The following is a 56,645-nucleotide window of genomic DNA, read 5'->3' on the forward strand; positions in this document are numbered from 1 at the left end:
CCGCGGGTCCGGCTCGCTCGGCTCCTAGACGACATCCCGGACAAGAAGCAGATCTTCACTTACCCGGCGGTCCGGCTCGACACCGCGGCGCACGGCCCGCTGGAGGCGGGGCCGTACTACACGAACGACAATGACCTCGCGATCCGCGTTCGCGAGGCGAACACGGTCGAGGGCTGATCCAGTCGAGGGCTGGTCCAGGGGGCACGGGCACAATCGGCCCCATGTTGGAGACCTCCGCACGACTGCTCCGCCTGCTCTCGCTGCTGCAGGCCCACCGCGACTGGTCGGGCGCGGACCTGGCCGACCGGCTCGGCGTCACCCCGCGCACCGTACGGCGTGACGTGGACCGGCTCCGCGAGCTCGGCTACCCCGTCAACGCGAGCCCCGGCACGGGCGGCGGCTACCAGCTCGGCGCGGGCGCGGAGCTGCCCCCGCTGCTCCTGGACGACGACGAGGCGGTTGCGGTGGCCGTCGGCCTGCGCACCGCCGCGGGCCAGGGCATCGAGGGCATCGGCGAGACCTCCGTACGCGCCCTGACCAAGCTGGAGCAGGTCCTGCCGAGCAGGCTGCGGCGCCGGGTGGGGGCGCTGACGGCGTTCACCGTGCCCATGCTGCGGACCCCGCGGCAGCAGACCGTCGACCCCTCCGTCCTGACCGAACTCGCCCACGCCTGCCGGGACGCGGAGCGTCTGCGCTTCGACTACCTCGACCACGGCGGCAGTTCGACCCGCCGCACCGTCGAACCGCACCGCATCGTCTGCACCGAGCACCGCTGGTACCTGGTCGCCTGGGACGTCGACCGCGACGACTGGCGCACGTTCCGCGCGGACCGCATCACGCCCAGGCCGCCGCACGGACCGCGCTTCGTGCCACGCACCCCGCCCGCAGAGGACCTCGCCGCCTACGTCTCCAAGGGCGTCTCCACGCGCGGATACGCGGCCCAGGCGGTGTTCCGGCTCCTGGTGCCCCTGGAGGAGGCGGCCCAGCGGGTCACCCCGTCGGACGGCACCCTGGAGGCCGAGACCGAGCACAGCTGTCTGCTGCGCACGGGCGCCATGAGCCTGGACGTCATGGTCATCCACGTGCTCCTGATGGGCTTCGAGTTCGAGGTCGTCGAGCCGGCGGACTTCACCGAGCGGATCAGCTCGGCGAGGGACCTCCTGAGCCGGGCCCTGGACCGGGGTGTTCGGTCTGCGGGTCCGGATACTGCGATTGGGGCGGATGGAACGCCGCGTACTCCGGATGGTGCAGGTCGAACGCCGGGGACTCGGAGCGGATCCGGGGCAGCGTGACGAAGTTGTGGCGCGGCGCCGGGCAGGCGGTGGCCCACTCCAGGGAGCGGCCGAAGCCCCAGGGGTCGTCGGCGTCGACCTTCTTGCCGTACTTGGTGGTCTTCCAGACGTTGTAAAGGAACGGCAGCGTGGACATGCCGAGCAGGAACGCCCCGATGGACGAGACGGTGTTGAGCGCCGTGAAGCCGTCCGCCGCGAGGTAGTCCGCGTAACGCCGTGGCATGCCCTCGGCGCCCAGCCAGTGCTGGACGAGGAACGTGATGTGGAAGCCCACGAAGAGCGTCCAGAAGTGGATCTTTCCCAGCTTCTCGTCGAGCATCTTCCCGGTGAGCTTCGGCCACCAGAAGTAGAAGCCGCCGAAGGTCGCGAAGACGACGGTGCCGAACACGACGTAGTGGAAGTGCGCCACCACGAAGTACGAGTCGGTGACGTGGAAGTCCAGGGGCGGCGAGGCCAGGATGACGCCGGTGAGACCGCCGAAGAGGAAGCTCACCAGGAAGCCGACCGACCACAGCATCGGTGTCTCGAACGACAGCGACCCCTTGAGCATCGTCCCCGTCCAGTTGAAGAACTTCACGCCCGTGGGGACCGCGATGAGGAAGGACATGAAGGAGAAGAAGGGCAGGAGCACCGCGCCCGTCGCGAACATGTGGTGCGCCCACACGACGACGGAGAGCCCGGTGATGGCCATCGTCGCGCCGATCAGGGGCAGATAGCCGAAGATCGGCTTCCTGCTGAACACCGGGATGATCTCGGAGATGATCCCGAAGAACGGCAGCGCGATGATGTAGACCTCGGGATGCCCGAAGAACCAGAACAGGTGCTGCCACAGCAGCGCACCGCCGTTCTCCGGGGCGAAGACCATGGAGCCGAAGCGCCGGTCCGCCTCCAGGACGAGCAGCGCGGCGGCGAGCACGGGGAACGCGAGCAGCACCAGGATCGAGGTGAACAGCACGTTCCAGGTGAAGACGGGCATCCGGAACATGGTCATCCCCGGCGCGCGCATCCCGATGATGGTCGTCAGGAAGTTCACCGAGCCGAGGATCGTGCCGAACCCGGAGAGCGCGAGCCCCATGATCCACAGGTCGGCGCCCACCCCGGGTGACCGCTCCATGCTGTTGAGCGGCGCGTAGGCGAACCAGCCGAACGAGGCGGGGCCGCTGGGCACCAGGAGCGAGCCGAGCACCATCAGGCCGCCGAAGAGGAACAGCCAGTACGACAGCATGTTGAGCCGTGGGAAGGCAACGTCCGGGGCGCCGATCTGCAGCGGCATGATCTCGTTGGCGAAGCCCGCGAACGTCGGCGTCGCGAACAGCAGCAGCATGATCGTGCCGTGCATGGTGAACGCCTGGTTGAACTCCTCGTTGGTCATCAGCTGCAGCCCGGGACGGGCCAGCTCGGCCCGCATCATCAGGGCGAGCAGACCAGCGATCAGGAAGAACACGAACGACGTGATCAGGTACAGGTGCCCGATCTTCTTGTGGTCGGTGGTGGTCAGCCAGTCCACGAGAACCCGGCCCGGGGTCCTCTGCCGGACCGGCGGTGCCGCCGCGCTTGCGGTCTCAGTCCCCATCGCTCGCCCCTTCGCCGTCACGCCGCCGGTCCTGTTCGAAGCACCCGCCATGATGCTCGCGTCACACCCGGCTCCGACAGGGGGCGTACGGGACCGCTGTGCTGGAATCTTGAATTCCCTATGCCTCGTCACATCTCGCCGGGCGCCCTGGATCAGGAAATGAGAGGGCCGTGAAAAAGGCGAGTCGGTGACCTGTCCGCCTCGCTATCGAGGTGGTATCGGGGACCTCCCGAAGGGCCTGCGATAAATCCGCTAATGGCAGGGCGACAACTCCGGAACCGCCCGTACGTGTGACGGAGTTAAGGGGAAACGGGCGTCGTGATCCTGTGACAGAAGCGTGACCGGAGAGGTACCGGTGACGCATGGTGTCCGGCTACGGCCTTCCGTGGCCGCGCCCGGCCGCCTAACGTGGCGGCCATGGCACCTATACCGACCCCTCCCGCTGAACCCCAGGACAACCTGGACGCCTACGTCGGTCTCGCGGCCGGCGGCGCCGAGCGGCAGGCCCGCGAGCGTGGCTGGTCCACCGTCAGGTCGTTGCCGCCGGGCGCGATCATCACCATGGAGTACCTCGCGGGGCGGCTCAACTTCGAGGTCAAGGAAGACGTCGTGGTCCGCTGCTGGAAGGGCTGACAGGCCTGGAAGGGCGGCACACGGCACGGCGAAAGGCCCCGGTTCCTGGACGGAACCGGGGCCTTCGCGATGCGGGGGATGGGTTGTGCGTACCGGCCCCCGCGGTCCTGGGGCTAGCCGCCCGCGACGGGGCGGGGCGACGTGGCGGTGCGTGTGCCGCGCTCGGAGTGCGGCGGGCGGCGGCTGCCCGCCGGGGTGACCGGGCTGCGCTCGGAGCGCGGTGTGTGCGGGCCCGGGGCGAGGTAGGCCGGGGCGCGGGCGGGCCGCGCGGCGCCGACCGGCTCACGGAGCGGGGGCTCGTCGGCCGGGGCGGGCGTGGGCTGCGGAACCCTGGCCGGGGCGGGGGCCGCCGGTCCCGCGAGGCCGGCGCGACGGGAGCGCCACAGGTCCCGCAGGCTGAAGATCCAGCCCTCGACCTGCGTGAGCAGCGGCTCCACCCACGGCAGCGCGAGCAGGACGAGCAGGCCCGCGGCCCAGCCGAGGAAGACGTCGCTCAGCCAGTGCGTGCCGAGGTACACGGTGGTCAGGCCGACGCTGAGGGAGACCACGGCGGAGAGCGCCGACAGGTAGCGGCGGGTGCGCGGGGTGGAGGCCATGTAGGCCAGGATTCCCCAGGTCACGACGGCGTTGGCGGTGTGGCCGGAGGGGAATATATCGCCGCCGAGCCACATCTCGTTGGCGCCGATCGTGGTGGCGTAGTGCGGGCCGAGGCGGCCCATGCCGATCTTGGCGGCGCCGACCGTGACGTTCAGGAGCAGCAGGGCGGCGCCGAACGTCAGGAGCGGGCGGATGGTGTGCTGACGCCAGGAGCGCCAGCCCAGCCAGGCCGCGACCATCACGGCGGTCGGGCCGCGCTGGCCGAGGACCACCCAGTAGTCGAGGAAGGCGTGGATCTCGGGCCACTGCTGGTAGGGCCGGAAGAACATGACCTGCCAGTCGAACCGCACCAGCCATGACGTGGTCAGCACGGCGACCACGATGGCGAGGTAGAAGGCCAGGGTCGCGCTGAAGAGCACGATCCTGTGCCTGCTCATCCTCGGCAGGTCGAGGCCGGCCGGTCGTTCCGGCTCCCGGTCGAGACGGGCGAAGACCCGGTCCAGACGGGTGAGGTTTCGTTCGGTACGCACCCAATCGACGTTACAGCGAGTGAGTGCGGGACTAGGCCGAATCAGTGGCTTTGTGATGACGATGTGATGTGGCATTGATCTCAGACGGGGGTTTATTCCGGTGCTTTCCCTATTCCGAGATCGGGCCTATACCGAATTCGTTGATCATTGGCGCGGCCGTTTTATGGCCCTTATTAATTCGTTCACCGGGGGCTGGTGCGGAATTTCCCGGCCGCTCACCGGGACCCCCGGAAACGATCATGGCGGACCCGAGCCGTTCAGCCAGAACGCCCCGTAGACCGCGCTCGCCGCCGCCACGGCCCCGAGAACCGCCGCCGACCTGGACGTACGCAGTCGGGCGAGTGCCACAGCGAGGGGCAGCAGCAGGGGGAAGGCGGGCAGCAGGAGGCGCGGCTTCGAGCCGAAATAGCCCGCGGCGCACAGCGCGAGCGCCACGACGATCCCGCAGTACACGAGGAGCGGCAGCGGCTGCTTCTGCCGTACGCCGATGACGTACAGCCAGACCACCAGGGCGACCCCGACGATCAGGCCGACCCCCGCGAGGGCCGCGGGGAAGGCGGTGAACTTGTCGCCGACGAAGCGGGCGAAGGCGTAGCCGAAGTCGAAGCCGTTGCCCCAGCCGGCCTGGACGTCGAGATAGCCGAGGATGCCGTCGCCGGTGCGGTGGCCGACCCACAGGACATAGCCCGCGGCGCCGAGCGGGGCGAGGACCACCCCGAGGATCATGCGCGGGTCCGGCCTGCGCTCCCGGTACAGCCTGCGCTCCCGGTACAGACGGACGGCGGCCGTCACCCAGATCGCGGCGACCACCGCGGCGCCGACCGGCCGGGTCAGGCCCGCGAAGGAGGCAAGGACGCCCGCCCACACCCAGCGGCCGGTGAGCACCGCGTACAGCGACCAGGCCGCGAGCGCCGTGAACAGTGACTCGCTGTACGCCATCGACTGCACGACGCCGACCGGGAGCACCGCCCACAGCGCGACCGCGCAGACACCGGCCCGGCGCCCGTACAGATGGTCGGCGATCGCGAAGATCCCCCCGGCGGCGCAGAGCGAGGCGAGCCAGCTCACCACAAGGCCGGCATCGGCGTACGACAAGGGGCTGACCGCCGAGACGAGCCGCTCCAGCCAGGGAAGCAGCGGGAAGAACGCGAGGTTCGAGTGCACGCTGCCGTCCGGGAGCGTCACCTCCCAGCCGTAGCCGTGCTCGGCGACGCGGGTGTACCAGAGCGAGTCCCAGCGCGCGGTGAGCAGCGTGTGGGCGCTCTTCCCCGCGGCCGCGCTCCACACGGCGAGCACCGCGAGCCCCAGGGCACGCACCCCGGCATAGACGAGCAGCGCGGGCGCCGCACGGCGCAGCACGGCGCTCGCACGGGCGCCGGGGGACGGCGGGGGCGGGCGTTGGTCCAGGTCGGTCACGGGCTCGATTATCGGCGCAGGCGGGAACCGGTCGCACTCGTGGGGGCGTGGTCCAGGCGTGGGCAGCGTGGCGTATGCCACACCGTCTCCGCTCAACCGTGAGAGGTCCGCCACGCGCCACAGCCGTGAACTCGCGTACTCTGACGGCTCACTCGCCTTTTCGTTGCCGCCAGCCGGGAGATCACGTCCCGCGGGGCCGCCGATGCGAGGGATCACTGGGAGGTATCGCACATGTCGGGTTCAACCACGGCCACCGCTCCTTCCGGCCGTCGGGTACCCGGGTCGCAGGGCGGCGCCAACCGCTGGCTGGTGCTCGTCGTCCTCTGCACAAGCCTGTTGCTCGTCGCCGTCGACGCCACCGTCCTGCACGTGGCGGTGCCCGCCGTCACCGAGGACCTGAAGCCCGGTGGCATCGAGCTGCTGTGGATCGTGGACGTCTATCCGCTGGTCTGCGCCTCGCTGCTCATCCTCTTCGGCACGCTCGGTGACCGGGTGGGCCGCAGACGGGTCCTGCTCCTCGGGTACGCCCTCTTCGGCGTGGCCTCGGCCGTGGCGGCCATGGCGGACAACGCCCAGGTACTGATCGCGGCCCGCGCCCTGCTCGGCGTCGGCGGCGCGATGATCATGCCCGCGACGCTCTCGATCCTCCGCCAGGTCTTCCCCGACCGGCGTGAGCGCGCCGTCGCCATCGGTGTCTGGAGCGCCGTGGCCGGCATCGGCGCGGCGGGCGGCCCGCTGCTCGGCGGATTCCTCCTCGAGCACTTCTGGTGGGGCTCGGTCTTCCTCATAAACATCCCGCTGATGCTGGTCAGCCTGCCCATCGGGCGCCTGCTGCTCCCCGAGTCCACGGGGGACCGCGACGGGCCGTGGGACGTCGTCGGCGCGCTGATGGCCGCGGGCGGCCTCTTCGGCATCGTGTTCGCGGTGAAGCGGGCGGGCGGCGGTGAGTCGCCGTTCGGCATGACCACCCTTCTCTCGTTCTTCCTGGGCGCGGCCCTCCTGGTCGGCTTCGTCCGCAGGCAGCGGCGGCGCAAGCACCCGCTCATAGACCTGTCGATGTTCGCGCGGCCCGCGTTCAGCACCTCGCTTGGCTGCATCGTGCTCGCGATGCTCGCCCTGGTGGGCCTCGAACTGGTCGCGGCGCAGTATCTGCAGCTGGTGCTCGGCCTCTCCCCGCTGGAGACCGGCATGCGGCTCGTGCCGCTCACCGTCGCCGCGATGGCCGCGGGCCTCGCCGGATCGAAGCTCCTGCACCGCTTCGGCCCGCGCACGATGGTCGCCTCCGGCTTCACCCTGACCGCGGTGGCCGTCCTTGTGCTCACCGGCCTGGGCGACGAGGTCAACGATCCGCTGCTGCTGCTCAGCTTCGTGCTGCTCGGCCTCGGTCTGCAGACCACGCTCTTCGGCTCGTACGAGTCGATGCTCAGCGAGGCGCCCCAGGCGCAGGCGGGCGGCGCCGCCGCCATCGGCGAGACCTCCTACCAGCTGGGCGCCGGCATCGGCATCGCGCTGCTCGGCAGCGTCATGAACGCCGCGTACGCGCCGGGCCTCTCGTCCGTCCGGGGCGTGCCCGCCAAGGAGAGCGCCGCCGCCAGTCACTCGCTCGGCGAGGCGTACCAGGTCGCTTCGGGCCTCGGCGGCCGGGCGGGCGCGGCACTGCGTGACGCGGCGCGCGAGTCCTTCGTGCACGGGCTGCACGTGACGCTCCTGGTCAGCGCCGGGCTGCTGCTGCTCGGCGCGCTGATGGCGCTGAAGCTGCCGCGGACCATGGAGTGCGGGACGCCTGCGGCGCGGCCTGAGCAGGGGGTTCCGGCGCCCCGGAGCGAGGCGGAGGTCCCGGCGGAATCCCTCCGCTGACGGGCTTTACCGGCCTGCGGCCGGGGAATTCCCCCACCCGCCCGCCCTTGTTCCTGCGTGACCCCGCGTCGTAACGTCAACGCGAGCCGTAAGTAACTACCACTGCTAGTTTTTGCGCCGCCGGAGGCCCGAGATGTCCGCACGCAGCCGTACGCCCCTGCCGCCCTTCGACCCCACCGACCCCCTCGGCATCGACGATCTCCTGGAGCCGGAGGACCTCGCGATCCGGGAGACCGTCCGCACCTGGGCGGCCGACCGCGTCCTGCCGCACATCGCCGACTGGTACGAGAAGGGCGAGCTGCCCGGCATCCGCGAGCTCGCCCGGGAGCTCGGCTCGATCGGCGCGCTCGGCATGTCCCTGGAGGGCTACGGCTGCGCGGGGGCGAGCTCCGTCCAGTACGGGCTCGCCTGCCTGGAGCTGGAGGCCGCCGACTCCGGCATCCGCTCGCTTGTCTCCGTGCAGGGCTCCCTCGCCATGTACGCCATCCACCGCTTCGGCTCCGAGGAGCAGAAGCAGCGCTGGCTGCCGGGCATGGCCGCGGGCGAGATCATCGGCTGCTTCGGCCTGACCGAGCCCGACCACGGCTCCGACCCGGCCTCCATGCGCACCTTCGCCAAGAAGGACGGCACCGACTGGGTGCTCACCGGACGCAAGATGTGGATCACCAACGGTTCGGTCGCCGGGGTCGCCGTGGTCTGGGCGCACACCGACGACGGGATCAGGGGCTTCGTCGTCCCCACCGAGACCCCCGGCTTCTCGGCGCCCGAGATCAAGCACAAGTGGTCGCTGCGGGCGAGCGTCACCAGTGAGCTGGTGATGGACGAGGTACGGCTGCCCGAGGACGCGGTGCTTCCCGAGGTCACCGGGCTCAAGGGCCCGCTGAGCTGTCTCTCCCACGCGCGCTACGGCATCGTCTGGGGAGCCATGGGCGCCGCCCGCTCCTCCTTCGAGGCGGCCGTCGAGTACTCCAAGACCCGCGAGCAGTTCGGCAGGCCCATCGGCGGCTTCCAGCTCACCCAGGCCAAGCTCGCCGACATGGCGGTCGAGCTGCACAAGGGCATCCTGCTCGCGCATCACCTCGGCCGGCGCCTGGACGCGGGCAGGCTCCGTCCCGAACAGGTCAGCTTCGGCAAGCTCAACAACGTGCGAGAGGCGATCGAGATCTGCCGCACGTCCCGGACCATCCTGGGCGCCAACGGGATCTCGCTCGAATACCCCGTGATGCGGCATGCGACGAATCTCGAGTCGGTGCTCACCTATGAGGGCACCGTCGAGATGCATCAACTCGTGTTGGGCAAGGCGCTCACCGGCCTTGACGCCTTCCGGTGAGCGGCCTCGCCCGCTAGCTCTGGTTGAAGAAACCGTCCGTCGGACGGCTCGTGGCCTCCCCGTTGACGATGTGCGTGTCGGCGGGGGTGAGCAGGAAGACCCGCGTCGCCACGCGCTCGATGGAGCCGCGAAGACCGAAGGTCAGGCCCGCCGCGAAGTCCACGACGCGCTTGGCGTCGCCGGGCTCCATCGACGTGAGGTTGATGATGACCGGGACACCGTCCCGGAAGAGCTCGCCGATGCCGCGCGCGTCCCGGAAGCTGTCCGGGGTCACGGTCCCGATCCGGCGCCCTTCCTCTTCGGCGGCCTCCGCGACCACCCGCACCCGCGGGTCGGTCACCCAGGCTTCGCCGGGCCCCTCGGCCCCGTCGTCGTCGTAGCCGTCGTAGTAACGCTCGTCATTGTTGTTGTCGTCGACGAGGCCAAGCCAGGCACTCGCCTTGCGCACCGATCCCATGGACGCCTCCTCTCACAGCGGGCTTTCTGCGTTCCCTGTCCCCATGTTCGTCCATGATGCGGATAGTGCGCCAAGTGGATAGTCGCCGCGCGGGGTTTTCGTGACGGTACTGGTGCAGAGTCAACACGCCGTGACGCGTTGTTCCCCAAGGGTCCAGCTGTGTACGGCTGCTGACAGTGAGTGAAATATGATTCTTCACGGCGTATGGGTGACGACCGGTGCGTACGGGTGAACGGACCCCTCGATACGATGCCCGAGTTGATCGAAGACGGGCTCACGGGGGAGTCGCATGTTCGGAATCGTCAGGCCCTGCAGCCATCGTCTGGGCGAAGGGCTCAAAACGCAATGGATGGCGCACCTCTGCGGCCTCTGCCTAGCGCTGCGCGGTGATCACGGGCAGTTCGCCCGCGTCGTGACGAACTACGACGGCCTGATCATCTCGGTTCTGACGGAGGCTCAGGCGCAGGAGTCGACCGGCCGGCGCCGCACCGCGGGCCCCTGTCCGCTGCGCGGCATGCGCACCGCGTCCGTCGCGCAGGGCGAGGGCGCGCGGCTCGCCGCCGCGGTCTCGCTGGTGCTCGCGTCGGCGAAGGTGCGCGACCACGTCGTGGACGGGGACGGCCTCTTGGCGCGCAGGCCGGTGGCCGCCGCCGCCCGCAAGGTCGCCCGCAGCTGGGACCGGGCCGGCGCCCGCACCGGCGCCGACGTGGGATTCGACACAGCGGTCCTGCTCGACGCCGTCGAACGGCAGGTCGGCATCGAGGGCTTGGCGGGCCCCGGCACCTCCCTGCTCACGGTCACCGAGCCGACCGAGACCGCGACCGCCGCGGCCTTCGCGCACACCGCCGTCATCGCGGGCAGGCCGGGCAACGCCGAGCCGCTGGCGGAGGCCGGGCGGCTCTTCGGCAGGCTCGCGCATCTCCTGGATGCCGTGGAGGACAAGGAAGCTGACGCCGCGTCGGGTGCCTGGAACCCCCTGACGGCCACGGGCACCGGCCTCGCCGAGGCCCGTCGCCTCGCCGACGACGCCCTGCACGGCATACGGCTCGCGCTGCGCGACGCCGAATTCACCGACGGCAAGCTCGCCCACATGCTGCTCGCGCACGAGCTGGGGCGTTCGGTGGACCGCGCCTTCGGGGCCGACGCGTGCGGACACACCCATGAGGTGACGGCCCATCAGGGCGGCTCCTTCGGACCGCCGCCGGGCGGACCCTACGACCAGCAGGGCGGGGCGTACGGCAGCGGCAATCCGTACGGGGGCGGCAATCCGTACGGAGGTGGGGCGCCCGGTGGGCCTGTCGGTCCCGGCGGCCCTGTCGGTCCCGGCGGTCCAGGTGGGCCCGGTGGGTTCGGGGGCGGGCCCGGGTTCGAGCCGCAGCCGCCGAAGCCGGGCAAACGGGGCTTCTGGGCGGGATGCGCGGTCGCCATCGGGCTCTGCTGCACCTGCAAGCTGTGCTGCGCCGATTCGTACGAGGGCCCCTGGTCCCGCAAGAAGCGGGAGGGCTGCTGCAACAACTGCGGCGACAGCGGCTGCTGCTCCTGTTGCGAGTGCTGCTCCTGCTGCGACTGCGGTCTGTAGACGCGACCGACGCGACCGCACGGGTTCTCGCGAACCCTGTGTGGAAGGGTTGATCACATGACCACGGACGCATCGACGGACGCAGCAGGCGACTGGAAGCACTGGCACGAACAGCGGACCCGGACGGTGTCCGCGCCCTACGGCCCGCTCTCCCTCACCGGCACCCACTGGCTCGCGGATTACCCGGATGGATCGCTTCCGGACATCCCCGGGCACTGGACCGAGGCGGGCGACGAGATCGTCCTGACCGCCGACGCCGGTGACGGGCTCACCCTGGACGGGCAGCCGTTCGGCGGCGAGGCCCGCCTCACCGCCGACCCCGGCCCGGTCGCCGAGGCCCGCGTCGGGCACGGCGACCGCCGCCTGGTCGTGCTGCGCCGCGAAGGTCTCTGGGCGGTACGCGACTTCGACCCGGGGGCCGCCACGCGCCGTGCCTTCCGGGGCGTCGAGGCCACGGAGTACGACGACCGCTGGGCCGTGCCGGGGCGTTTCACGCCGTACGCCGCCGAGAGCACCACCGACGGGGTGCGCACCGTCCGGGTCGGCAACGCGGACGGGGTGGAGCGGGGGCTCGGTCTCGGGGGTGAGCTGGCCTTCGACCTGGCCGGAAAGAACCACACGCTCCAGGTCTCGGTGGAGGGCGACGGCTCACTGTGGGCGGTCTTCGCCGACGCGAGCAGCGGGGTCTCCAGCTACCGGTTCCGGTTCCTGCGGCCCGCCGCTCCGGACGCCGAAGGACGCACCACGGTGGACTTCAACCGCGCGCTTCTTCCCCCGTGCGCCTTCGCCGACCACTTCATCTGCCCCTTCCCGCCCCCGGGGAACACCCTCGGCGCCGACATCGCCGCGGGGGAGCGGAACCTGCTCGGCCGCTGACCGCCGTGCACCCCGCCGACGGCCGAAAGGCGCCCTTGTGCGCGGTGTCCGTGGCCCGAATACTCCCGAGCAGCGCTTGTCAGGGGCACGGCGTAACCGGAATCCGGCTTGCCTTTTGTCCATTGGCTGCGCCTCACGGGCCCCAACCCACCGGGCCCACTGACTTCCCCTCGGGAGGAACAACAAGTGAGGAACAAGCGCACCACCCCCCGCAGCGGCATAGCGAGACGTACTCGTCTGCTCGCCGTGGCCACCGGACTCGTGGCCGCCGGCGCGCTCGCCGTCCCCGCTGCGAACGCCAATGACGTCACCACCTTCAGCTCGGCGCAGCTCACCAAGGCGAGCGACGCGGTCCTCGACGCGGATGTCGCAGGCACCGCATGGAGCGTCGACAAGGCGACGAACCGTCTGGTCGTCACCGCCGACAGCACCGTCTCCAAGGCCGAGATCGCCAAGATCAAGGAGGCGGCGGGCGGCAACGCCGGCGCCCTCAAGGTCGAACGCACTCCCGGCAAGTTCAGCAAGCTGATCTCCGGCGGCGACGCGATCTACGCGTCGAGCTGGCGCTGCTCGCTCGGCTTCAACGTCCGCAGCGGCAGCACCTACTACTTCCTCACCGCCGGTCACTGCACCGACGGCGCGGGCACCTGGTGGTCCAACTCCGCGAAGACCACGGTGCTCGGGACCACGCACGGCTCCAGCTTCCCGACCAACGACTACGGCATCGTCAGGTACACCAACACCGGTGTCACCAAGTCGGGCACGGTCGGCAGCCAGGACATCACCAGCGCGGGCAACGCCACCGTGGGCCAGAACGTCACCCGGCGCGGCTCCACCACCGGCACCCACAGCGGCAGGGTCACCGGCCTGAACGCGACCGTCAACTACGGCGGCGGCGACGTCGTCTACGGCATGATCAAGACCACGGTCTGCGCCGAACCCGGCGACAGCGGCGGTCCGCTCTACGCGGGGACCAAGGCCCTCGGCCTCACCTCGGGCGGCAGCGGCAACTGCTCCTCGGGCGGCACGACCTTCTTCCAGCCGGTCACCGAGGCACTGAGCCGGTACGGCGTGAGCGTCTACTGATTCACGCAGGTCACTGATCCACGTACGGCCAGTTCGCAGCCAGCAGCTGAGGAGAGCCCCCGTCCGGCAGTCCGGGCGGGGGCTCTCTCCTGTCTCCCGTCTCCCTTTGTGCGCCCTGCGGCGTTACCTTCGAAGTGCACGCCCAACACGCCCAATTCGGACCCTGGGGGCCGGCATGGTCGAGGAGCTGGTGGCGGCGGGAGTGGCCGTCGGATGTGCCGGAGCGGTCTATGTGATGGCCGCGGCGCGTGTGGTCAAACAGTACGAACGGGGCGTGGTGCTCCGGCTCGGGAAGCTGCAGCGTTCGGTGCGCAGCCCCGGGTTCACGATGATCGTGCCGTTCGTGGACCGGCTCCGCAAAGTGAACATGCAGATCGTCACGATGCCGGTCCCGGCGCAGGACGGCATCACCCGGGACAACGTCACGGTGCGCGTGGACGCGGTCATCTACTTCAAGGTGATCGACGCGACCGAGGCCGTCATCCAGGTGGAGGACTACCGCTTCGCGGTCTCGCAGATGGCGCAGACGTCGCTGCGTTCGATCATCGGCAAGAGCGATCTGGACGATCTGCTCTCCAACAGGGAGAAACTGAACCAGGGCCTGGAGCTGATGATCGACTCTCCCGCGGTCGGGTGGGGCGTGCAGATCGACCGGGTCGAGATCAAGGACGTGTCGCTGCCGGAGACGATGAAGCGCTCCATGGCCCGGCAGGCCGAGGCCGACCGCGAGCGGCGGGCCCGCGTGATCAACGCGGACGCCGAGCTGCAGGCCTCCAAGAAGCTGGCCGAGGCCGCGCACCAGATGTCGGAGGAGCCGGCCGCGCTGCAACTGCGGCTGCTGCAGACCGTGGTGGCTGTCGCCGCCGAGAAGAACTCGACCCTCGTGCTGCCTTTCCCCGTGGAACTCCTGCGTTTCCTGGAGCGGGCCCAGCAGGCGCAGCAGCCGGCCGCCGCGACCGGGGGCGAGCCTCCCGCGGCGGTGACCGAATCTCCCGCCGTGGTCACCGAATCTCCCGTCGTCGCGCTGCCGGATTTCGGTGCTCCGGATCCAGAAGCCGGTGAACGGGACACGCCAGGAGCGTCGAAAACCGGACAGGACTAGTCCTTACCCGCTGCCGATCACTCGCTCGCAGGGGGTGTTTGCAGCGGGAACCGACGTGGTGAGACCGGCGCCGGTGAAGACCCGGGGGGCGCACGGTGTTTGTCGCGTGCGCGTCCTGAAGTAGACCTTGTGTGCTACCTGGCGGTATCGGGATAGTGGGCCGCACCCTTTGGCATGGACGCGGCTTTCGCAGCGTGTGCGACTCCGTGCCGGTACGCCTTCCGGCCCTCAGGTCCCCACACCGAACGGGCCGACCCCCCACAGGAGGACGTGAGTTGAAGCACCGACGCATATCCAAGCGACGTGCCGCCGTGGCAGGTGCGGGCATCACCGCACTGATCGCCGCCGGAATCACCTTCCAGACTGCGAACGCCAGTGAGAGTGCCCCGACCCCCACGCCGGACACCCTCTCGGTCGCGAAGGCCGGAAAGCTCGCCTCGACCCTCGGCAAGGACCTCGGTCTGGACGCGGCAGGCTCCTACTACGACGCCAAGGCCAAGAACCTCGTCGTGAACGTCCTCGACAAGAGCGCGGCCGACGCCGTCGAGTCGGCGGGAGCCAAGGCGAGAGTCGTCGAGAACTCGCTGGCCGAGCTGAAGAGCGCCCGGACGACGCTGAGCGACAAGGCGTCCATCCCCGGCACCTCGTGGGCGGTCGACCCGGCCACCAACAAGGTCGTCGTCACGGCGGACCGCACGGTCAAGGGCGCCGACCTCGACAAGCTCGGCGCGGTCGTGAAGGGGCTCGGCGCCAAGGCCGAACTCCAGCGCAGCAAGGGGGAGTACAAGCCCTTCATCGCAGGTGGCGACGCCATCTGGGGTGGCGGGAGCCGGTGCTCGCTCGGCTTCAACGTGGTCAAGGACGGTGCCCCGCACTTCCTGACCGCCGGCCACTGCACCGAGGCCGTGACCAGCTGGTCGCAGGAGCAGGGCGGCCCGGCCATCGGTGAGAACGTGGGCTCCAGCTTCCCCGAGAACGACTACGGCATCGTCAAGTACAGCGGCGACACCGCGCACCCGAGCGAGGTGAACCTCTACAACGGCTCGACGCAGGCCATCACCAAGGCGGGCGACGCGACCGTCGGCCAGAAGGTGCAGCGCAGCGGCTCGACCACGCAGCTGCACGACGGCACGGTCACCGGCCTCGACGCCACCGTGAACTACGGCAACGGCGACATCGTCAACGGACTCATCCAGACCGATGTCTGCGCCGAGCCCGGTGACAGCGGCGGCGCCCTCTTCGCGGGGGACACCGCGCTGGGTCTCACCTCCGGCGGCAGCGGTGACTGCAGCGCCGGCGGGGAGACGTTCTTCCAGCCGGTGCCGGAAGCGCTTTCTGCCTTCGGCGCGGAGATCGGCTGACCCTGCGGGTAGCTCGACGGGAAGTTCCGGTCCCACCCCTGCGAGAGCAGGGGTGGGGCTTTCTCGTGCGCACTCAGCGCTTCGGCCAGTACCAGAGGGGCTCGTCCAGGAGGCTCTCGCGGCCCGCCACCTCCGTCCGCCCCGACTCCTTGAAAAGTTCTATGGAGTTCACGTCGATCCGGTGGCGCACCGCGCCCTTGGCGACCGCGTCCGCGAGAGGCTGGGCGTGGGTCACCAGGACGATCTGCGTGTCCGTCGTCGCGGTGAGGATCAGGTCCGCGAGGGGGCGCAGGAGGTCGGGGTGCAGGCTCGTCTCCGGCTCGTTCAGGACGAGGAGCGAGGGCGGCCGGGGCGTGAGAAGAGCGGCGGCCCACAGCAGATAGCGCAGCGTGCCGTCGGACAGCTCGGCCGCTCCCAGGGGGCGGTTCAGTCCGCGCTGGTGCAGCTGGAGCTCGAAGCGTCCCCCGCTGTCGACGATCCGCACCCGGCTGCCCGGGAAGGCGTCGTCCACCGCGGCGTCGAGCGCCGCCGGGTCGCCGATCTCGCGGATGGTCTGGAGCGCGGCGGCCAGGTCGGCGCCGTCATGGCCGAGGACCGGTGTACGGGTGCCGATGCGGGCGGCGCGGGCGGGCGCATCGGCGTCGGTGCGCACGTGGTCGTAGAACCGCCAGGAGCGGATCAGTTCGCGCAGCCTGAGCAGGTCGGGGGCGAGCTGCGGGTCGGCCAGCTCGCCGAGCATGCTGTCGTACGGCCTGATGCCCTGGGAGCGGTGCCAGCCGCCGTCGGCGGTGCGGGTGCGCACGGCGGGGCCCGCGCGGTCGCAGAGCAGCGCGGCGGGGCGCAGCACGGGTCCGGCCCAGGTGCACTCGCGTTTGATCTCCGGGTCCAGGTTGAAGAGGGAGGGCTCGGCGCCGGCGCCCGAGGCGGGGATCGGATGGCCGAAGTCCACCGCATACCCGAACTCGTCGCCGGCGAAGCCGAGGCGGAGGCTGGTGGCCTCCGCCTTCGACGGGCCCGCCCACAGGGCTGAGGGGAGTCCGCCCTCGCGGGCCAGGGCGGAGACCGCGCCGCCCCGCGCGGAGTCGGCGAGCAGTCGCAGCGCGCGGTACAGGCTCGACTTGCCGGTGCCGTTCGCGCCCGTCACGACGTTCAGCCGGTCCAGCGGGACGATCAGTTTGCGCAGGGAGCGGTAGTTCTCCACGGCCAGAGTGGTGATCATCGCTCAAGCCTCGCACCCGGGTCTGACAACGCCCGGGGGAAGCGGGACTTCACCGGCGGTGGGCGCCGGTGTCCGGGTCCGTCCCGGGTTCCTCCGTCGCCGGCCGCTGACCCGGCTGGCGGTCCCCGCGCAGCGCGGACATGACCAGGGTGACGACGGTGCCGAGGACCGCCCAGGCGGCGAGCACCAGCATCGGTCCGGTGATCGCGTTGCCCTTGAAGTACGCGATGGAGCGGGCCACCCAGGTACCGGCGCCCGGCGGCAGCCAGGGGCCGATCTCCTTCCAGAACGGCGGCAGCATCGGCAGCGGGAAGGCGCCGCCCGCGCTCGGGTTGCCCGCGATCACCACGAGCAGGACGGCGAGGCCGATGCCCACGATGCCGGTCAGTGACTGCAGGGCGAGCGTGATCATGCCGACCGAGAAGACGACGAGGGAGCCGAGGCCCCACAGGCCCATGATGCTGCCGGGCAGGGCGCCGAGGATCGGCCCGATGATGAGCGCGCCGCCCAGACCGCCCGCGATCGAGTAGAGCGCCATGACGCCGGTCCTGATCAGGGCGCGCTGGCGGTTGGTGGCCCGGGCGCCCGCGCTGATCGCCAGGATCGACGCGCACAGGTAGCCGCCGACGCACCAGCCGACGACCAGGTAGAAGGACGAGAGCCCGTCGAAGTCCTTGCTGGACGCAGGGGCCACGTCCACGGCCTTGACCGTCCGCTTCTCCGCGCGGTCGACCTCGGTGACGATCTTCTCCAGGGCGGTGGCGAGGACGGTGCCGCCGCCCGAGGCGACCAGGAGGGTGTCGTCGGTGCCCTTGGGGTCGACGAGCAGGGCGCCGTCGATGTCGCGGTTCATGATCTGGTGCCGGGCGGCGGCCTCGTCCTTGACCACGCGCGGGTCGAGCGGGTCGCCGGGGAGTTTCCCGAGCTTGTCCGAGGTCTCCTGGGCCGCGGGTCCCGGAGCGACCACTCCGAAGGGCACGTCCTTCGGCTTCGGGTCGTGCAGGGCCCCCACGTAGGAGGCGATGAACAGCAGCTGCAGGGCCAGTACACCGATGACCAGCAGGGCTGCTCGCGGGGTGACGGCGCTCTTCAACTCATCGGTGAAACTCATGCCCCCACGCTCCGTGCCCCTTGTCGTTCCCGCAGGTGGGCGGGGCCGAATGGGCGAAGAGGGGTGCGGTTCGACTCGGCTGTCGTACACGCGTTCGAAACTTGGTCTATGGTGGAGGCGGGGGATGTGAGGTCGGATCGGTTCAGGGTTTCAGGAGGTGCGTGTGCCCGGGTTCACGCATCTGCACACCGTCTCCGGGTTCTCCCCGCGGTACGGGGCCTCGCACCCGGAGCGGCTCGCCGAGCGCGCCGCCGAGCGGGGCATGGACGCCCTCGCGCTCACCGACCGGGACACCCTCGCGGGGGCCGTCCGGTTCGCCAAGGCCTGCGCGAAGGCGGGGGTGCGGCCGCTGTTCGGGGCCGAGCTCGCGGTGGGGGAGCCGGCATCGCCACGCGATGCGCGGCGGCGGACCCCGGTGCGCGGAGGTGCCTTCATCGACGAGTCGACCCCGCGCGTGACCTTCCTCGCCCGTGACGGCGCCACGGGCTGGGCCGCGCTGTGCCGCCTGATCACCGCCGCGCACCGGAGCGGCGAGGGGCAGCCCGTGCTTCCGTGGGAGGAGAACCACGGCGACGGCATGACCGTGCTGCTCGGCCCCACCTCCGACGTGGGGCGCGCGCTCGCCGCCGGGCGCCCCGACCTGGCCGCCCGCCTCATCGCACCCTGGCGCGAGCGCTACGGGGACGCACTGCGCCTGGAGTCCGTCTGGCACGGCCGCGAGGGCACCGGACCCGGTTCGCTCCGGCTCGCGGCCCGCACCGTCGGCTTCGCCGCCGAGCAGGGGGTGCGCCCCGTCCTGAGCAACGCCGTCCGCTACGCCGATCCGGGCATGGGCCCGGTCGCCGACGTGCTCGACGCCGCGCGCCGCCTGGTCCCCGTCGACCCGACCAAGGAACTCGACGGCGGGGAGCGGTGGTTGAAGGGCGCCGACGCCATGCTGGGCAACGCCGAGCGGATCGTGGAGGCGGCCGGTTTCCGCCGTGACACCGCCCGCCGCCTCGTCGAGCAGACCCGCGCGGTCGCCGCCGAGTGTCTCGTCGACCCCCAGGAGGACATCGGCATCGGCTCCGTCCGCTTCCCCGAGCCGCACCTGGTGGGCGCGGGCCGCCGCAGCGCGCAGCGCGTGCTCGCCTCGCGGGCGGCGGCGGGCATGGTGCTGCGGGGCTACGACAGGCGCCGTGCGTACTGGGAGCGGATGCACCACGAGCTGGACATCATCGCCCACCACGGCTTCGCCTCCTACTTCCTCACCGTGGCCCAAGTGGTCGACGACGTACGCGACCTGGGCATCCGGGTGGCGGCACGTGGCTCCGGCGCCGGGTCCCTGGTCAACCACCTCATCGGCATCGCGCACGCCGACCCCGTCGAGCACGGTCTGCTCATGGAGCGGTTCCTCTCCACGCGGCGGGCCGTCCTGCCGGACATCGACATCGACGTGGAGTCGGCCCGCCGCATCGAGGTCTACCGCGCGATCATCGACCGCTTCGGCGCCGAACGGGTCGCGACCGTCGCCATGCCCGAGACCTACCGGGTCCGCCACGCCATCCGCGACGTGGGCGCCGCCCTCTCCATGGACCCGGCCGAGATCGACAAGATCGCCAAGTCCTTCCCGCACATCCGCGCGCGCGACGCCCGCTCGGCGATGGAGGAGCTGCCCGAACTGCGGGCGGTGGCGGGGGAGAAGCAGAAACACGGCCGTCTGTGGGATCTTGTCGAGGCCCTGGACGCGCTGCCGCGCGGGGTCGCCATGCACCCGTGCGGGGTGCTGCTCTCCGACGCCTCGCTGCTCGCGCGTACGCCCGTCATGCCCACCAGCGGCGAGGGCCTGCCCATGTCCCAGTTCGACAAGGACGACGTGGAGGACCTCGGGCTGCTCAAGCTCGATGTGCTCGGCGTGCGGATGCAGTCGGCGATCGCGCACGCGGTGGGGGAGGTCGAGCGGGCCACGGGTGAGCGGGTGGACGTGGACGCGGCGCCGCCGGACGACCCGGCGACGTATCAGCTCATCAAGTCCACCGAGACGCTCGGCTGCTTCCAGATCGAGTCGCCGGGCCAGCGGGACCTGGTCGGGCGGCTGCAGCCCGCGACCTTCCACGACCTGGTCGTCGACATCTCGCTCTTCCGGCCCGGACCGGTCGCCGCCGACATGGTGCGCCCTTTCATCGAGGCCCGGCACGGCCGCGCACCCGTCCGCTACCCGCACCCGGATCTGGCGGGGCCGCTCAAGGAGACGTACGGCGTCGTCGTCTTCCACGAGCAGATCATCCAGATCGTGGACATCATGACCGGCTGCGGACGCGACGAGGCGGACCGGGTGCGGCGCGGGCTCTCCGATCCCGGGTCGCAGGGAAGGATCAGGTTCTGGTTTGCGCAGCAGACGGCGGCAAGGGGCTACGACGCCGAGACGATCGCCCGCACGTGGGAGATCATCGAGGCCTTCGGCTCGTACGGCTTCTGCAAGGCGCACGCGGTGGCCTTCGCCGTGCCGACGTACCAGTCGGCGTGGCTGAAGGCCCATCACCCGGCCGCCTTCTACGCCGGGTTGCTCACGCACGACCCCGGGATGTACCCCAAGCGGCTGCTGCTCGCGGACGCGCGGCGGCGAGGGGTGCCGGTCCTTCCGCTGGACGTGAACCGGTCGGCGGTCGCTCACCGTATCGAACTGGTGTCTGGTTCTGGCTCCGGTTCCGGCTCTGCTCCGGACCGCTGGGGCCTGCGTCTCGCGCTCTGTGACGTCCACGGCATCAGCGAGGCCGAGGCCGAGCGGATCGAGGCCGGGCAGCCCTACGCCTCGCTCCTGGACTTCTGGGAGCGGGCCAGGCCCGGCAAACCGCTCGCGCAGCGCCTCGCACAGGTCGGCGCGCTCGACGCGTTCGGCGCCAACCGCCGCGACCTGCAACTGCACCTGACGGAACTCCGGCGGGGCTCGCGGGGCTCGGCCGGGGCCCAACTCCCCCTGTCCGGCGGCCGGAAGACGGCCCCCGCCGGTCTTCCCGACCTGGACGACACGGAACGGCTCAGCGCCGAGCTCGGCGTCCTCGGCATGGACTCCTCACGCCATCTCATGGGCGACCACGCCGAGTTCCTCCGGGAGCTCGGCGTGCAGAGCGCCCGCCGCCTGCGGGAGGCCGAACACGGGGCGACCGTGCTGGTCGCCGGCGCCAAGGCGGCCACCCAGACCCCGCCGATCCGCTCCGGGAAAAGGGTCATCTTCACCACCCTGGACGACGGCACGGGCCTGGTCGACCTGGCCTTCTTCGACGACGCCCACGAACGCTGCGCGCACACCGTCTTCCACTCCTGGCTGCTCCTGGTCCGCGGAGTGGTGCAGCGGCGCGGGCCGCGCAGCCTCAGCGTGGTCGGCGCCGCCGCGTGGAACCTGGCGGAACTGGTCGAGCTGCGCCAGGAGGGCGGGCTCGAAGCGGTGGGCGCGCGCCTCGCCGAGCCCGGACCCGAGGGGGAGCCCGCCGGGACCCCGGCGGACGACGGCCGCCGCATCCGGATGTCCACGGGGTACGAGATGCACCCCTGGGCCGACCTCCGGCCGCCCGGCGAACGGGCGGCCACCGGACGGAAGTTGTGGCACCAGAGCTCGGGGAGCGCGGGATGAGCACTCTTTGCGTACGTTTTCTGCTGACGCCCATGTACGAGGCCACCGTGCCCCGACTGCTTGCGCTGCTCGGCGAGTTCAGCCCGGTCGTCGAGGCCCTGCCGCCCGACGCCGCGCTCGTCGACGTACGCGGAGCGATGCGCTACTTCGGGCGGGACGCCGTCGAACTCGCCTCGGTGATCCGGGTGCGGGCGCTCGCCCTGTACGGGGTGGACTGCGTGATCGGCGCGGGGCCGGGTCCGATGCTGGCACGGATGGCCGCACGGGAGGCAGCGCCCGGCGTGACCCGGTTCGTGGGCCCGGGCCCTGACGCCGTCACGGAGTTCCTCGGCCCGAAGCCGGTCGCCGAACTGCCCGGGGTCGGCCGCGCCACCGCCCGCACCCTCTGCTCGTACGGCCTCGACTCCATCGGCAAGGTGGCCGCCGCGCCCCTGTCCACGCTGCAGCGCCTTCTCGGCGCCCGAGCGGGCCGCGAGCTGCGCGAGAAGGCCAACGGCATCGACCGCGCCCACGTCGTGCCGAACGCCGCCGCCCGCTCCCTCGCCGCCGAACACGCCTTCCCCCGTGACGAGTTGGACCCCACGCGCCATCGCAGGGCGCTGCTCTCGCTCACCGACGAACTCGGCGCGCGGATGCGCGACGAGGACCAGGTCTGCCGCTCCCTGACCCTCACCGTGCGCTATGCGGACCGCTCCACCACGAGCCGCACACGTGCGCTGCCCGAACCGACCGCGCACTCCTGCGCCCTGACCGGCTCCGCGTACCGCATGTACGAGGCGCTCGGCCTCCAGCGGGCCCGGGTGCGCGGCATCTCGCTGCGCGCCGAGGGGCTCGCCCCCGCCGAACACGCCGCCCACCAGCTGATGTTCGACCCGGTGGACGACAGGGCCCGCAAGCTTGAGGCGGTGGCCGATCGCGCCCGGGCGAAGTTCGGCCCGGGCGCGATCGTGCCGGGAACGCTGGCGGCGTAACACCGGGCCCCCTCACAGATCCCTGCGTCGCACGGCGAGCACCATGACGATCACCGCGGCCACCGGCCACGCCGCGAACACGATCCACGCCTCCGTGATCGTCTCCGGGTACTTGACCGGCGGGTGGTCCATCGCGGGGTTCTCGATGAGGGCGTTCCACGCCGTGACCGGCATCGTGTTGCCGAGCTCCTTCACCCACCGGTACGTCTCGCCCTGGAGGAAGGCGGGCACCAGGATCAGCGTCACGAGGGTCGTGACGATGCTGCCCGTGGCGTGCCGGACGAGCGCCCCGACGGCCATCCCCACCAGTGCGCTCAGCGGTATGAGCAGCGCGGACGCCACGACGGCGCGCAGCGCGCCCGGGTCGCCGATCGACACACCCCCGTGCTCCCGCAGGATCGCCTGCGTCACGCCGAACGAGGTCACCGAGACGAACACGCCGAGCGCGGCCGTCACCGCCGTCATGACGAGCGCCTTGGCCAGCATCACCGCACGCCGGTCGGGGACGGCCGTGAACGTCGTACGGATCAGACCGGTGGTGTACTCGCCGAAGACCGCGAGAGCGCCCACGCTGCCCGCGACGACCATGAGGATCTGCCAGGCGGGGTCGACGAACGCGCTGGATAGCGTGTCGAACCGCATCCGCGGGTCCATCGGCGCGGGTGCGTCCCGCTGCGAGAGCCAGTCGAGGTTCGTCACCGCGGAGTTCACGTTGATCCCGGTGACCGCCAGCGCGCCGACCGCGAGGACCCAGTAGGTGGACCGCAGCGACCACAGCTTGATCCACTCGGCGGCGACGAGGTCGCGGAAGCGGGCGCGCGGTTCGGTGACCGTGAGGGTGGCGAGGGCCGTCATCGCGTCTCTCCCGCCAGGTATTCGACGCTGTCGGCGGTGAGCTCCATGAACGCCTCCTCCAGGGAAGCGGCACGGGTCGTCAGCTCGTGCAGCAACAGCCGTTCATTAAGCGCGAGTTCACCGATGCGGGCCGCGGGAAGCCCGGTGACGGTGAGCGCTTCGCCGTCCGCCTCCACCGCAGCACCCTCGGCGATCAGTACGTCCGTCAGCCTCAGGGCGTCCGGCGTGCGCACCGTCACGCTCAGCCGCGTGCCCCGCGCCGCGAAATCGGTCAGGCTCTCCGCCGCGATCAGCTCGCCCCGGCCGATCACGACGAGCTGGTCGGCGGTGTTCTCCATCTCGGACATGAGGTGGCTGGACACGAAGACCGTGCGGCCCTCGGCGGCAAGGCGCCGGAAGAGCCCGCGCACCCACAACACCCCCTCCGGATCAAGGCCGTTGAGAGGCTCGTCGAAGAGCAGCACCGGTGGATCGCCCAGCAGCGCGGTGGCGATGCCGAGCCGCTGCCGCATGCCCAGCGAGAAGCCCCCGGTGCGTTGCCGGGTCACCTCGGCGAGGCCGACCTCGCGCAGCACCTCGTCGACCCGGGCGCGCGGGATGCGGTTGCCGCGTGCCAGGGCGGCCAGGTGCGCCACCGTCGTGCGGCCGCCGTGCACGTCGCCCGCGTCGAGCAGCGCGCCGACATGGCGCAGGCCGCGCGGCCGGGACGCGAAGGCGCGGCCGTCGATGGTGGCGGAGCCGCCGCTGGGGGACACCAGGCCGAGAAGCATCCGCAGGGTGGTCGTCTTGCCCGCGCCGTTGGGGCCCAGGAACCCCGTGACGTGTCCGGGGCGTACGGTGAAACTCAGGTCCTTGACGGCGCTCTTGTCGCCGTACCGCTTCGTCAGTTCGTTGACTTCGATCACCCGGACCACGGTGCCGTCCGCCGGGCCGCGCGGCATCGGGCCGAGGGCCACACCCGTCGCGGGCTCCGGTAGCCCACGGGCGTAGGACCGTGGGCCAATACCCCTGCGCGCACCGGGCACATACGATCGGCGCATGGACATCGACCCAGGTCAGCCCGTGGCCGAGGAGGGGCGCGACCGACGCCCGCACCGGCGCCTGTGGCCTATGTTGCGCACGGGCCTGGCCTGGAGCGGAGCCGTCGTCTACCCGGCCGTCACGTACGTGACCTTCGACCACGGACAGCAGGGCTTCGACGCCCTGATGGTCCTCGCGTCGATCGCGCTGACGGCCGTGGTCGCCTCGCTCCTCAGGCGCAGACCCCTGCCCGCGCTGGCCTTCCTGCTCCTGGGCGCGGTCGCGGCCGGCATGGAGATGCGCAAGACCGAGGTCAGCTACCTCCAGACGCTGGCCGGAGTCTGCGCAGTCGGCTATCTCGCCGCCACCCGCTCACGCCGCGTCTCCGTCCCCGCGGCGCTCATGGCCTTCACGGCCCAGGCCCTCACCCTCTTCGCCTTCCCGCCCGACGGCGGCTGTCGGCCCCCCGCCCCCTACCGGGCGGACGGCTGCCGCCCCTCGGGCTGGGCGACCAACAACGGCGAGACCGTGGCGTTCGTCGCCGTCGCCCTCATCGCCGCCTGGATGGCGGGCAGTTCGGTCCGCGAACGCCGTACGCACGCCGACGCGCTGCGCGCCCAGGCCACCGCCCGTGCCGTCACCGCCGAACGTTTGCGCATCGCACGGGAGTTGCACGACATGATCGCGCACAGCATCGGGGTCATCGCCATCCAGGCGGGCGTGGGCAGCCGGGTCATCGACACCCAGCCCGCGGAGGCCCGCAACGCGCTCAGAACCATCGAGGCCACCAGCAGGGAGACCCTCGCGGGGCTGCGCAGGACACTCGTCGCGTTGCGCAGGCCGGAGGCGGAGGCGGAGGCGGCGGGCGAGGGGCATGGAAACGCCCCCGCCACGTCCGCGCCGCCCCGCGAACCGGCTCCGGGGCTCGCGGACGTCGACCGCCTCGCCACGGCGGCGCGGGACGCCGGAGTCCGCGCGGAGATCCGGTGGCGCGGGGAGCGCGCGCCGCTGCCCGCCGACATCGACCTGGCCGCGTTCCGCATCCTGCAGGAGGCCCTCACCAATGTCGTACGGCACGCGGGAACGGACGCCTGCCGGGTGACTGTCGACCGGCGGGCGGCCGAACTCGCCCTGGAGGTGGAGGACGACGGCCGCGGTGGCCTGCCCGCCGGCACCGGGTTCGGCCTCGTCGGCATGCGGGAGCGTGTGGCCCTGCTGCACGGCCGGTTCACCGCGGGGCCGCGTCCCGAGGGCGGCTTCCGGGTGACGGCGTTGCTGCCGCTGCCACCGCTGGAGGCCCGGTCGTCGGTGGAGGCCCGATGACCGCCCCCGCCGTCAGGGTCGTCCTCGCCGACGACCAGCCCCTCGTCCGCGCGGGCCTGCGCGTCCTGATGGCGGACGACCCCGGCATCGAGGTCGTGGGGGAAGCGGGAACGGGCGCCGAAGCGGTTCAACTCGCGCACGAACTGCGCCCCGATGTGGTCGTGATGGACATCCGTATGCCCGGCATGGACGGCATCGAGGCGACGCGCCGGGTCACGGCGGAGGCGGAGCCGACGCGCGTCCTCGTCCTCACCACCTTCGATGACGACGACTACGTGTACGGGGCGCTGCGCGCGGGCGCGAGCGGGTTCCTCGTCAAGGACATGGCGCTCGAGGACATCCTCGCGGCGATCCAGGTGGTGGCCGCGGGGGACGGCCTGATCGCGCCGAGCGTCACCCGGCGCCTGATCGCGGAGTTCGCCGCGCGGCCAGTTCCGGAGCGGCGGGCGCGGCGGACGGTCGACGGCATCACCGACCGGGAGTGCGAGGTGCTGACGCTGGTCGGCCGGGGTCTGTCGAACGCGGAGATCGCGGCCGAACTCTTCATCACCGTGGCCACGGTGAAGGCGCATGTGGCGCGGCTGTTCGCCAAGCTGGACTCCCGCGACCGGGTCCAGCTGGTCATCATCGCGTACGAGGTGGGGCTGGTCGCACCGCCGCGGCAGCGGTGAGCGGGCGGCCGTGCCCGTGCCTGTGCCTGTGCCTGGTGGAAGTCGTGCAGTGCCTGGTGCAAGTTTTGCCGACGCGCAACTTCACACTTTTACTACTCGCCCGTAATTTGTCGTGTGCACGGCATCCTCGTGATCCGGATCACAGGGCTCACTCATCGCAACTCCCTTGAGCCGCAAGGAGATCCCACGATGCTGCCCTGGAGACGAGCGCTCAGAGCGTTCACCGCCGCCCTCCTCATGACGCTTCTCGTGACGGGCCTGCTCACCCTCACCCCCGCCGCCACCACGGCGTCCGCCGCGCCTGCCGCCGCTGCCTCCTCGTCGAGCGGCTGGAACGACTACGGCTGCAAGCCGTCCGCCGCCCACCCCCGCCCCGTGGTCCTCGTCCACGGAACCTTCGGGAACTCCGTCGACAACTGGCTCGTCCTCGCGCCCTACTTGGTGCGGCGCGGCTACTGCGTCTACTCCCTCGACTACGGCCAACTGCCCGGCGTCCCCTTCTTCAACGGGCTCGGACCGATCGACAAGTCCGCCGAGCAGCTCGACGGCTTCGTCGACAAGGTGCTCGCCTCCACGGGCGCCGCCGAGGCGGACCTCGTCGGCCACTCGCAGGGCGGCATGATGCCCCGCCACTACCTGAAGTTCCTCGGTGGCGCGGAGAAGGTGAACGCCCTGATCGGCCTCGCGCCCGACAACCACGGCACCACCCTGCTCGGCCTGACCAGGCTGCTGCCCTACTTCCCCGGCATCGAGGACCTGCTCACCACCAAGACCCCGGCCCTGGCCGACCAGGTGGCCGGATCGCCGTTCCTGACCAAGCTCAACGAAGGCGGCGACACCGTGCCCGGCGTGCGCTACACCGTCATCGCCACCAAGTACGACGAGGTCGTCACCCCGTACCGCACGCAGTTCCTGAACGGCCCCGGCGTACGCAACGTCACCGTTCAGGACCTGTGCCCCGTCGACCTGTCCGAACACGTGGCCATCGGAATCCTCGACCGCGTGGCGCACCACGAGGTCGCCAACGCGCTCGACCCGGCGCACGCGACGCCGAGCACCTGCCTCTCCTGAACAGGCGAAAGCCGCCGCTGACGGGGTCAGCGGCGGCTTTCTGCGTCATGTCCTGCCGGCTCAGCGGCCGTGGCGCGCCGTGCGACGGCGGGCCGTGCCGAACATGGCCGCGGCACCGACGGCGAGGGCGGCGGCGCCGCCGATCGCGATGTACGGGGTGGTGCTGTCGCCGCCGGTCTCGGCGAGGTTCTCGTCCGCGGCGACGGGCTTCGCGTCGCCACCGTTCACCTCAGGCTGGTTGGCGGCGGCGTCGTCACCCGCGCCGGTGTCGCCACCCGCGGCCGGGGCCGCCTCCGTGGCCTCGGCGCCCGTCTCGTGGTCGCTGTCACCGTGGCCGTTGTGCTCGACGGTGGACTTCTCGGCGCCCGCGGCGATGTCCTTCTCGGAGGGCGCGGAGGCGGTCGGGGCCGGAGCTGCGGCCTCGCTGCCGCCGCTGTCCTTGCCGAAGACGACGTCGGAGCAGGTGTAGAAGGCCTCGGGGGAGTCCGAGCGCTGCCAGACCGAGTAGATCAGGTGGCGGCCCGACTTGGCCGGGACCTTGCCGTCGAAGACGTAGTCGCCGTTCTCCATCTTCGGGTCGGCGACGTCGACGAACGGCTTCTCCTCCAGGTCCGACCACTTCAGGGGCTTGGCCGGGTCGTACGAGTCCTTCGTGATGTACAGCTCGAAGGAACCCTTGTGCGGGGCAGTGCCCTTGTAGCGGAAGGTGTGGTTGCCGCCGGACATCTTGCTGGACGGCCAGTCGGCGCGCGGCAGGTCGAGGCCCTTGTACTTGTCGTTGCCCGCGCTGCACAGCTTGCCGTCGGGGATGATCTCCTTCGACTTGCCGGCGGCATTGGCGATGTTCACGCCGTTCCAGTCGTAGAAGGCCTGCGTGCCGCTCGCGGCGACAGCGGCCTTGCAGGCGGCCGACTTCGGAGCCTCGGGGCCCTCCTGGAAGCACGCGGAGACACGGCTCACCGGGTCCGTCATCGAACCGTGCGCGGCGGCCGGGGCGGCCGACAGGGCGGTCAGGGCGAGCGGGGCGATGCCGGCGGCGGCGATCGCGGCGACCTTGCGACGTGCGGTCATGAGTGGTTCTCCTCAGCGGCTCTTCTGGGGGGTGGGGGACACGAGACGGTTGCGAACGGCCGGTGCCGCCCCCCGATCACGTGCGGCGCCGACGGTTCGTAACCGGCCCGGCGCCGAGAAAACTAGCCGCTGAAAACCCCGGATTCGCCTGCTGGGAGGGGGTGATGGCGATCTTTATGGTCGACTTAAGGGACCCCTCAGGCTCCGCTCAGGTCGTGCCCGATTTGGGCGCCCTGCGGAGGCGCGGAGCGCTACCGCACCCACCGATACCGCCGCTCCGGCCGCCCCGTCCCCCCGTACCGCAGCGTCACCTCCGCGCGGCCCGTGTCCGCGAAGAATTCCAGGTAGCGGCGGGCGCTGACGCGGGAGAGTGTGCCCTCCTGGGCGCACTCCGTGGCGGACAGGCCCCCGGGGTGGGCCCGCAGCGTCTGCTCGACCAGGTCCGCCGTGTGGGCCGCGAGGCCCTTGGGGAGCTCGCGGGAGCCGGGCGGGCGGGTGCCGAAGATCTGGTCGACGTCCTCCTGGCGCGCCTCGTCCAGGCCGTCGAGACGCGCCCGCACCGCCGCCACGTGCAGCAACTGCTCCCGTAGCGCCGCCTGGTTGAACGGCTTGATCAGATAGTGCAGCGCCCCGGCCCGCAACGCCGCCCGCACGATCTCCGCGTCCCGCGCGGCCGTGATGAACAGCGCGTCCAGCGGCTGCCGGTCCCGGTCGCGTTCCTCGACGGCCCGCAACTCCCGCAGCACCGCGATGCCGTCCATGTCGGGCAGATAGACGTCGAGCAGCACCAGATCGGGGCGCAGCCGCTCCACCGCCGCCAGCGCCTCCGCGCCGCTGTGCGCCACTCCCACCACCGAGAATCCGTCCACCGCGGACACATAACGGCTGTGCAGTTTGGCGACCATGAAGTCGTCGTCCACGACCAGCACCCTTGTCATCGCCGCAGGCTATGGGCGCGACCACAACGACCACAACGTCCGTTGATTCCGGAAGAGAGACAGCTTCTTAACGCACAGGCAACATGTGGGCCACCTCACACGCTTATCGCGCTCTTATCCACATCAACGTACCGACAGGTGGTGGCACACGTGCGTCTGCGCACACCCCTTGCCCTGCTCGGGGCCGCGCTGCTCGTGCTCGCAGGGCCGCCGCTGCTCTCCACGGGCAGCGACGCCGATACCGGCACACAGATCCCCGGCCTGCGCTTCATGGTCCCCAACACGCCGGGCGGCGGCTACGACATCACCGCCCGCACCGCGGCGAAGAACGCCGAGGACGCCGGACTCACCCACAACATCGAGGTCTTCAACCTGCCCGGCGCCGGCGGCACCGTCGGCCTCAGCCGCCTCGTCGGCGAACACGGCAACGGCAAGCTCGCGATGTCCATGGGCCTCGGAGTCGTCGGCGCGGCCCGCTCCAACGACTCGCCCAAGACCCTCGCCGACACCACCCCGATCGCCCGCCTCACCGAAGAGCCGGACGTCGTCGTCGTCGCCAAGGACTCCCCGTACAAGGACATCAAGCAGCTCGTCGCGGCCTGGAAGAAGAACCCGGGCAAGCTCCCCGTCGGCGGCGGCTCGTCCCCCGGCGGCCCCGACCACCTCGCCCCCATGCTCATGGCGCGCGCCGCCGGGATCGACCCCAAGAAGGTCAACTACGTCCCCTTCGACGGCGGCGGCGAACTCCTCGCCTCGATCCTCGGCAAGAAGGTCGCCTTCGGCGTCTCCGGCGTCGGCGAATACCTGGACCAGATCAAGTCGGGCGAACTGCGCCTCCTCGCCACCACCGGACCCAAGCGGGCCAAGGGCCTGGACGGGCCCACCCTCAAAGAGTCCGGCTACGACGTGAACTTCACCAACTGGCGCGGCATCGTCGCCCCGCCCGGCCTTTCCGACGCCGAACGCAAGAAGCTCACCGGCCTGGTCAGGAAGCTGCACGACTCCCCGGAGTGGCGCAAGTCCCTCAAGACCAACGGCTGGGACGACGCCTTCCTCACCGGCGACAAGTTCGGCGACTTCCTGGCCGCCCAGGACAAGAGCGTGGTGTCCGTGCTGAAGGAGCTGGGACTGTGACGACGACCGAAACCCCCTCGACCCCGCCCGGGGAGAGCGGGAGCGACCGCCGCTCCTGGCTGCGCGAGCACTCCGAACTCGGCGTCTGCGTCATGCTGCTCGCCCTCGGCGCCCTCGTCCTCACCGACGCCCTCACCATGGACGTCGAGATCGCCCAACGCGGCCCGATCGGCCCCAAGACCGTCCCGGTCGCCGTCGGCATCGGCCTCCTCGTCGTCGCCGTCATCCTCGCGATCGACGTCCTGCGCGGGGGCCGCGGCGAAGCCGAGGGCGGGGAGGACATCGACCTGTCCGAACCCGCCGACTGGCGCACCGTCCTGCTCCTCGCCGGCGTCTTCCTCGGCGCCGCCGTCCTCATCGAACCGCTCGGCTTCCCCGTCGCGGGCGCCCTGCTCTTCTGGGGCGCGGCGTACGCGCTGGGCAGCCGCCACCTGGACCGCGACCCACTCATCGCAGCAGGGCTCTCCCTCCTCACGTACGTCGTCTTCAACAACCTGCTCGGGGTGCCGCTGCCCGGCGGCCCCCTGATGGGAGTGCTGTGACATGAACGCCTTCAACTCCCTGATGGACGGCTTCGGCACGGCCCTCACCCCCATGAACCTGCTCTGGGCGGCCATCGGCGTGCTCCTGGGCACCGCGATCGGCGTCCTGCCCGGCATCGGCCCCGCCATGGCGGTGGCACTCCTGCTCCCCGTGACGTACGGCCTTGAGCCCACCGGCGCGTTCATCATGTTCGCCGGCATCTACTACGGAGCGATGTTCGGCGGCTCCACGACCTCCATCCTCCTCAACACCCCGGGTGAGAGCGCGGCGGTGGTCGCCGCCATGGAAGGCAACCCGATGGCCAAGTCCGGCCGGGGCGCACAAGCGCTCGCGGCCGCCGCCATCGGACACTTCGCGGGCGGCATCATCGGCACGATCCTCCTGGTGGCCCTCGCACCGAAGGTCGCGGAGCTCGCGGTCGACATCGGGGCGCCCGACTACTTCGCCATCATGGTCCTCGCGTTCATCGCCGTGACGTCCGTCCTCGGTTCATCGCGCGTACGCGGACTCGCCTCCCTCCTCATCGGCCTCACCCTCGGCCTGGTCGGCCTCGACCAGATGACCGGACAGCAGCGTCTGACCTTCGGCTCGCTCCAACTCGCCGACGGCATCGACGTGGTGATCGTCGCGGTCGGCCTCTTCGCGATCGGCGAGGCACTGTGGGTCGCGGCCCATCTGCGGCGCACCAGCGGCGAGGCGATCCCGGTCGGCCGCCCCTGGCTCGGCAAGTCCGACGTGAAGCGCACCTGGAAGTCCTGGCTGCGCGGCCCGCTCATCGGCTTCCCGTTCGGCGCGATCCCCGCGGGCGGCGCGGAGATCCCCACCTTCCTGTCGTACGTCACCGAGAAGCGCCTGTCCAAGCACAAGGACGAGTGGGGCAAGGGCGCGATCGAGGGCGTCGCGGGCCCCGAGTCCGCGTCATCCGCATCGGCCGCGGGCACCCTGGTCTCCATGCTGACGCTCGGCCTGCCCACGACGGCGGTGGCCGCGGTGATGCTCGCCGCCTTCCAGCAGTACGGCATCCAGCCGGGCCCGCTCCTCTTCGAACGAGAGCCGGACCTGGTCTGGGGCCTGATCGCGTCGCTGTTCGTGGGCATGGTCCTGCTCCTGGCCCTGAACCTCCCCCTGGCCCCGGTCTGGGCGAAGCTGCTCCGCATCCCGAGGCCCTACCTCTACGCGGGCATCCTCTTCTTCGCCGCGGTCGGCGCGTACGCGGTCGGCGGCGAGGCCCTCGACCTGGTGATCCTGCTGATCATCGGCCTGATCGGCTTCGGCATGCGGCGCTACGGACTGCCGGTCCTGCCCGCGGTCATCGGCGTCATCCTCGGCCCGAACGCCGAGCAGCAACTGCGCCGCGCCCTGCAGATCAGCGACGGCAGCGTGAGCGGCCTGGTCGACACGCCCTTCTCGATCACGGTCTACGCGATCATCGCCCTGATCATCCTCTGGCCCCTCCTGAAGAAACTGCTGGTGCGGGGCAGGAGCACTGACGTAGACGTAAAGGCATGACCCAGAAGACCCCGCAAAACCCGGAGAACCCGCTGATCCCGGAGAACCTCACCACCGTCCGCCTCGCCGCCGCTGCCGATGTTCCCGCCGTGTGGGCGGTGACGGACGCGGCGTACCACCCGTACATCGAGCGCATCGGTGTCGTGCCCGTCCCCATGGAGGCGGATCATGCGGCGGAGGTGGCGGCGGGGCGGGTCTTCGTCACCGGTGATCCGGTGGTGGGTGTCCTGGTCCTCGTCCCGCATGAGGACCACCTGTTCCTGGACAGCATCGCGGTCCACCCCGAGGCGGCAGGCCAAGGGGTGGGCCGCCGTCTGCTCGCCTTCGTCGACGAGCGGGCGCGGTCGCTGGGGCTGGCGGAGGTCCGGCTCTACACAAACGCGATGATGTGGGAGAACCAAAGGATCTACCCTCGGTACGGCTACGAGATGGTGGAGCGCAGGGTGGACGGGCCGTACGACCGCTACCACTACCGGAAGAGGCTCTAGCTCGCTTCCCGCCCCGGGATCTCACCCGTCCGGCCACCAGGTCCGCTGGATGTCCTTGCGGACCTCGGTGCGCTCGCGAGGGCTTTCCCGCTCCTCGGACTTCTCCCGGATCTGCCGATTGGTGGGCTTCCCGACGGTCTTGTGCACGGTCACACGGCGCATGGCTGCCTCCCTGTACTACCGATGTCCAAGGTGGGACGTCTGTAGACCTCTGCCGGGAGGGTTTCTCATCGAAACCGGATTGTCAGTGGTGAGTGTCACCATCGCCGGATGACGATCGACCGGGACGAGGTCCCGCCCGTAGCCCGCCGCCACAAGGAGGTGGTGGACGTCCACCTGATCCTCCGCCGCGGCGACGAGGTGCTCCTCGCCCGCCGCGCGAACACCGGCTACGGGGACGGTTTGCTCAACCTCCCGTCCGGCCACGTCGAGCCCGGCGAGGACGTCCGCACGGCGGTCATCCGCGAGGCCCGGGAGGAGATCGGCCTGGCCCTCGCCCCCGACGAGGTCAGCGCCGAACTGGTTCTGCAGCACCGGGGCCCGGGCGAGGAGGCCCGCATCGGCTGGTTCTTCGAGGCGCCCTACGGCGCGGGCGGCGAGCCCTTCAACGCGGAGCCCGACAAGTGCGCCGAACTGACCTGGCACGCCATCACCACGCTGCCGGACGACATGGTGGCGTACTGCAGGGCGGCACTGAAGGCGTGGCACACGGGGGAGCGCTTCGCCCTGCACTGGCAGGAGGAGGGGGACACGGTGCGGTTCGAGAGGGGCGGGGGTGAGCGGTTGGTGGCTCTTGCCCCGCCGTCCCGGGGTTGAGGTCAGTTCGGGGCAGCCCCGGGGAGGGGTGGGGAGAGCGGGGCTCCGGTGCGGGCCAGGTGTTCCAGTTCGTCCAGGGCGGACATAGCCGCTGAGGCTGCTTTGGGGTCGGTTGTGGTGAGGTTGCTTTCGGTGAACTCGTCCTCGTCCAGGCGGAGGATTGTTCGGCCGTCTGCCGAGCACCACAGGTCCAGGTCCAGGTCTTCCACCGTGAGCGTGGCGCCGTCTCGTGTCGCGGGGCGGGTCACGTCGCAGTACCAGCCCTTCAGGACGCCCGTGGACGTGCGGACCTCCTTCACGGCGTACCAGCGGTCACGCCAGTAGTGCTCCGTGAAGACGTCGCCCGGCTCGAAGCGTACGAAGCCGAAGTCCCGTACGCCGGCGCCTGCCCACGGTGCGCGGACCGTCACCACCGTGCCGTCGTCCGCGATCACCTCCGCCGGGTAGCGGATCTTCGTGCGGCCCGCCTTCATCAGGACCACCTCCACCGTGTCAGCTGTGTCAGCCGAGGTCTCGGACATGGCGTACCTCCGTTGCGCAGATCTCGTAGCCGAACCAACTGTTGATCGCCAGCATCGGCTCGTTGCCGGCGTCGTTTCCCGTGAACGCCTCCGTGTATCCGGCGGCCCGTGCCCGGTGCAGGGAGTCGTTCTTGGCGAGCTTGGCCAGACCGCGTCCGCGGAACGCGCGTCCCGTGCCCGTCATGCCGCTCGCGTAGCGCGACGCGTCGTCCGTGCGGGCCAGCGTGAAGGCGGCGGGGCGGCCGTCCACCAGGGCCACCGTGGTCAGTTCGCGGTTCACCAGGGGGTGGTTCCAGGTCTCGGCGAGCCAGTGCCCGTAGTCCGTGAACTCCGCGGCCACATCGCTCGGTTCGTCCGCCACGGTCTCCGCGTCGAGGTCGAAGAGGGCGCGCGGGTCGTCCCCGAACGACGCCCCCGTACGCAACTGGACCCCGTCCGGCAGCTCTTGGCGCGGCGGCAACGGGCCACCGGCAAGGTCGAGGCGCAGGAAGTGGGCCGAGCGGCTCGCGCGGTAGCCGCGTGCGGCGGCGAAGGCGAGGTTCGCGGGTTCGTCGAGCACCCAGGAGTAGACCGTGGTGGCTCCCGCGTCCGCGAGGTACTCCTCCGCCGTCCGCAGGATCAGCGAGCCCGCGCCGAGCCCGCGCCGCTCGGGGAGCACGTAGACGTTGGAGAAGCCCTGGCCCGGCTCGGGGCTGTCGTGAGCGATGCCCACCTGCGCCGTGCCGATGATCTCCCCGTCGGTCTCGGCGACCAACTGGCGGTAACGGGAGTCGGGATGGGCGTGCGCCAGGTCGAACCGGACGGAGTCGGCGGTGGCGAGCATGGCGGGCACGCAGGCGCGGCGTACGACGGCGAACGCCTCGGCGTCCGGCGTGTCACCGGGGCGCAGGGCGCGGACTAGGACGGTCATGGGGCCGCACGCTACGCGCGGGGCGCGTCGGGGTGCCTCTCATTTTCTCCGGGGGTGCGGGACAATCGCCGCGTGACCTTGAAGATCGAGATCGACGGTGGCGGCGCCGGTGCGGGTGGCGTGCCCTCCTACGAACAGGTGCGGGCCCAGATCGCCGAGCAGGCGCGGGGCGGGGCTCTCCCGGTGGGGTACAAGCTGCCGACCGTGCGGGGGCTCGCCCTGGACCTCGGGCTCGCCGCCAATACGGTGGCCAAGGCGTATCGGGCGCTTGAGGCGGACGGGGTGATCGAGACGCGTGGGCGTCACGGGACGTTCGTCGCGGCCGCGGGGGACGCGGCCGCGCGGGAGGCGTCCGCCGCCGCCCAGGCTTTCGCCGAGCGGACGCACAGGCTGGGCCTCTCCGAGGAGGCCGCGCTTGCCGCCGCGCGGGAGGCCTTGCGTGCCGCCTACGGGGACTCGGGGTGAACCTCTGCCCACCACAGCAACGGCCGTCAGAGGTAGAGCCCCGCATCCGCCCCCTCCCGAGGGTCCGGCACCGACGTAGGTGATGTGCCGCGACGCAAGGCGTACAGCTCCGCCAGCGTCGCGCCCTCGCGGGCGATCCCCTCGTCCGTGCCGAGCCAGTCGACCGACTCGGCGCGGGTCAGGCCGCCGACCTCGATCCGGGCGAGGCACCGGCCGGGGCGGACCACCGCGGGGTGGAGCCGCTCCAGGTCCTCGTTGGTGGTGACGCCGACCAGGACGTTGCGGCCCTGCCCGAGCAGCCCGTCCGTCAGGTTCAGCAGCCGCGACAACGCCTGCCCGGCCGTGTGCTTCGCCTCCCCGCGGATCAGCTCGTCGCAGTCCTCCAGGAGCAGCAGCCGCCAGCGGCCCTTGGACGTGCCGTCGTCCTCACCGATGGCGATGTCCATCAGATAGCCGACGTCGTTGAACAGCCGCTCCGGGTCCAGGACGCAGTCCACCTGGCACCAGTCACGCCAGGACCGCGCGAGGGTCCGCAGCGCCGACGTCTTGCCCGTGCCCGGCGGGCCGTGCAGGAGCAGGAGGCGCCCCGAGATGTCCTCGGGCACCGTCTTCATCAGGGAGTCCATGGCCTCGGCGACCGGCGCGGTGTAGTTCTCCCGCACCTCATCCCACGTGCCGGCGGCGATCTGCCGCGTGGTGCGGTGCGGACCGCGCCGGGGGGAGACGTACCAGAACCCCATGGTCACGTTGTCCGGCTGCGGCTCCGGCTCGTCCTGCGCGCCGTCCGTCGCCTGCTTCAGGATCTTCTGCGCGAGGTCGGCGCTCGTCGCCGTCACCGTGACGTCCGCGCCGCGGTTCCAGCGCGAGATCAGGAGCGTCCAGCCGTCGCCCTCGGCCAGCGTCGCGCTGCGGTCGTCGTCGCGGGCGGCGCGCAGCACCGTCGCGCCCGGCGGGAGCAGCGTGCTGCCGGACTTGACGCGGTCGATGTTGGAGCTGTGCGAGAAGGGCTGCTCGCCGGTGGCGAAGCGGCCGAGGAAAAGGGCGTCCACGACATCCGACGGGGAGTCGCTGTCGTCTACGTTGAGCCGGATCGGCAGGGTGTCCTGAGGGTTCGCAGACATGCCGCCATGATCCGGCACACAAGTGCCCGCGTGCATCCCGGTTTACGCACTCCGCCGTACTCCCGCTGTACTCCGCCGCGCTCCGTCGTGCCACGATCAGTCGCGAACCCGTGGTGCGGAACCTGTCCTACCACCAACTGCCGCCGTTACTGTTGTCCTTGATGGGACGTCATGGGTGGAATTCGGGGGCACAGCGGTGGCGGCTCACCGCGCTGCTCGGCGTTGCTCTGGTCGCACTGGCCCTGGTCCTGACCGTCATCACCACGCTTCCCGACGACGGCAAGGGCACCGAGGGCACCACACGCGACGGCGACAAGGTGCACGGCACCCCCGCCGTCCCGCCCGGTGACGCGGAGCCGGCCGTCGGCTGGGGCTTCACCCACACCCAGTACAGCGCGGACGAGGGCGGCGCCGCGGCCACGGAGCGGGCCGAGGAACTGCTCGCGGGGCAGCCGCGCCCCCTGCCGCAGATCCAGCACATCATGGGCTGGGGCGCGAGCAACCCCGAGCCGGTCAAGGGGCGTTACGACTTCGAGGAGATGGACCGGCGGATGGACTTCATCCGCGCCACCGACAGCACGCCGGTCGTCACCCTGTGCTGCGCCCCGGACTGGATGAAGGGCGGCAAGCCCGGCGCGGACAACACCGACTGGAGCCAGCAGGCCCTGGAGACCGCCCCGGAGCGCGCCCACTACAAGGACTTCGCCAAGCTCGCGGCGACCGTGGCCAAACGCTATCCGGACGTCAGGCACTTCATCGTCTGGAACGAATTCAAGGGCTTCTGGAACAACGAGGAGGCCCGCTGGGACTACGAGGGCTACACCGAGCTCTACAACCTGGTCTACAAGGAGCTCAAGGCGGTCAACGAAGACATCATGGTCGGCGGCCCCTACCTAGTCATGGACAGCGTCGACCCGCGCCAGACCGAGGGCGCGTCGAAGACGGTCAAGGGCCCCTGGGGCCGCATGGACCAGCGGGTGCTCGACGCCTTCGACCACTGGAACAAGAACAAGACGGGCGCGGACTTCGTCGTCGTGGACGGCTCCAGCTACACCGTGGACGACGAGATGCTCCCCGACGAGTTCCAGGCCACCGACAAACTCACGGCGGTCGGCGAGTGGGTCCGCAAGCGAACCGGAGACCTGCCCCTGTGGTGGGCCGAGTACTACGTGGAACCGGGCGACAGCGAGGACAACCGCGACGACTGGTCCGAGCCGCACCGCGTCGCCGTCCAGGCCTCGGGCCTGATGGCGATGGCCCGCGGCGGCGCGAGCAGCGGTTTCTACTGGAACCCGCAGAAGAGGGGCGAGCGCTGCGCGGGCTGCCTGTGGCGCTCCACCGAACTCGACGACGGCGGAACGGAGTTGCCGATGCTGAAGATGCTCGCCCGGTTCAGCGACGCGTTCCCGCCCGGCACGCGGTACGAGAAGGTCTCCGTCGCCGCCGACGACGTACCGAACGTGCGGGTGCTCGCCGACAAGCAGACCGTGCTCGTCGTGAACACCCTGGACCGCCCGATCGACGCGAAGGTCGACGGCAAGCGGTTCGCGATGAAGGGGTACGAGGTGAAGTGGCTGGAGCGGTGATCCGCTCCAGCCCTCTCCGACCCCGTATCAGGCCATCGTCAGGAACCGCTGGACCAGTGAGGCGAGCAGCACCGCGAGCAGCGGCAGCGAGAACCAGAAGCTGCTCTGCAGCCAGCGCAGTTGCCGCACGCTCGGCTCCACCGCCACCCGCACGACCTCCCGGGTGAGGAGCAGCAGGATCACGGCGATCGCCGCGAGGGCCCCGATCACCGACCACGGCGTCCACGTCACCTGGGGGCCGATCGGGCCCGGTTCGGCCTTCTCGACCTTGCCGTCCGGCTGTTTGCGCAGCGCGTAGAGGGTCGCGTCGTCGTTCGTGAAGACCTTCTTCAGCTCCTGGCGGTTGTCGAGGTTGTGGATCAGCCGGGTGTCCCAGGTGCCGGAGTAGCCCACGTCCATCTGGAGATAGACCGTCTGGCTCTTGTTGATCATCAGATATGAGTGGGGGCCCGCGTCCTTGAGGGCCTTCACCAGGCCGGACACCAGGACCGGGTCGGCCGGGGCAAGGGTCGGCACGTACTGGACCTTCTCCATGTCCCGTGCGCCCCACGGCATCGCGGGCGTCACGTTGTTGAGCGTGTCGTCGCTCATCCACAGCAGCCGCACCGTCGGGTCGTCGTGCTCGTACACGTACTCCATCGCGGCGACCTCGCCGGCCCGGGTCCGCTCGAAGGGTTCGTTGCCCCAGCGCGCGACCAGGAAGCCGCCCATCAGGACGAGGCCCGCAAGGAGCGCGGCCAGGGGCGCCAGGCTCACCCGGTCGCTGTCCCGCTCCTTCGCGGTGATGCCCGCGCGCGGGAAGAACGCGAGACCGGCCAGGAGCGCGGCGCCGGGCAGCGCGAACATGAAGACCCGCAGGGCCATCTCGCCGCCGTACGACTGCATGCCGAAGCCCAGGAACGGGACGAAGGTCAGGACGAGCAGCGAGCGTTCCGTGTACTTGTGGTCGCGCCGCCGCCACCAGCCCCAGCAGGCGAACGCCATGACACCGCCGGCCAGCGCCACGCGGGCGTACAGCACGAGCTGATGGGTCGAACTGCCGCCCTCGATCCGGCCGGACACCGACGACGACACATTGCCGCCGACGCCGCCGATCCCGCCGAACAGCTCGTCGAAGTGCCCCGACCAGTACGGCTCCGCGAGGAAGCCCACCCAGACGGCGACGAGGACCGCGAAGAGGATCGGCAGGCCGCGCAGCTCCGAGCGGCCCACCAGGACGAGCGCGGCAAGGACGCCGAGCATCACGAACGGCGTGAGCTGGTGCGCCGGGACCGTCGCCGCGAACAGGGCGATCAGGACCACGATCAGCACGGCGCGCTGGCGCCGGTCGGCGGGTTCGACCTCCAGCTCACCCGGGCGCCGCTTGGCCCACAGCACGTGCGGCGCGCGGAACCACACGAGGAGCACCGCGACGAACACCAGATAGAGCAGATACGTGAAGCCCTGCGGGGAGAAGTAGTCCTGGCCGACCCAGCCGCTCAGCGCGAAGATCCACAGGCCGGCCCACTTGGCGCGCCAGGACGCCCGCATGGAGCGCACGAGCAGGAACATCGGCGCCAGATAGAGCAGCTGCATGGCCAGCGGCCACCAGCGGATCACCTCGGTCATGTCCGAGACCCCGCACGCCTTGGCCACGAACGTGGCCGCGGCGAAGAACCCGGGCCAGCTCCAGCGCGCGTCCAGGTCCGGCACCGCGGAGCCGGTCCTGTCGATGTACTCCATGAAGCCCAGGTGCTGCCAGGCCGTCGCGAACCGTGGCTCGTCCTCCAGGACGGCGGGCAGCGCGTGCAGGCACACCACCGTGGCGAGCAGGGTCGCCAAAAGCAGCGCCTGGTGCGGCCGTTCCGCCCAGAGCAGCGAGGCGAAGGCGACGACGAGCAGCGCGGCCCCGAGCAGGGTCGCCGTGGGCAGCACCGAGATGAGCCCGAGGCCGCCCATCGTGTCCAGGTCGGCCTCGGTGATGTCCAGGGCGGGCAGCCAGTAGAGGGCGAGCGCGACGGCGAGGAACAGCGCCATGAAGACGGTACGGCTGCGGGGCAGCGGTGCGTCGGGCGCGCCGACGGGCTCGGGCAGTGCCTCGCTCGTGCGTACGGCCGTGGCCGGCTCCTCGGCGGGCGGGGTGACGGCGGAGGACACCGAGGAGGTCAACGGCGACGGCCGCGCCACCGAGGCATCGGCACCGGCACTGGTACCGGCATCAACCCCTGTCTTGGCCTTGGCCTCGTCCTCGGGTCCAAGTGACTTCAGCGGTGATCTCAGTGCCCAGGTCGGCCGGTGCTCCATGTCGTCCCCCTCGTCCCCCGTGCCCGCGGGTTTCCCGCCCCCGGGCCTTCCCCCCGCGGCGGCCCTCGTTACAGCGGGCGTCCCGGCGGCGGGGGTCCCCGGCCCCGGCCGCATGTCGGGCCGGCGCTCCGGATGCTCGAAGTCGGGCTGCACGGCCAGTTGCAGCGTGTCCGAGTCGAGTGACTCGCGCAGTGCCCAGGCGGGCCCGCGCCGCTCCTTCTTCCGGTCCGTCTCCTCGGCGGCGGGCACCGGCGCGTCCTCGGGCGCGCCCAGGTCCGCGAGATCGCCGTCCGGCGCCCCTCCGTCGTCCGGCGAGGACGCCCCGGTCCCTCGCGCCACCCGGTACAGCTTCGGCGCCGCGATCGCCACGATCACCGTGAGGCTGCAGATCTCCGCGACACCCGCCCCCGTCAGACCCATCCGCGGCAGCAGGAGCAGCGTCAGGCCGAGCACCAGGAAGCACAACAGGCCCTGCATCCAGGCGATCCCCGACGTACGGCTCTGCGCGCGCTGCACCGCGAAGTACGTCTCCATGATGACCCGCAGCGCCGCGCCCACCGCGAACCAGCGCAGCAGTGGCGTCGCCGCGTCCGCGTACTCCTGGCCGAAGACCCGCAGGACGTAGGGCGCGCCGATGAAGAGCAGACCGCAGACCGGCAGCATGATGCGGGCCATGCGGCGCAGCGCGGCACGGGTGTTCGCGGCGAGCCGCGCCGGGTCGTGCGCGCCCTCGACGGTCAGCGAGGCGCCCATGTTGATGGCGAGCAGGTTGACCGTGCCGCCGATCGTGGTGGTGATGTAGAAGTACGCGTTGTCGACCGAGCTGACCTGCGAGGCGACGATGACCGGCACGAGATAGACCACGGCGAGCGAGAAGAGCGAGCCGGTGTAGTCGCCGGCCAGGAAGCGGCCCATCTCGCGCAGCGTGGGCGGCTTGGTCTTGTCCTGCGTCGCCTTGACGTGCCGTGGCACGAGCCGGCGGAACACCAGCCAGCCGAGCGGGACGACCGACATGGCGATCGCGGCGACCCATGACACGAAGACACCGGCCGTCGGGATCGCCGCGGCCATCGCGATGAGCAGCCCCAGCTTGACGACCGAGAAGATGGTGTTGCCGACCGGCACCCACAGCGCGCTGCGCAGCCCCGTGAGCACGCCGTCCTGGAGGGTGAGCAGCGACCAGGCGATGACCGCGGCGATGAAGCCGAGGCCGTTCAGCGGGCCGTGCAGGAATTTGTACGAAGGGCCCCACAGGTCGAGCGTGAACAGGAAGATCAGCGCGGCGAACGCGACGACCACCGAACTGCCCGCGTACGTACGGAAGATCAGTCTTCCGGTGGCGCGCCCCGCGATGGGGATGAAGCGGGCGAGTGCCCCCGTCAGGGTGAGGGCGGTGAGTCCCGCGAGGAGTTTCATGGCGGCGATCGCCGCCGAGCCCTGGCCGACCGCCGACTCGGAGTAGTACCGGGCGGCGGCCAGCCAGAAGCCGACGCCGAGCACGCCGGAGATGCCGGTGTTCAGCATCAGCGCGTAGGCGTTGCGGAACAGCGGACTTCCGCCGCCGGAGCCACCGGTGCCGCCGGAGCCGCCCGAGCCGCCACCGAGCAGGCGCAGTCTGCGCGGCCTGCCCGACTTGCCGGACGTCGGCTGCTGTGCGGTGCCGGGACTCCCAGAGACGTCTGCCTGGGCGGTCGACGTGTCAGACACGGGTACGAGTTGCCTTCCGGCGGGCCTGTCGTGCTCTGCGGACCACGGCGTACCCCTTGGTGTGGGCACGGTCCCTTGCGAAGTTGAGGGCGATCGAGCGGCCCTCGACGAGCCGCGCGAACTCCTCTATGCCGGTGGAGCGGCGCACGGTCACCCGCTGCAGGGCGTACGGCCCCTGGGCGCGCCGCGCGAGGCCGTTGCCGACCGCGAGCGACTGGGAGAATCCGGCACCGCGCACCGTGTTGCGCACCCGGCGGCTCGAATAGCCGTACGGGTAGGCGAAGGAGGCGGGCCGGGTGCCGAGTTCGTCGGTGACGATCTCCCTGCAGCGCAGCAGCTCGGACCAGAGGTCGTCGTCGGCCAGCTGGTCGAGCTGCGGGTGCGTGTGGCTGTGCCCGCCGATCTCCGTGCCCGCCGCGGCCAGTTCGCGCACCTGGTCCCAGTCGAGCATCACGTCGAGCCCGCCGCCGGTGTCGTGCGCCCCGCGCAGCCATCCGGTGGAGACGAAGAGCGTCGAGGCGAAGCCGTGCTTGGCGAGCACGGGCAGCGCGTGCCGGTGCACGCCCTCGTAGCCGTCGTCGAAGGTGATCAGGACGGGGCGTGCGGGAAGCGCGCGGCCGGGAGTGCGCCAGATCGCGGCGAGCCCGGCCGTGGTCAGCGGTGTGAACCCCCGCTCGCCGAGCAGTTCGAGCTGCTCGGTGAACGCGCCGGGAGAGACCGACAACTCCCGTGTCTCCAGGGTCGGTTCATGCGCGACGGAGTGATACATGAGTATCGGCACCGGCGTGTTCATGGCTGCCCCCCTTCACCGTCCGCGTTCGCCCCGGTCCCGGCCCCGATCTCCGCGACCGAGAAGGAGGCGCCTGCCCTGCGCGCGCGGACACTCCCGAGGACGTACCCCCCGGCCGCGGTGACCACGCCCGCCACGATGGCCCCCGCGCGGCCCGCGCCGCCGGGGCGGGCAAGGAGCGCGTCCCGCAGCCCGCGCCCGACACCGGCGGGCAGGACGCGCGTGGCATACCGCCGTTCGGACTCAAGGCCCTTCTCCGCGCCGACACTACGGGCCACGAGCGCTTTGGAAAGGCCCTCCGCGTACGTCCGCGTGCGGAAGTACGCGAAGCGCTCCCGCGCCGCGGGGACGCGGTGGTGGATGACCGCGCGGTCGTCGATGAGCAGGATCGCGTCCGGCCGCGCGCGGGTGAGCCGGATGCACAGCTCCGTCTCCTCGCAGCCGAGGGGGCGTCTGTCGCCGTCACGCCCGATGCCGGTCGCGAAGCCGCCCGCAGTGTCGAAGGCGCTGCGGCGGAAGGAGGCGTTGCCGCCCAGGACGTTGCGCACCCGCACGCGCCCCTCGGGCAGCCCCTTGTACGTGCAGCCGACGACCCAGTCGAACTCCTCGGGGAACCAGGCGGGCCTGCGCCGGGACTCCCAGACCGGCATGGTGCGCCCGCCCACCGCGAAGACCTTCGGGTCGGCGTACCCCTCGGCGAAGTGGCGCAGCCAGTCCCGTTCCGCGACGGCGTCGTCGTCGAGGAACGCGATGATCTCGCCGCGGGACGCGGCGATGCCGGTGTTGCGCCCCGCGGAGAGACCGCGGGGGCCCGCGTTCGCGAGCACCCGCACCCCTTCGGTCTCCTTGTACTCCTTGCCGAGGCGGTCCAGGAGCGAGGCGTTGTGATCCACCACGAGAAGCGTCTCCAGAGCCGCCAGGGACTGCGCCCGCACCGAGGCGACCGCCGCGAGGATGTCCTCCCAGCGGTCCTCGGTGTAGACGCAGATGACGACGGAGATACCCGCGTCCGTGCCTCCCCCGTGGTGGTGGGGACCGCTCAAGACACCTCTCCCTGACGCGTGCGGAAGGGGACACCACCGCTGCCGCGGCGCTGCCCGCGGCGGTTGGAGCGCTCCGTGAGGATCACCTTCAGGACGCGCAGACCGTCGCGCACGGCGCTGAGATTGCTGACGCCGTGGATGCGCAGATACTCGTGGCTGGGGATCTCCTGCACCTTGAGCCCGGCCTTGACCACCCGGATGTTCATCAGGGTCTCCACCTCGAAGCCCGTGCAGTCGAGGTCTATCTTGTCGAGGCAGTGCCGCCAGAAGGCGTTGTAGCCGTAGCACAGGTCGGTGTAGCGGGCGCCGAACTTGGCGTTCACGACGGAGCACAGGACGTGGTTGCCGAGCTTGCGGATCGGCGTCATGTCGTCCGTGGCGCCGCCGTTGGCGAAGCGTGAGCCCTTGGCGAAGTCCGCGCCCGAGACGAGGGCGGAGACATAGCTGACGATCTCGTGCCCGTCGGCCGAGCCGTCCGCGTCGACCATCACGATGATGTCGCCGGTGCACGCCTCGAATCCGGTGATCAGGGCGTCGCCCTTGCCCTTGCCGAGTTGCCGTACGACCTTGACGTCCGGCCACAGCTCGCGGGCGACCGCGACGGTGTCATCGGTGGAATTCCCGTCCACGAGAACGACCTCGTGGACCCAGTCGGGGAGTGTCTTGAAAACGTAGGGAAGATTCTCCGCCTCATTCATGGCGGGAATCACGACGCTCACCGGCGGAGTGATCGCCAGGTGGGAGGAAATCGGCCGGTAGTCGGCGGACAGTGCGGGCTTGTCTAACGGGTCCGGACTCGGCTCGGTGGCCGGGCGCACAACAGAACTCATGAGTCTGATCCCTCTCGTCCGGTGGACCGCCCACCCCCGGGCGGTCCGGCTTTGTATCCGGTTCGAAAGGGGGGTTGTCACTTGCGCATGACGAAATAGATCTCCGTGCATGCCGAGTGAGCTGGCATCGCGCGGGACGTGACCCGGCAAGAATGCAGTCGCCGGGCACGGCACCCCCCTACCGCGCCCCGCGCCGGAACCACCGCGATCTTGAGCCCTCCCCTAGATCGCATTGCGTGATGGACCGATGCGGGTGGATGTAAGACGGTATTGATGATTGAGACCGTATGGCAAGACCTGGAACGTGGCCTCACGTTTTCGATGATTTGGCCAGTCTTGGCGGGCACAAATGGAGCACCCTGTTCCTGTCTCCGGCCTTTATTCCTTCTTTCTTGATCGTATTTTTCCCACCTGTTTCAGCAGCTTGTCGGCCGGTTCAAAGAATTCCGGCCTGGACAAGACGGTGTTGCGCAGCGCCCGGACCGGAGCGCGCCGCGCCCGGTGACCGATCGCCGCCGGATGGCGCAGAGCCACCCACCCCTCGTACACGGTGAGTTCGCGTGTCTTCAGGGAGTCCTTGTACTGCTTCTGGCCCCGGCCGAGGTCGAGGTACGCGATGCCGTCGGCGGCGGCCGCCTCCGCCATGTGCAGATGCATGATCAGCCCGGGGGAGTACTTGGCGAACGCCGGGTCGTAGGCCGGGAACCACTGCGCGATGATCCGCTCGGAGCGCAGCCCGAAGTGCGCGGCCACCGGCACCTCGTCCACGTACAGCACCGAGAGCAGGCCGGCGAACTGGTCGGACCTGGTGTGGAAGAGCTGGTGGACGAGCTGGGTGATCCACGCTTGCGCGAAGCGGTTGCTGCGGCCGGTCCTGCGGTACTGGGCCGCCTTCCACTCCATCAGGGTGCGCAGGACGGTGGGGTCGCGTTCGTCGTGCACGTAGCGCACGGTGCCGTGGTCGCGCGTGAGTCTGCGCTCCTTGGCGCGGGTCGTGCGGGTGAACTTCGGCGACTTCTCCTTGAGCTGGGCGAGATAGGCCTCGTACCCCTGGTCGATGTCCATGACGGGGGAGGCGAAGGAGCCGGAGGCGCCCGCCTCGAACGGCTCCTGGCCGCCGGCCAGATGGTCGAACTCGTACAGGGCGAGCCCGCAGGCCCGCAGCAGCTCCCGCGCGTCCCAGGTGAAGCCGGGCCGGTGCACGAGGCCCTGGCAGTCCGAGACGCCGAGGCCGATGGCCCGGCCGACGCCGGTGATGGATCTCTGGAACGGGAAGAACGCCGCGGGCTCACCGTCCTCGCGTACGACCGCGATCCGCACCCCGCGCCGCCAGTGGCCCACCGCGAGGGTGAACTCGGGGGAGAGGAAAGGATTGGCCAGCTCCGGGGCGCCGTTCAGGTGGGCCTTGGACTGCAGCGCTGTCCAGGCCACCCGGTCCGCGGCGGTGAGTTCTCCGGGGCGGTGCACGGTGATGTCCACGTCAGGAGGTCCGCCTCGTCGGGGTACGGCGTCGCAGTTGCCGTACCAGTACCAGCAGATAGATGAGCGACCCGATCACGGTGATGGCGACCACCCCGCCGCGCACCGACCACATGTGGAGGGCCAGCATCGCCTGGGCCACCAACAGATTGACCGCGACGGCCCCGGAAACGGAAGTAATGATCCGGCCCCATGGATCAAGTCCCCTGAGCGCGGCGGCGATTGCGGCCGCGGGGGCGGCAAGCAGGAAGAACAGGGTGAAGGGCGCGCGCAGGGGCGAATCGATGTCCGTGAGCGCCAGCATCGCGCCAACCGCGCCCACCGCCACCGCCGTGCCCGCGAGCAGCGCGGGTGCGTCCTCGTGACGCCTCGGCCGCTCCCCGGGCTCGCGCCCGGTGTCTGATGAAGGTGCCTTGATCCTGATCGTCTGCATTGGCGACTTTGCCCCCCGACGCGCCGGATGCCGGGCTTCAATGTCGCGCAGTCTGCGGCGGCCCGTCAAGATGCGGAGGGAGTGTGCAGATGTTCGCCGATGCACCCCTGAAGCTGAACGAACTCCCGGCGTGGGCAAGGGAATTGCCGGGAAACTTATTGACATGAACACTATCGACGCCCTGAGGGGAGTGGTACCACAGTCGAGGCAGAAATCCTGCTAAGGGAGGTTCCATGAGATTGTCCCGAATCACGGCATACGCTTCCTCACTCCTCCTCGCCACCGCCTTCGCCCTCACCGGGGCCACAGCGGCTCAAGCGGACCAGCGATCCGACCAGCAGGCCGCGGCCACCGGCTACGTGGCACTCGGCGACTCCTACTCGTCCGGAGTCGGCGCCGGCGCCTACGACAGCGGAAGCGGCAACTGCAAGCGCACCCCACGCGCGTACCCCGCACTGTGGGCGGCCGCCAACTCACCCTCCAGCTTCAACTTCACGGCTTGCTCGGGCGCTCGTACGGGTGATGTCGTGGCCAACCAGCTCGGCCCGCTCAACTCCGGAACAGGCCTCGTCAGCCTCTCCGTGGGCGGCAACGACGCCGGCTTCTCCGACGTCATGACGACCTGCGTGCTCCAGTCGGAGAGCAAGTGCCTCGCGCGCATCGCGCAGGCGCGCAGCTACGTCGAGACGACGCTGCCCGGCAACCTCGACCGGGTCTACTCGGCGATCAGCGCGAAGGCACCGGCCGCCCAGGTCGTCGTGCTCGGATACCCCCGCTTCTACAAGCTCGGCGGCGGCTGCCTCGCCGGCCTCTCCGAGAAGGAGCGCGGCGCCATCAACAGCGCCGCCGACTTCCTCAACTCCACGACGGCCAAGCGCGCCGCCGACCACGGCTTCGCCTTCGGCGATGTGACCTCCACCTTCAGCGGCCACGAGATCTGCTCCGGCGACGCATGGCTGCACAGCGTGAACTGGACCAACATCGGCGAGTCCTACCACCCCAAGGCCGCGGGCCAGTCCGGCGGCTACCTCCCCGTGTTCAGTGCCGCGGCGTCCTGACCCTCGCCGTCCCTGACCCGCTCCACCGGGCCCTGTTCGTCCGGCCCTATTCGTTCGGCGCATAGGAGGAGGCCCCGCCCGTCGGGGTCTCCTTCTCGCATGTCACGGAGTACGCGACCGAGTTCGACCCGGCCTTCACCGGGCTGCGCACCTCCACGCTGATCTCGTTCTGATGGGTCGAGCCCGGCTCCCCGGTGACCGTCTCCGTGTGATGCACCTGCTTGGTCTTTCCGCCGCCGGAGGCGAAGCTCAGCGTCTTCCAGCCGGGATCGCTCGGCTCACCGGACTTGGTCACCCAGCGATAGTCGACGGTGACCGGAACCCGCCCCACGGTGAAGGTCGCCGTGAACGACGGCGCCTGTCCGGCGGCCGGCGGACAGGCGCCGCTGTACTGCGTGTTCGCGCCGGCGACCGTGACCTTGACGGACTGCGCGGGGTGCGTGGTCGAACCGCCGTTGCCACCGCCCCCGCCGTTGCCGCCTCCGCCACCGCCCGTGGAGCCCCCGCCGGTCGAGCCCCCGTCGCTGCCGCCGCCATTGCCCGACCCTCCGCCGTCGTTGCCGCCGGATGTGTCGCCGCCGTTCTTGCCGCCGTCGGAGCCGCCGCTGCCGTTGCCCCCGCCGTCGCTGCCGCTTCCCTCGGACGCCCCGCTGTTGTTGCCGCCCCCGCCGCCGTCGTCGCGGTTGACCAGGGCGTACACGAGTCCGCCCAGCGCGAGCGCGAGAGCGACCAGTCCCGCGGTGATGACGAGGACCGTGCGGCGTGAGCGGGGCGGGGGAACGGTGGTGGTCGTGGTGACGACGGGCTCCTGCCCGTCCGTGGTCGGCGGATACGGCGAGGGCACCTGCTGTTGCTGCTGCGACGTGACCGTCGGCATGTAGGGCAACGGCGTCGCCACCTGTGGGGTGCCGCCCGCCGCGACGAGCCGCAACTGGTCCTCGGCCTCGGCGGCCGAGATCCGGGCCGCGGGGTCCTTGCGCAGCAGCCCCTCGATGACCGGGAGCAGCGGACCCGCGTTCCGGGGCGGCGGAAGCTGCTCGTCGACCACCGCGCGCAACGTGCTCAGCGGGGTGTCCTGCCGGAAGGGCGAACTGCCCTCGACGGCCGCGTAGAGCAGCACCCCCAGCGACCACAGGTCGGACTCCGGGCCGGGGCGCTGCCCCAACGCCCGCTCCGGGGCCAGGAATTCGGGCGAGCCGACCACCTCACCCGTCATGGTGAGGGCCGAGCTCCCCTCCACCATGGCGATCCCGAAGTCGGTGAGCACGACCCGGCCGTCGTTCGCGATGAGTACGTTGCCGGGCTTCACGTCGCGGTGCAGCACCCCGGCGTCATGGGCGGCGCGCAGGGCGGCGAGCACCTCGGCGCCGATGCGGGCGGCCCGCTGCGGCGCCATCGGACCCTCCGCGTCCAGGACGTCCGACAGCGAGAGCCCCCGCACGATCTCCATGACGATCCACGGACGCCCGTCCTCGCTCGCCACGTCATAGACCGTCACCACATTGCGGTGCGGGATACGGGCGGCAGCCCACGCCTCGCGCTCCAGGCGGGCGTACAGCCGGTCGACGTCAGGGGCCGGGAGCCCGGCGGGGGCGCGCACTTCCTTGACCGCGACCTCACGGCCCAGGACTTCGTCGCGGGCCCGCCAGACCGTGCCCATGCCGCCCTCGCCCAAAGGGGCGAGCAGGCGGTAGCGTCCCGCGATCACACGCTCGTTCGCGCTCACGGGCGTCCCCCATCCGCAGCAGTGCGATTCTCCACAAAACTACCTCAACCGAGCGCTGTTGCCGCCCCCTTGAACACCAATCCACACCCAAGGGCCACCACGACAAAGGCGGAGCCCATCGGCAGCAATCGATGCGTGGCCCGGTGCAGCCACCGCGGCCCGTGCACCCGCCGTCCGGCCAGGGACCCGACCCGCACCACAAGGAACCCCGCGGCCGTCAGCGTGACGGCGAGCCCCACCCCGTACGCCAGGACGAGCAGCAGCCCGAACCAGGCCTCGCCGAGCGCGGCGGCGCCGACGAGCACGACCACGGCGGAGGGGCTGGGCACCAGGCCGCCCGCGAAGCCGAGGAAGAGGGCGCCGCGCACCGTGGGCGGCGCCTCGTGCGTGTGGTGATGATGGTGGTGGTGGTGGTGAGCGTGAGCGTGGTGCCTGCGCCGCCGCCAGGCCCTTCTCAGCAGCAGGGCCCCCGCCCCGGTCACGAGCACGCCGCTGACCACACCCAGCCAGGCGATCACCGACGGGGCGGCGGCCGAACCCCCGGCCACGAGCAGCCCGAGCGCGGTCACGCCCAGGGTGTGCGTGACGGTCACCGAAGCGGCGAGGGGAAGGACGTCCCGCAGGGAGGCGTGGCCCCTGGCGGCGGCGCTCGCGGCCATCAGCGTCTTGCCGTGCCCCGGCGCGATCGCGTGCAGCGCGCCCAGCAACAGGGCGATGGCCAGGGCGAGTGCGGCGAAGCCCGGGGTGAGGTCATGGCGCGCCACGAGCCCCGTCAGGGCCTGCGTCCACCGGTCAGCGCCGCGCGGCAGCACGGAGGCCGGAGCTTCCGGCTTCTCCTCGCTCAGCGCGGGGCCGCCGGGGGTGATCCGCAGCGTGGCGGAGTCATCGCCGGGCGGCGAGTCGAGCAGCCGCTCCGGGTAGCGGGTGAGGCTCTTCGACACGGACGCCTCCGGTACGTCGGACGCGCGCAACGTCATCCGGTCTCCCCGCGCGGTGACCTCCCGCCACCCGGGCCCCGCGTCCCCCGCGGCCTCGAACCGCGCGGCGAACTCGGTGCCCCGGGGGAGCGGGGCACCGAGCTCGCACTCCACGCGCAGGGTCGCCAGGCCCGCCTGCCCGTCCCGGGCGACCGCCCTGGCCTCCCGCACGCGGAGCTTTGTCGCCCGCCCGTCCACCCGCAGCCGGCTGTCGCGGGCGGCGTCCGCACACCGCTCGTCGGCCCAACTCCCCATGCCCACACGCTTGATGCGGGACATGGCCTGGGTGGCCGGGATCTCGGCGAGATCCTCGACGTGATCGACCCGCACCTGCCCGGGCCCCACCACAAGTCCGTCGTACCGATTGACGGTGAAGTTCCCCAACGGGTGGGCGGTGGCCTCGGCGGCGGGCAGCAGAGCTATCGCGAGGCCCGCGGCCAGGGCGCCCCCGTATCCGAGGGCACGGCGCTTCACGGCTGCCCCGCAGCGCTTGCCGCCCGCTCGATCTGAGCCAGGTGGTGCCTGAACGACGGCTCCCGGAACCCCGTGGCCGTGGCCTTGCGGGCGTACGGGAGTGCCTCCTTGGAGCGGCCGTCGACGTGCAGGGCCCAGGCCAGTGCGTCCGCCGTGTGGACCGTGTGGCGCCGCCCCCACTCCGCCTTCGCGGCCCGCAGCGCCGCCTTGCGTTCGGCACGGTCCCCGTGATCCGTCAGCGCGACCGCCGCGTCCAGATCCGCGTTCACGCCGTTCGCCCGGGCCAGCGACACCCAGGCGGACACCAGCGCGTACTGCTCCCGGGCCTTCGCCTTGTCGCCCGGCTCGCCGCGCGCCTCGTACAACTCGCCCAGCGCGACCAGCGGACCGGGCAGCGGCGCTCGCGCCACCACGTCCCGCAGCGCCCGTATCGCCCGCTCCGTATCGCCCCGCCCGGCCCAGGCCCGGGCCCGGCACTCCAGCGCCGGAAGATACGTGGCGTCGGCCCGCAGCGCCTTGCCGCACTGCTTCAACGCCTCCCCGTGCTTGCCCTGCCGCCAGGCGAGCTGCCCGAGCGCGGTGGTGACGTAGGCGAGGTCGCCGCCGGCCCCCGAGCCGGTGCCGACCGCCTGCGTCAGCGCCCGCCGGGCCCCCGCCACATCGCCCCGCAGCTCGCGCACATACGCGTACCGCGTGAACACCGGCACCCCGGGCCGCCGGGCGTCGGCCTCGTCGGCGGCCCGCGCGGCGGCCCCGTACCGCCCCAGCTCGACCAGCGCGTCGATCCGCGAGGCCAGCGCGCCCTCGCTGTAGGGGTTTTCCTTCAGCGCGGCCTCCGCGTCGCGCAGAGCCCCCGCGAAGTCATGGCGGGCGGCGGCCAGCGCCGCCCGACCCGCGAGCCCCGCGTCATTGCGGGGCCGCAGCTTGAGGGAACGGTCCAGGGCGCGCTCCGCCTCGCGGTAGCGCGACGGGTCACCCCGGGTGCGGGCCTGCTCGACGTAGGCGGTGCCCAGCGTCGCCCACCCCCCGAAGTCCTCCGGCTGGTCCCGCAGATGGGCCTGCAGCGACTCGACGCCACGATCGAGATCGGCGCCCCGCAGCGCACCCGGCGCCACGGCGGCGGACGACGACGGCGACCGGTCAGGACCGTCCTCGCCGCCGGCCACGACGGCGCCCCCGGTGATGGCGAGCGCGAGAGCGACGGCGGCCACGACGGACCGGCCGACAGGACGAGGCAGTGCCATCACGGAACCTTCCAGAAGGAGTTGCTGAACCGGAAAAAGAAGAGAGGGCGCGGCCCGCAGGGGGATGAGTGCGGGCCGCGCCGGTCGGGGAACGGGCTCAGCCCGCGATCCCGGAGGTGCCGCGCCTGCGCCACCACGCGAGCCCGAGTCCGATCAGGAGCACCCCTGCCGCTCCCGCGGCCGCCGAGGCGATCAGCACGGCATCGGTGTCATCGCCGCCGGACGCCGGACGGCCGGGCACGGCCCCGCCGTTCAGCGCGTCGCGCGCCGAGGTGCCGTCGCCCCCGCCGCCCTTGGCCAACGGGCCCCGGGAGCCGGACGTGGGAAGCGCCAGGTACGGGAAGGTGTCGCCGAACTTCTGCTCGTTGGCGTTCACCGCGTCACCCAGGTCGTTCTTGTTCCCTGTGAGTTCGCCCTCGACGGCCTGGAGCTCGATGTCGATGACGTCGTCGGCGAGCCGCCGCCCGTTCGGGAACCCGGCGTTGTCGCCGTCGAGCACCCCGAGCCGCTTGGGCGTGGCCGCGGGCTTGATGGACGTGTTGAGCCGCAGCGCCTCCGCGGGCCTGACGCCCGGCGGCTGGTTGAGGTCCTTCACGCCCGTCAGGAACACGGACACGAGGTCGTTGCGCGGCTCGGCCGGCGCCTTCAGCTTGTAGATCTTCTCCAGGAGCTTCGGCAGCTCGGGCTTGGTCACGTACTTCAGGAAGTCCGCGTCGTTCCAGGGCGAGGACGCGTTGAACTTGTCCTTGTCCTTCCTCGGCACGACCACCTCGTTGACCAGCGGGTTGCCGAGCCGTGAGACCTGGGACCACTTGCCGTTGGCGTTCTTGCGCTGGGTCGTCGACCAGATCCCGACGGTCGGCTGCTTCGCCGACTGCCGTATCTCGGAGGTCGGCACCTGCAGGGCGACGGAGTTCACGTTGTAACCCTTGAGGGTGTCGTTCCCGACCTCCGACAGGTCGCCGCCGTACAGCAGGTCGAACACCCGCAGGTCCGCGAAGAACGGGTCGTCGGCCTGTCCGGCGAACGTCGAGCCGCCGCCCTTGACCTGCTTGACCGCCTGATCGCGCAGCTTCTTGTAGTTCGGCATGGACGCCTTGCCGACGTGCGACGGCGCGGCGGGCGCGTCGTCGGCGAGCTTCGTCGTCGAGGTGACCTTCTGGTCCTTGAGCCTCAGCAGTTCGAGGTCGTACGTCTGCGTCACGTTCAGGTCGGGGTCGTCGAGGCTCGTCACGGGCCCGGTGTTGTAGAGGAACGTGTCGCCGTTCTTGGTCTGCGTGTCGAACGTCCACCGGTAGAGGAGATCGCCCTGCGCGTCCCCGTCGCTGTCGATGTGGACGTCGTACTGCGCGTCATCGGCGAAGGGATAGAAGGTCGGCCCGCCCGTGGGCTCCTCGAAGGGCAGCCAGTTCGCCACGATGGTCGTGGAGTCGGGCTTGTCCGGGCTCACGAACGCGTACACGTCCGTGGTGTCGTACTGGGGCTGTCCCGAGATCAGCGGGGCCTCCCGGTGGCTGGAGGCGTCGGCCGCCTCCGGTGCCAATGCCGTCACACCGGCGGCTGCGAGCCCCCCGGCGGCCAGCGCGCCACACACGAGCGCGGCGAGGCCGCGCGTGCCGCGGCGCCTCGACCCGCTCCTGGCGATAGCTGTCATCGCGTCCGTCCTTACTGTCCTTCGCGCGACCCCGCGCGCCGCGCGCAAGCCGCCTGACGCACGCCATTCGGGGCGAAGGGCCCGGCGGATTGCCCTCGTTCCCAATCCGGTGCCTTCCTCCGCCCCGAATCCCGGTGCGACCGCACAACGCGGCACCCGGCCGGCGGCGGCATCAGCCGCCCGGACGGGAAGAGGGGGAGGGGACGCGCATGGAGTCCGACGAGTTGCTGCCACTGATCGCCCAGGGCGACCAGCAGGCGTTCGAGAAGCTGTACGACCAGGTGTCCGGGCCGGTCTACGGCATGGTCCGCCGCGTGCTCCGCGACCCTGCCCAGTCCGAGGAAGTGGTCCAGGAGGTGCTGCTCGAACTCTGGCGTACGGCGGCCCGCTTCGATCCGGCGCGCGGCAGCGCCCTCTCCTGGGTCCTCACGCTCGCCCACCGCAGGGCGGTGGACCGGGTCCGCAGCGTCCGCGCGGCGAGCGACCGCGAACAGCGCGCGGCCGAGCGCGGCGAAGGGCCCGCCTACGACCAGGTCGCCGAGGCGGTCGAGGGCAACCTGGAGCGCGAATGGGTGCGCCGCTGCCTGCGGCGCCTCACCGACCTCCAGCGCCAGGCCGTGACCCTCGCCTACTACGAGGGCTACACGTACCGGGAAGTCTCCCGGCGCCTCTCCGTGCCCCTCGGCACCGTCAAGACGCGGATGCGGGACGGACTGCTGCGGATGCGGGACTGCCTGGGCGCCGCCGCGTGAGGCGCGTTCACTCGCTGGCCGCCCCCTACGCCCTGGACGCCCTCGGCCCCCGTGAACTGCGCGGCTTCGAACGGCACCTGGCCCGCTGCGCACCCTGCCGGGCCGAGACCAGGGAGCTGGGCGAGGGCGCCGTACGCCTGGCGGGCGCTGCGGCGACCACTCCACCGCCCGCCCTGCGCGAGCGGGTGCTGGCCGCCGTACGCGTGACGGAGCAGGAGCCGCCTCCGCGGGCGCCCGTCACCCGGAGCGCGCCCCCACGCACCCCGACACTCCTTGTCGCCGTCGGAGCCGTCGGAGCCGTCGCTCTTGCGCTTGTCGCGTCTGCGGTCCTCGCCTTCCAGTTGGTCCGAACCGACCGCCGGCTCGACGAGGAGCGCGCCGAAGCACGTGAGATCGCCCACGTCCTGGCCGCGCCGGACGCCCGCGCGAGCGGAAGTTCGGACGCGTGGGGGCGCGGCATCAACGTCGTCACGTCGGAGTCCAGGCGGCGCGCCGTGGTGACCGTCACAGGCCTCGGGGCGCCGCCCCGGGGCCGCGCGCACCAACTGTGGCTGCTGCGGCCCGCCTCTCCGCCCCGTTCCCTGGGCCTGCTGGAGGGCGAAACGCCCGTGATCGCCGCGGGCTTGCGCGGATCCACCGCGTCACTGGCCGTGACCACCGAACCCGACGGAGGCTCAGAGAGGCCCACTTCCGCCCCTCTTGTCCAACTCGCCCTGGAATCAGTTGGATTCGGAGAGTAATCGTCAACCTCCTTACGGGGTAGGTGAATCCTGTGACCGGGATACACGAGTGTCGGGACGGGGCGATAGGGTTAACCTGCCCTGGGCCGGGTGCCCTCGTACGGGTGGGGAGTGACATGGAACAGATAACGGTGCGCAGCAGGGCGCGTGTCCCTGCGATCACCTGCGGGAGCAGCGCGACCAGCTCGCGTCTCGACCGCCATCTCTCAGTGCTGGGCGGCCCCGCCGTCCCGCAGCGGGAGACGGCGGAGGCGACGCTGCTGATGCGTGAGCTCACCTCACGGGGCGCGCATGACCGCAGCGGCCACGGTGCACGTGTGCGGAGGGTCTCCCTCTTCGCCCCCTTGCGCAGGCTGCGTCGGTCCCTCTTTGGGGGTCGCTGACCACGGGTGGTCGGGGGTTCGGCCGCCGCTCAGCGGCGGATTGCCTCCACCCACCCGCCCCTTCCCTCCGGATACGTCACCTCTCACGCACCCCGAGTAACACACTTGTCATGCGCACCTGTTGACGCCGCAACTTTCCGCCACCAGTGTGGCTGGTTGATTGGCTGATACACCCAACCTCACCCCCGGAGGTGCGCGTGTGTGACCTGCACGATCAGCATGAGCATGAGGCACTCCCCGCGAGCGGCCCGCCCCTGAGCCGCCGCCACATCATGCAGCTCCTCGGCGCGGCCGGCGTCACCGCCGGCGTGCTGACCGCCGACGCGGACCCGGCGATGGCCGCCGGAGCCGACGACAGTCCCGCGGCCTACGAAGCGCCCCAAGGCCTTGCCGCCGACACCCCCGCCAAGCGTGCGGCGCTCGACTGGAT

49 protein-coding genes and 2 pseudogenes (2 of these 51 cut by a window edge) are annotated in these 56,645 nt (G+C 71.2%); 27 read left to right on the top strand and 24 right to left on the bottom strand.

Features of this window, described 5'->3' with window-relative positions:
* Positions 1-177: the 3' portion of a hypothetical protein gene (locus tag AB0I66_RS28065; RefSeq protein ID WP_363210730.1), read on the top strand. 699 nt of this gene lie to the left of the window's left edge; 177 of the gene's 876 nt are visible here — the last part of the coding sequence; its start codon lies beyond the left edge, outside the window; the stop codon is at positions 175-177.
* Between the two features lie 44 nt (positions 178-221).
* The gene (locus AB0I66_RS28070; RefSeq protein WP_363210731.1) at positions 222-1,292 is read left to right on the top strand and encodes a YafY family protein; all 1,071 of its coding nucleotides are present in this window, start codon (positions 222-224) and stop codon (positions 1,290-1,292) included.
* On the opposite strand, the pseudogene ctaD reads toward AB0I66_RS28070, so the two are convergent.
* A pseudogene (gene ctaD / locus AB0I66_RS28075) lies at positions 1,231-2,865 on the bottom strand (cytochrome c oxidase subunit I); the annotation flags it as partial. The gene AB0I66_RS28070 and the pseudogene ctaD overlap by 62 nt on opposite strands.
* A gap of 417 nt (positions 2,866-3,282) precedes the next feature.
* Between ctaD and AB0I66_RS28080 the strand changes: the two are divergent.
* On the top strand, positions 3,283-3,498 hold the full coding sequence (locus AB0I66_RS28080; RefSeq protein WP_363210732.1) for an I78 family peptidase inhibitor: 216 nt from the start codon (positions 3,283-3,285) through the stop codon (positions 3,496-3,498).
* Between the two features lie 113 nt (positions 3,499-3,611).
* Here AB0I66_RS28080 and AB0I66_RS28085 read toward each other — a convergent pair whose 3' ends face one another.
* Positions 3,612-4,625, bottom strand: a complete 1,014-nt coding sequence (locus tag AB0I66_RS28085) for a phosphatase PAP2 family protein (RefSeq protein ID WP_363210733.1) — start codon at positions 4,623-4,625, stop codon at positions 3,612-3,614.
* Between the two features lie 237 nt (positions 4,626-4,862).
* Positions 4,863-6,041 (bottom strand): glycosyltransferase family 39 protein, encoded by a 1,179-nt coding sequence (locus AB0I66_RS28090; RefSeq protein ID WP_363210734.1) that lies wholly within the window; start codon positions 6,039-6,041, stop codon positions 4,863-4,865.
* A 231-nt stretch (positions 6,042-6,272) separates the two neighbouring features.
* Between AB0I66_RS28090 and AB0I66_RS28095 the strand changes: the two genes are divergently transcribed.
* A complete protein-coding gene (locus tag AB0I66_RS28095; RefSeq protein ID WP_363210735.1) occupies positions 6,273-7,898 on the top strand; it encodes an MFS transporter in 1,626 nt (541 codons plus the stop codon).
* A gap of 133 nt (positions 7,899-8,031) precedes the next feature.
* Positions 8,032-9,228 (top strand): acyl-CoA dehydrogenase family protein, encoded by a 1,197-nt coding sequence (locus AB0I66_RS28100; protein ID WP_363210736.1) that lies wholly within the window; start codon positions 8,032-8,034, stop codon positions 9,226-9,228.
* A gap of 13 nt (positions 9,229-9,241) precedes the next feature.
* Here the strand turns inward: AB0I66_RS28100 and AB0I66_RS28105 are convergent, their stop codons facing one another.
* Entirely contained in the window at positions 9,242-9,685 is a 444-nt protein-coding gene (locus tag AB0I66_RS28105; RefSeq protein WP_160504177.1) for a cell division protein SepF, read from the bottom strand.
* A gap of 289 nt (positions 9,686-9,974) precedes the next feature.
* Between AB0I66_RS28105 and AB0I66_RS28110 the strand changes: the two genes are divergently transcribed.
* From AB0I66_RS28110 to AB0I66_RS28130, 5 genes are all read left to right on the top strand, one after another.
* Positions 9,975-11,264, top strand: a complete 1,290-nt coding sequence (locus AB0I66_RS28110) for a DUF5685 family protein (RefSeq protein WP_363210737.1) — start codon at positions 9,975-9,977, stop codon at positions 11,262-11,264.
* A 57-nt stretch (positions 11,265-11,321) separates the two neighbouring features.
* Positions 11,322-12,140, top strand: coding sequence for a DUF1684 domain-containing protein (locus AB0I66_RS28115; protein WP_363210738.1), 819 nt, complete (start codon positions 11,322-11,324; stop codon positions 12,138-12,140).
* 186 nt (positions 12,141-12,326) lie between these two features.
* A complete protein-coding gene (locus tag AB0I66_RS28120; RefSeq protein ID WP_363210739.1) occupies positions 12,327-13,226 on the top strand; it encodes a S1 family peptidase in 900 nt (299 codons plus the stop codon).
* Positions 13,227-13,401: 175 nt separating this feature from the next.
* Positions 13,402-14,328: a slipin family protein gene (locus tag AB0I66_RS28125; RefSeq protein WP_363210740.1), complete on the top strand. Its 927-nt coding sequence runs from the start codon at positions 13,402-13,404 to the stop codon at positions 14,326-14,328.
* A 275-nt stretch (positions 14,329-14,603) separates the two neighbouring features.
* Positions 14,604-15,689 (top strand): S1 family peptidase, encoded by a 1,086-nt coding sequence (locus AB0I66_RS28130; RefSeq protein ID WP_363210741.1) that lies wholly within the window; start codon positions 14,604-14,606, stop codon positions 15,687-15,689.
* 73 nt (positions 15,690-15,762) lie between these two features.
* On the opposite strand, the gene AB0I66_RS28135 is transcribed toward AB0I66_RS28130, so the two are convergent.
* On the bottom strand, positions 15,763-16,908 hold the full coding sequence (locus AB0I66_RS28135; protein ID WP_363210742.1) for an AAA family ATPase: 1,146 nt from the start codon (positions 16,906-16,908) through the stop codon (positions 15,763-15,765).
* Positions 16,909-16,957: 49 nt separating this feature from the next.
* A complete protein-coding gene (locus AB0I66_RS28140) occupies positions 16,958-18,019 on the bottom strand; it encodes a DUF3533 domain-containing protein (protein ID WP_363210743.1) in 1,062 nt (353 codons plus the stop codon).
* 163 nt (positions 18,020-18,182) lie between these two features.
* On the opposite strand from AB0I66_RS28140, the gene AB0I66_RS28145 reads away from it, so the two are divergent.
* The gene (locus AB0I66_RS28145; RefSeq protein WP_363210744.1) at positions 18,183-21,629 is read left to right on the top strand and encodes a DNA polymerase III subunit alpha; all 3,447 of its coding nucleotides are present in this window, start codon (positions 18,183-18,185) and stop codon (positions 21,627-21,629) included.
* A complete protein-coding gene (locus tag AB0I66_RS28150) occupies positions 21,626-22,600 on the top strand; it encodes a hypothetical protein (protein WP_363210745.1) in 975 nt (324 codons plus the stop codon). Before AB0I66_RS28145 ends, AB0I66_RS28150 begins: the two co-directional genes overlap by 4 nt.
* A 12-nt stretch (positions 22,601-22,612) precedes the next feature.
* Here AB0I66_RS28150 and AB0I66_RS28155 read toward each other — a convergent pair whose 3' ends face one another.
* Both AB0I66_RS28155 and AB0I66_RS28160 read right to left on the bottom strand, forming a co-directional pair.
* A complete protein-coding gene (locus AB0I66_RS28155; RefSeq protein WP_363210746.1) occupies positions 22,613-23,455 on the bottom strand; it encodes an ABC transporter permease in 843 nt (280 codons plus the stop codon).
* The gene (locus AB0I66_RS28160) at positions 23,452-24,360 is read right to left on the bottom strand and encodes an ATP-binding cassette domain-containing protein (protein ID WP_363210747.1); all 909 of its coding nucleotides are present in this window, start codon (positions 24,358-24,360) and stop codon (positions 23,452-23,454) included. Before AB0I66_RS28160 ends, AB0I66_RS28155 begins: the two co-directional genes overlap by 4 nt.
* Before the next feature lie 133 nt (positions 24,361-24,493).
* Between AB0I66_RS28160 and AB0I66_RS28165 the strand changes: the two genes are divergently transcribed.
* The 3 genes from AB0I66_RS28165 (at position 24,494) to AB0I66_RS28175 (ending at position 27,540) form a co-directional block, all read left to right on the top strand.
* Positions 24,494-25,798, top strand: coding sequence for a sensor histidine kinase (locus AB0I66_RS28165; protein WP_363210748.1), 1,305 nt, complete (start codon positions 24,494-24,496; stop codon positions 25,796-25,798).
* Positions 25,795-26,469: a response regulator transcription factor gene (locus AB0I66_RS28170; protein WP_363210749.1), complete on the top strand. Its 675-nt coding sequence runs from the start codon at positions 25,795-25,797 to the stop codon at positions 26,467-26,469. Before AB0I66_RS28165 ends, AB0I66_RS28170 begins: the two co-directional genes overlap by 4 nt.
* Before the next feature lie 189 nt (positions 26,470-26,658).
* The gene (locus AB0I66_RS28175) at positions 26,659-27,540 is read left to right on the top strand and encodes an alpha/beta fold hydrolase (RefSeq protein WP_363210750.1); all 882 of its coding nucleotides are present in this window, start codon (positions 26,659-26,661) and stop codon (positions 27,538-27,540) included.
* A 60-nt stretch (positions 27,541-27,600) separates the two neighbouring features.
* Here the strand turns inward: AB0I66_RS28175 and AB0I66_RS28180 are convergent, their stop codons facing one another.
* Positions 27,601-28,611, bottom strand: coding sequence for a lytic polysaccharide monooxygenase (locus tag AB0I66_RS28180; protein ID WP_363210751.1), 1,011 nt, complete (start codon positions 28,609-28,611; stop codon positions 27,601-27,603).
* Between the two features lie 251 nt (positions 28,612-28,862).
* A complete protein-coding gene (locus AB0I66_RS28185; RefSeq protein WP_363210752.1) occupies positions 28,863-29,549 on the bottom strand; it encodes a response regulator in 687 nt (228 codons plus the stop codon).
* Positions 29,550-29,699: 150 nt separating this feature from the next.
* Here AB0I66_RS28185 and AB0I66_RS28190 point away from each other — a divergent pair, with 150 nt between their 5' ends.
* The 4 genes from AB0I66_RS28190 to AB0I66_RS28205 are packed head-to-tail and all read left to right on the top strand — an operon-like array spanning position 29,700 to position 33,223.
* Positions 29,700-30,683, top strand: a complete 984-nt coding sequence (locus tag AB0I66_RS28190) for a tripartite tricarboxylate transporter substrate binding protein (RefSeq protein WP_363211134.1) — start codon at positions 29,700-29,702, stop codon at positions 30,681-30,683.
* Entirely contained in the window at positions 30,680-31,225 is a 546-nt protein-coding gene (locus AB0I66_RS28195) for a tripartite tricarboxylate transporter TctB family protein (RefSeq protein ID WP_363210753.1), read from the top strand. Before AB0I66_RS28190 ends, AB0I66_RS28195 begins: the two co-directional genes overlap by 4 nt.
* 1 nt (position 31,226) lies before the next feature.
* Positions 31,227-32,735, top strand: a complete 1,509-nt coding sequence (locus AB0I66_RS28200; RefSeq protein ID WP_363210754.1) for a tripartite tricarboxylate transporter permease — start codon at positions 31,227-31,229, stop codon at positions 32,733-32,735.
* Positions 32,732-33,223, top strand: coding sequence for a GNAT family N-acetyltransferase (locus AB0I66_RS28205; protein ID WP_363210755.1), 492 nt, complete (start codon positions 32,732-32,734; stop codon positions 33,221-33,223). The genes AB0I66_RS28200 and AB0I66_RS28205 overlap by 4 nt, the downstream gene beginning before the upstream one ends.
* 21 nt (positions 33,224-33,244) lie before the next feature.
* Here the strand turns inward: AB0I66_RS28205 and AB0I66_RS28210 are convergent, their stop codons facing one another.
* Positions 33,245-33,385, bottom strand: a complete 141-nt coding sequence (locus AB0I66_RS28210) for a hypothetical protein (protein WP_363210756.1) — start codon at positions 33,383-33,385, stop codon at positions 33,245-33,247.
* 147 nt (positions 33,386-33,532) lie between these two features.
* On the opposite strand from AB0I66_RS28210, the pseudogene AB0I66_RS28215 reads away from it, so the two are divergent.
* A pseudogene (locus AB0I66_RS28215) lies at positions 33,533-34,039 on the top strand (NUDIX domain-containing protein); the annotation flags it as partial.
* 2 nt (positions 34,040-34,041) lie between these two features.
* On the opposite strand, the gene AB0I66_RS28220 reads toward AB0I66_RS28215, so the two are convergent.
* Both AB0I66_RS28220 and AB0I66_RS28225 read right to left on the bottom strand, forming a co-directional pair.
* On the bottom strand, positions 34,042-34,560 hold the full coding sequence (locus tag AB0I66_RS28220; RefSeq protein ID WP_363210757.1) for a DUF402 domain-containing protein: 519 nt from the start codon (positions 34,558-34,560) through the stop codon (positions 34,042-34,044).
* The gene (locus AB0I66_RS28225) at positions 34,541-35,470 is read right to left on the bottom strand and encodes a GNAT family N-acetyltransferase (protein WP_363210758.1); all 930 of its coding nucleotides are present in this window, start codon (positions 35,468-35,470) and stop codon (positions 34,541-34,543) included. The genes AB0I66_RS28220 and AB0I66_RS28225 overlap by 20 nt, the downstream gene beginning before the upstream one ends.
* Before the next feature lie 72 nt (positions 35,471-35,542).
* Here AB0I66_RS28225 and AB0I66_RS28230 point away from each other — a divergent pair, with 72 nt between their 5' ends.
* Positions 35,543-35,935, top strand: coding sequence for a GntR family transcriptional regulator (locus tag AB0I66_RS28230; protein ID WP_363210759.1), 393 nt, complete (start codon positions 35,543-35,545; stop codon positions 35,933-35,935).
* 26 nt (positions 35,936-35,961) lie between these two features.
* Here the strand turns inward: AB0I66_RS28230 and AB0I66_RS28235 are convergent, their stop codons facing one another.
* Complete coding sequence (locus tag AB0I66_RS28235) at positions 35,962-37,056, bottom strand: DUF5925 domain-containing protein (RefSeq protein WP_363210760.1); 1,095 nt, start codon at positions 37,054-37,056, stop codon at positions 35,962-35,964.
* Between the two features lie 161 nt (positions 37,057-37,217).
* Here AB0I66_RS28235 and AB0I66_RS28240 point away from each other — a divergent pair, with 161 nt between their 5' ends.
* The gene (locus AB0I66_RS28240) at positions 37,218-38,642 is read left to right on the top strand and encodes a xylan 1,4-beta-xylosidase (RefSeq protein ID WP_363210761.1); all 1,425 of its coding nucleotides are present in this window, start codon (positions 37,218-37,220) and stop codon (positions 38,640-38,642) included.
* Between the two features lie 27 nt (positions 38,643-38,669).
* On the opposite strand, the gene AB0I66_RS28245 is transcribed toward AB0I66_RS28240, so the two are convergent.
* The 6 genes from AB0I66_RS28245 to AB0I66_RS28270 all read right to left on the bottom strand — a co-directional run bounded on the left by AB0I66_RS28245 (position 38,670) and on the right by AB0I66_RS28270 (position 47,207).
* Positions 38,670-42,449: a lipopolysaccharide biosynthesis protein gene (locus AB0I66_RS28245; protein ID WP_363211135.1), complete on the bottom strand. Its 3,780-nt coding sequence runs from the start codon at positions 42,447-42,449 to the stop codon at positions 38,670-38,672.
* Between the two features lie 175 nt (positions 42,450-42,624).
* The gene (locus AB0I66_RS28250) at positions 42,625-43,425 is read right to left on the bottom strand and encodes a polysaccharide deacetylase family protein (RefSeq protein WP_363210762.1); all 801 of its coding nucleotides are present in this window, start codon (positions 43,423-43,425) and stop codon (positions 42,625-42,627) included.
* Positions 43,422-44,465, bottom strand: coding sequence for a glycosyltransferase family 2 protein (locus tag AB0I66_RS28255; RefSeq protein WP_363210763.1), 1,044 nt, complete (start codon positions 44,463-44,465; stop codon positions 43,422-43,424). The genes AB0I66_RS28250 and AB0I66_RS28255 overlap by 4 nt, the downstream gene beginning before the upstream one ends.
* Positions 44,462-45,295, bottom strand: coding sequence for a glycosyltransferase family 2 protein (locus AB0I66_RS28260; protein WP_363210764.1), 834 nt, complete (start codon positions 45,293-45,295; stop codon positions 44,462-44,464). The genes AB0I66_RS28255 and AB0I66_RS28260 overlap by 4 nt, the downstream gene beginning before the upstream one ends.
* A gap of 378 nt (positions 45,296-45,673) precedes the next feature.
* Positions 45,674-46,774 carry a GNAT family N-acetyltransferase gene (locus AB0I66_RS28265; RefSeq protein ID WP_363210765.1) on the bottom strand — a complete coding sequence of 367 codons (1,101 nt, stop codon included), beginning with the start codon at positions 46,772-46,774 and terminating at the stop codon, positions 45,674-45,676.
* A 1-nt stretch (position 46,775) separates the two neighbouring features.
* Positions 46,776-47,207, bottom strand: a complete 432-nt coding sequence (locus AB0I66_RS28270; RefSeq protein WP_363210766.1) for a hypothetical protein — start codon at positions 47,205-47,207, stop codon at positions 46,776-46,778.
* A 233-nt stretch (positions 47,208-47,440) separates the two neighbouring features.
* Between AB0I66_RS28270 and AB0I66_RS28275 the strand changes: the two genes are divergently transcribed.
* On the top strand, positions 47,441-48,265 hold the full coding sequence (locus AB0I66_RS28275) for an SGNH/GDSL hydrolase family protein (RefSeq protein WP_363210767.1): 825 nt from the start codon (positions 47,441-47,443) through the stop codon (positions 48,263-48,265).
* A 46-nt stretch (positions 48,266-48,311) separates the two neighbouring features.
* Here AB0I66_RS28275 and AB0I66_RS28280 read toward each other — a convergent pair whose 3' ends face one another.
* The 4 genes from AB0I66_RS28280 to AB0I66_RS28295 form a co-directional block, all read right to left on the bottom strand.
* Positions 48,312-49,925: a serine/threonine-protein kinase gene (locus tag AB0I66_RS28280; protein ID WP_363211136.1), complete on the bottom strand. Its 1,614-nt coding sequence runs from the start codon at positions 49,923-49,925 to the stop codon at positions 48,312-48,314.
* A 110-nt stretch (positions 49,926-50,035) separates the two neighbouring features.
* A complete protein-coding gene (locus AB0I66_RS28285) occupies positions 50,036-51,442 on the bottom strand; it encodes a sulfite exporter TauE/SafE family protein (RefSeq protein WP_363210768.1) in 1,407 nt (468 codons plus the stop codon).
* Positions 51,439-52,686, bottom strand: coding sequence for a hypothetical protein (locus AB0I66_RS28290; RefSeq protein ID WP_363210769.1), 1,248 nt, complete (start codon positions 52,684-52,686; stop codon positions 51,439-51,441). Before AB0I66_RS28290 ends, AB0I66_RS28285 begins: the two co-directional genes overlap by 4 nt.
* Positions 52,687-52,783: 97 nt before the next feature.
* Positions 52,784-54,340 carry a DUF4331 domain-containing protein gene (locus AB0I66_RS28295; RefSeq protein ID WP_363210770.1) on the bottom strand — a complete coding sequence of 519 codons (1,557 nt, stop codon included), beginning with the start codon at positions 54,338-54,340 and terminating at the stop codon, positions 52,784-52,786.
* A 209-nt stretch (positions 54,341-54,549) separates the two neighbouring features.
* On the opposite strand from AB0I66_RS28295, the gene AB0I66_RS28300 reads away from it, so the two are divergent.
* From AB0I66_RS28300 to AB0I66_RS28315, 4 genes are all read left to right on the top strand, one after another.
* A complete protein-coding gene (locus tag AB0I66_RS28300) occupies positions 54,550-55,092 on the top strand; it encodes a sigma-70 family RNA polymerase sigma factor (protein WP_363210771.1) in 543 nt (180 codons plus the stop codon).
* Positions 55,089-55,832 (top strand): anti-sigma factor, encoded by a 744-nt coding sequence (locus AB0I66_RS28305; protein ID WP_363210772.1) that lies wholly within the window; start codon positions 55,089-55,091, stop codon positions 55,830-55,832. The genes AB0I66_RS28300 and AB0I66_RS28305 overlap by 4 nt, the downstream gene beginning before the upstream one ends.
* Before the next feature lie 116 nt (positions 55,833-55,948).
* Positions 55,949-56,215, top strand: a complete 267-nt coding sequence (locus AB0I66_RS28310) for a hypothetical protein (protein WP_363210773.1) — start codon at positions 55,949-55,951, stop codon at positions 56,213-56,215.
* Positions 56,216-56,412: 197 nt separating this feature from the next.
* Positions 56,413-56,645, top strand: the 5' end (the start) of a protein-coding gene (locus AB0I66_RS28315; RefSeq protein ID WP_363210774.1) for an amidohydrolase. 1,495 nt of this gene lie beyond the right edge of the window; 233 of the gene's 1,728 nt are visible here — the first part of the coding sequence; its start codon is at positions 56,413-56,415; the stop codon falls past the right edge of the window.

This window comes from Streptomyces sp. NPDC050439, from assembly GCF_040655335.1.
GTDB lineage: Bacteria > Actinomycetota > Actinomycetes > Streptomycetales > Streptomycetaceae > Streptomyces.

Excerpts from the sequence above, each read along its gene's own strand:
- AB0I66_RS28155 (WP_363210746.1), bottom strand. The coding sequence starts at position 23,455 with ATGACGGCCCTCGCCACCCTCACGGTCACCGAACCGCGCGCCCGCTTC.
- AB0I66_RS28200 (WP_363210754.1), top strand. The coding sequence starts at position 31,227 with ATGAACGCCTTCAACTCCCTGATGGACGGCTTCGGCACGGCCCTCACC.
- AB0I66_RS28210 (WP_363210756.1), bottom strand. The coding sequence starts at position 33,385 with ATGCGCCGTGTGACCGTGCACAAGACCGTCGGGAAGCCCACCAATCGG.
- AB0I66_RS28150 (WP_363210745.1), top strand. The coding sequence starts at position 21,626 with ATGAGCACTCTTTGCGTACGTTTTCTGCTGACGCCCATGTACGAGGCC.
- AB0I66_RS28290 (WP_363210769.1), bottom strand. The coding sequence starts at position 52,686 with ATGGCACTGCCTCGTCCTGTCGGCCGGTCCGTCGTGGCCGCCGTCGCT.
- AB0I66_RS28180 (WP_363210751.1), bottom strand. The coding sequence starts at position 28,611 with ATGACCGCACGTCGCAAGGTCGCCGCGATCGCCGCCGCCGGCATCGCC.
- AB0I66_RS28095 (WP_363210735.1), top strand. The coding sequence starts at position 6,273 with ATGTCGGGTTCAACCACGGCCACCGCTCCTTCCGGCCGTCGGGTACCC.
- AB0I66_RS28185 (WP_363210752.1), bottom strand. The coding sequence starts at position 29,549 with ATGACAAGGGTGCTGGTCGTGGACGACGACTTCATGGTCGCCAAACTG.
- AB0I66_RS28165 (WP_363210748.1), top strand. The coding sequence starts at position 24,494 with ATGGACATCGACCCAGGTCAGCCCGTGGCCGAGGAGGGGCGCGACCGA.
- AB0I66_RS28220 (WP_363210757.1), bottom strand. The coding sequence starts at position 34,560 with ATGTCCGAGACCTCGGCTGACACAGCTGACACGGTGGAGGTGGTCCTG.
- AB0I66_RS28140 (WP_363210743.1), bottom strand. The coding sequence starts at position 18,019 with ATGAGTTTCACCGATGAGTTGAAGAGCGCCGTCACCCCGCGAGCAGCC.
- AB0I66_RS28270 (WP_363210766.1), bottom strand. The coding sequence starts at position 47,207 with ATGCAGACGATCAGGATCAAGGCACCTTCATCAGACACCGGGCGCGAG.
- AB0I66_RS28235 (WP_363210760.1), bottom strand. The coding sequence starts at position 37,056 with ATGTCTGCGAACCCTCAGGACACCCTGCCGATCCGGCTCAACGTAGAC.
- AB0I66_RS28170 (WP_363210749.1), top strand. The coding sequence starts at position 25,795 with ATGACCGCCCCCGCCGTCAGGGTCGTCCTCGCCGACGACCAGCCCCTC.
- AB0I66_RS28310 (WP_363210773.1), top strand. The coding sequence starts at position 55,949 with ATGGAACAGATAACGGTGCGCAGCAGGGCGCGTGTCCCTGCGATCACC.
- AB0I66_RS28135 (WP_363210742.1), bottom strand. The coding sequence starts at position 16,908 with ATGATCACCACTCTGGCCGTGGAGAACTACCGCTCCCTGCGCAAACTG.
- AB0I66_RS28275 (WP_363210767.1), top strand. The coding sequence starts at position 47,441 with ATGAGATTGTCCCGAATCACGGCATACGCTTCCTCACTCCTCCTCGCC.
- AB0I66_RS28125 (WP_363210740.1), top strand. The coding sequence starts at position 13,402 with ATGGTCGAGGAGCTGGTGGCGGCGGGAGTGGCCGTCGGATGTGCCGGA.
- AB0I66_RS28175 (WP_363210750.1), top strand. The coding sequence starts at position 26,659 with ATGCTGCCCTGGAGACGAGCGCTCAGAGCGTTCACCGCCGCCCTCCTC.
- AB0I66_RS28105 (WP_160504177.1), bottom strand. The coding sequence starts at position 9,685 with ATGGGATCGGTGCGCAAGGCGAGTGCCTGGCTTGGCCTCGTCGACGAC.
- AB0I66_RS28110 (WP_363210737.1), top strand. The coding sequence starts at position 9,975 with ATGTTCGGAATCGTCAGGCCCTGCAGCCATCGTCTGGGCGAAGGGCTC.
- AB0I66_RS28295 (WP_363210770.1), bottom strand. The coding sequence starts at position 54,340 with ATGACAGCTATCGCCAGGAGCGGGTCGAGGCGCCGCGGCACGCGCGGC.
- AB0I66_RS28245 (WP_363211135.1), bottom strand. The coding sequence starts at position 42,449 with ATGCTGAACACCGGCATCTCCGGCGTGCTCGGCGTCGGCTTCTGGCTG.
- AB0I66_RS28225 (WP_363210758.1), bottom strand. The coding sequence starts at position 35,470 with ATGACCGTCCTAGTCCGCGCCCTGCGCCCCGGTGACACGCCGGACGCC.
- AB0I66_RS28280 (WP_363211136.1), bottom strand. The coding sequence starts at position 49,925 with ATGGGCACGGTCTGGCGGGCCCGCGACGAAGTCCTGGGCCGTGAGGTC.
- AB0I66_RS28070 (WP_363210731.1), top strand. The coding sequence starts at position 222 with ATGTTGGAGACCTCCGCACGACTGCTCCGCCTGCTCTCGCTGCTGCAG.
- AB0I66_RS28260 (WP_363210764.1), bottom strand. The coding sequence starts at position 45,295 with ATGAGTTCTGTTGTGCGCCCGGCCACCGAGCCGAGTCCGGACCCGTTA.
- AB0I66_RS28080 (WP_363210732.1), top strand. The coding sequence starts at position 3,283 with ATGGCACCTATACCGACCCCTCCCGCTGAACCCCAGGACAACCTGGAC.
- AB0I66_RS28300 (WP_363210771.1), top strand. The coding sequence starts at position 54,550 with ATGGAGTCCGACGAGTTGCTGCCACTGATCGCCCAGGGCGACCAGCAG.
- AB0I66_RS28115 (WP_363210738.1), top strand. The coding sequence starts at position 11,322 with ATGACCACGGACGCATCGACGGACGCAGCAGGCGACTGGAAGCACTGG.
- AB0I66_RS28205 (WP_363210755.1), top strand. The coding sequence starts at position 32,732 with ATGACCCAGAAGACCCCGCAAAACCCGGAGAACCCGCTGATCCCGGAG.
- AB0I66_RS28100 (WP_363210736.1), top strand. The coding sequence starts at position 8,032 with ATGTCCGCACGCAGCCGTACGCCCCTGCCGCCCTTCGACCCCACCGAC.
- AB0I66_RS28240 (WP_363210761.1), top strand. The coding sequence starts at position 37,218 with ATGGGACGTCATGGGTGGAATTCGGGGGCACAGCGGTGGCGGCTCACC.
- AB0I66_RS28250 (WP_363210762.1), bottom strand. The coding sequence starts at position 43,425 with ATGAACACGCCGGTGCCGATACTCATGTATCACTCCGTCGCGCATGAA.